Consider the following 57,671-nt stretch of genomic DNA (forward strand, 5'->3'; position numbering starts at 1 on the left):
TGGTGTTATGGTGTCAGCCAACCAGACAGGCAGAGAAATGACCAGAGCGCACCGTTACCTTCAGCAACAGATGTTCAAGGTGTTCCTTGGCTTTATGCGCCAGTTGGCATACAACTATCAAAAAGGATGTTATGACCAACGGAACGAGTGGGCATCCAAACTTGCATCCGAGGCATACGGACATTTGGTTGAGTGTGAGCTTATCTATGACCCCGAATTTACTAACCCTAAAGTTGGTTGATATGGACGAGAAAGATTTTCCGGAATACGGGCGGCAATGCGAGCTGATAACCCCATGGCGTGGTTATCATCGTGGTACGATAGTAGCCAAGACTGCAAAAGGTTTTACTGTGCAGTTCAGCAGTGGCGCAGAGATAGATGTTTATGAGGACGAAATAGAATTTGATTGAGATGTGCAGGTTAATGACACCCCAATTAGCGGAAACCTTAAAAGATTTTCCGCTTTATTCCCAGGATGGCAAAGGAAAAGAAGCAGTTTGTCGCGCGATATTCGCTCTCGGCTCAATCCGGTGGTACATTCTTGAAGGAGAAACAGATGGAAAGGACACCATTCTCTTTGGTATCGTTATCGGAATGATGGAAGATGAATACGGCTACATTTCACTGAACGAGCTTTCGGAGGTGGAGCTTGACTATACGGCACAAGGCTTCGGCAAGCTGCAAGTCCGGCAACAGGAGAATTTCCAACCTACCAAGTTGAGCCAGTTGAAGGACAATAGGTTGCAACGCTTTCTTGCCAACCTCGAATAACAACTAATTCGTCAGCCGTAGCTACCCCGTTACGGCTGACATAACCATTATATATATGAATATGAACAAGCATAATATCATTGATAAGATAACTGAATGTGCCGAAAGCAACGGATGGAGTGTGAGTTCTGACACCGACCAAGAGAAAGGCATTGTCGTTTTTGAGTTTTCCAAATACACTCCTGCAGGGCAAGACTTCTCCTTTTCGGCAAGGATGAAGGATGATAGCCTTGACTCTTTGGTGGCTGATATGGAAGAATACTATGAAGGCTTTGATGTGGATTCGGAAGCCTATCTATGGCTTGACGATAACGGGCACGGAACAAATGGTGCGCCATATCGTATGAGGGATGTGCTTGAAGATATGGAGGCGGCAGAGAGAAACATTGAAAGTTTGCTTGATGCCATCAGAGAAATTGATGAAGAATGAACCACTAAAGAAGAGACTAATGGTAGAAAGTAAAATCTATGGTATTGCAACCAAGAATGGCTGGAATGTGTTTGTAAGTATAAAGAACGGCATCCGCTGTTATGACTTCCATCGGAAAACCCTCAGTGGTGTGCCTTTCAGTTTCACCGCTGAGGTCAAGGATGATAAGATTTGCAGCCTTACGAATGAGGTCGTTTCTTTTGTGGATGCCATCAATCCCGCCACGTGTGCTAAAGAATGGATGATAAAATCCGGGGCGATGGACTCGTCCTGGTATCTGCAAGCTGTAGCGGATATGGAAGATATAAGAAACAAGGCGTGGCTGTTGGCTTGCGACTTGTCCGAGTTGTCGGGTAAAAAGCCCTTCCGATCAGCATTCACCAAGAATGGACTTAACTGAATGGAAGGTTACCGGGGATGCTTATCAATGGGTGTCCCCTTGTCGTTTGCGTCCTCTCTTCGGGAGACCGGCTGCTTTGTAAGCAATCAAATCAATCCCACGGAAGACAGTCTTGATTTTATCGGGCAACCTCACGAATGGCAAAGGTTTTGTGGGATGGTTGATATAGGCATAGACAGTACAGCGGTGAACACCGAAGTATCGTGCCGCCTCACTCACCGAATAGGTCTGCTCCGGGATTATTCCTGTGAAATCTTTGTGCTTCATCATAGTTGTTTTTCCGTAAAGGTAGGCGGATAACGATAATGCCACAAGATGTTAAATATGGGAACAATCTGTAATTCATTGGATTATATCGAAGTTTGTTGGACTCGCTACAAATACTTGGCTTATGCGATGGACATCTGTTGGTGGAATAGCATTTTCCCAAGAATAAGAAAGGCATATATTTGGAGGTTGACAGCGTTGACAACGAAGCCAACGCCAAAAATGAAGAAGGAGGTGCGTGAGAATGCTCTATAATACAATACTTTATCTTTTTTCTTCTAAAAAGAGAATAATATATAGAAGTTCGTGATTTGTCAACGGTTGGCTCCAATTTTTTTGAGATTTCAAAAAGTGGCTACCTTTGTCAACGTTTGTCAACGCAACATCTTGAAACGATATTGTTGCAGCATAAAGGATTAGGTCTTGTCAACGCCGTCACCTTTAAAATGTGTACATATTATTTTTTGAAGAACAATAGTAAACCCTGAATAAGGATAAGAAAATGGAGTTATCTGTTATCAAGATTAAGGTGTGAAAAATAAAGGCCATCCGGGAAGATGACCTCTATTATAGGTATAAAATGGTGAGCTTTTTTATTTCCCTATCTCTCCGTTTATTCGTTTCTTAACGATGGAGTATGCTTTGCGGAATAATGCGGAATGTTCCATAGTCTCCGACATTTCTTGGAAACGGTTGATTGGGATTACAAACGTCAGTTCATTGGCAGGGACTAACGGACGAGCAGAGGGGTCAAGCATTCCGATGAAGCAGCTTCGCCCTTGTTTCTGATTCTCTTGTACGGCAAAGGTCACGATGCTGCAACATCCTGATGCGAACTTTGTGCATACGGCATCATACGCATTGTTGTCATAAAATGCCCATGAGCATAAACCGGATAGCATATCCGGGGTAGCGAAAAACAAGATGCCTTCCATTTCATCAAGAGTGGCAAGCTGATCCATTCTGATGAAATTGAGGTATGGCTTCTTTACAAGGCTTATATTCAGATTCCGTATGTACTCTTTTACTTGTTCGGGGGTCTGTTTGTAGCGCTCCGTTTCAGAGACGAACATAGGTATTCGCTCCTGCATGGGGGCAAATCTTGTGTATAGACTTCCACCACCGCAAAGTACATTGTCGGCGGTCAAGGTCAAAGCTTCTCCGTTGCAAACCTTACGGATGGCACCAATCATACAGCGTGGCACTTTGTGTACTTCCGTGGCTGCCGCATGGCTATAGCCGAAAACTATTGGAAGTGGGGCTGCATCCCCGAAGGCTTCTTTGTATTGTTGCAAAAATTTCTGTACCATGGCGATTTGGTCTTATTCTTCGATTTTTCGGATTGCCTTGTATATTTCACTATACGAATCTCTGCCTTGGTATTTTTCTGCCAGATTACAGGCATTCTTCATTTTGTCATCTGAAATCATGTCTGCCACCCATTTCTCTTTTTCCAGATACTTCCGGGATTTGTCGTATGACGGAACATATTTCTTTAGAGCCTTTTCTGTGGCGGCAGAGTCTTGGAAATGACGGCAAGTATCTTCGTAATGAAGCAAGAACCAGTATTCTATAGATTGCAAGCTATCGCAAAGAATGACATTCTGATTCTTTTCGTAGCGCTTCTTCAAGGCTGCCATCTTTCGATTCTCGGTATCGGAACGACGGCTTACATCCGCATCAAATACGCAGATGACAAAGACGTCTTCACTCAGAAGTTCCTTTATCTTCTTCTCAATCTTCTCTATGCTGTTGTTCTCAAACAGACGTGGAGATATAGCATACCGATAACCTAGAAGTTTCTTCAGGTGGCTGAAATAGAATAACTCGGTCAGTCCCTCACCAACAATATGTATGACCTGTCTGGTCGCAACATTTTTTCTTGCTGTTCTCATATTATTCTAGTTTAGAGGTTAGGAACCGCACCGAATTTCCCGAACTTATAGGCTTTCTGTAGCGAGCTGATTCTGTTGAGACCCTTGAAATCGGTTAGAGGGTAAAGCTCGCTAACACCTTCAGGTCCTTTCTCTGTGAACCAGATGGTGTCCTTTCTAAGCAGGTCTTCTTCGCCCAACAAACCATCATAGTGGGTTGTAAGTAGTAGTTGTGCTTGTTGGGATTCTTTCAAGAAACGCTCAATGATGTACTCTATCAATTTTGGGTGTAGCGAATTATCCACTTCATCAATAGCCAAAAACGCATTCTGTCTCAAAATATGCTGGATATGCGCTGCCATGCCAAAGGTGCGCAATGTGCCATCGGACTCAAACATTTCTGGGAAATCGTAAAAATTCGATTCTCCTGCCTGGTCTGAAACCTTGTGCTGAAACAGGGTGTAGTTTATCATTCCTTTCTTTGTCTCTTGCTCTTTGGTGGAAATATTGGAAATATTGAAATCTGCTTCTTGCAAATAACGTAAAATATAATCCTTAGCCACCTCTTCCTTGATAGACTTCTCTGCAAAAGCATTTAGTGATACCATGGGAGTAACGGCTGACATCATACGTTCATTCAGATAGTTCAGCACCGTTTCAATCTCCTTGATGCTCGTGTTTACCTGCATATATGCTGAGAACACAGACATATTGGGCAGACATTTTAGGGTGATTTCTTCTTTAACAGCGTTGCTTACCTTTAATTTCTGACCAAATTTGATAGCGGACACATTGTTTTCTGTGGTACGCTCAAAAATTGTAGCCGGTTGCTGGCTTGGATAAAATATCAAGGATTCATTGGCTACATGGGCTCTATCCAGCGATGCGCTGTAAACATAGTGTACAGCTTTGTCGTCTTGGACAATGTAGAATGAGATAGAGAACTCCGATAATTGGGACGGAGTTGTCTTATTCAACAAAAAAGGCACTACACCTACTTGCTCTGCTTTGTTGAGCGGTGTGTGTGTGATGAACGATTTGATGAAATCGCACACCTTCACAATATTGCTTTTGCCCGAAGCATTGGCTCCATATACAATAGCTACTTTGAGCAGCCTCACGTCAGGAGCTAGCTCAACTACGTGGTAGGATGCCATATCTTCACTCTTGTCGGCCTCAAAACTTAGAATAGTCTCATTCTTGAATGAGTACATGTTCTTAAACTTAATTTCAGCTATCATGTCATTTACTTTTGAGGCAAAGTTACATAAAATAAACGGTATTTCATCTATTAGATTGTGATATTTACATAAGAAATGCGTATTTGCAAAGCTAATATGATGTTTAGTGGCTATTGGTTTGGCGTTTTTGCTTAGAATTGGCATTTTTAAGTGGGATTATTATGAGTTGCAGTATTCTCCTCTTGAAAATCCACATCATCCGTTACCATTTCTGTTTCCAAATCCAATCCGAACATCTCTTTCAGTTGCAGATAATCAAAGCATAACGCCTTTGGACGATTGACCTTGACCTTCTTAACAGTTTGGTTGTTGCCTATCACTTCAATGGTAAAATCCGGTAAGCCAGTTGGCAGCAGGATAGTAAAGCGGTCTTGCTTCAATCCCAAGTATGAAGAATGGGATTTCAAGTACGACATGATGGTGGACCAGTTGGAACGGTTGGCGGTCGCATTCATGTTCCGGCTGTTGAACAGTGAAGATATGGCTGCCATATTCAGATAAAGGATAGGTCGGGCTTCTTGAAACTCGATGTCCTCTTTGGCTGATATGGGACGGAATGACTTCATATAGCGGATGCGGTAATGCGCCCGGTCAATACATTTCCCTGATGTCTGGAAGCCTTGGAGTATATTCCAGAAGTCGGCTATCTCTGAACTTTCCTGGGCTAACTCGTTCTGATTGCGTATTCCCTTGATGGCGGTCTCAAAGAGTTCGGTATAACTGAATGGTACATCTACTACCGTTTCCAACGTGCGGAACGTGGCCAATGGTATGACCCAGTTCCCAAAGATGCGGTCGTGGATGGTTTCGTTCTCCAACTTCGTAGCCAGTTCCCGTTTGGTGATGGCGTATGTTTCAGGAAAGTTTTTCTCAAAGAGTTCTCTGTGATTCAGTATCTCTACTGTCAGATGTGTTAGGCCTAAATTGCAGAGTGATACCAAATCCTCATAGTGTTTCTTCTCTGTCTGATTGAAGGAGGTCTTTGAGAAAGCCAGGAATATGACACGGGTATAGAGTGCCATATCTTGCGTGGGCTTATCCTGCCCGCAAAGTGCCACGCCTGTGGTCACGATGGTTTGGGTAGCCATCCCGTCCGTACTGGTGTTCTTCTTGGTCTGGCCACCACCTCCCCATAGTCCTTTGAGGTAGGCTATCTTTCGTATGTCGAGGTCGTTCTTATACTCGTCAAGTACCACAAGCGTATTTACGGCTTGTGATACCCGGTCGTTCATTGCCGGCACGGAGGTCACACCGAGGTTTGGCGGATCTACTCCGTGCAGGAAGAAGGACTGGAGGGAAGTGGCTAAGGTGGTCTTGCCCGTTCCTTTCTCTCCGAACAGGTTGAGTATCGGGAAATGCCGGGTACGTCTGAAAATGATGTCACGGAAAAGAGTGGAGAAGAGGTAGCACAAGGCTATGGAAGCGTTCTCACCGAACACGTCCATCAGTTTGGATGCAAAGCCGTGTAGCTTCACTCCGTTTCTGTTCTCGTGTATCATCAACCGATCGAACTGGAAGATTTCCTGATTGTGGATGTATATTTTTGAGGTGGCCGGAATATAAAATGCTTTTCCGTTTGGGCTTTTTACGATACCCAATTCATTTACTTCCTTAAAAACTCCATCGGTCAGAATCCCATTGCCGAAGGCAAAGAAATTCTCATTGCCGTTCCAGCCCAGCTTGCGGATGCGCTCGGCTGTGTCTGTTTTGGAATACAGGTATTCCTTGACCCGGTTGAGCTTATCAATCTTGGCAAGCCATACATAGTTGCCCAGTGAGCCGACCTTCTGCTGGAAGTTGCTCAATGAGCACATTTCAGATTCCCGGAGTTCGATGACTCTGCAGATATTATAAGTATTACGCATTCTGAAGATACGTGTGCCGTTGTTCTCGTCCTCAATGTGGAATAATGGCTCCATGATGAAGTTAGATATTCTGGACGGGTCTTCATCTTCATTACCAACGGAATAATAGCAGTTCTCACGGATATAGAGTCCGAACTGGCGCAATAATTCCGCTTCACGCTGCATGTCGTTCATGGAGGAGATACGGTCATTCCTTTTTCTTGCCTCGCCACGTGCCTGTGTTACGGCATCCCTCCATAGTTTTGCCTTGCCGTGGATTTTGGCCAGTTGTTCGATGCACTGGTCAAATACCAACTGGTCTTTGATATAGCGCAAGAGGTCGGCTATCTCTGAAACGCATTTACGTTCTTCAACTAATGAAGAGGCGATATAGAATCGTTTTTGAGCCAGCCAAGTGATGAAATGTTTTTCTACAAGTGAGATGTAATCTTCTTTGCAGCGAATGAAACTGTCCGCATCATTCTTGATGACTTTTGTCGCTTTTAAGTCTGTTTCGTAACCAGAATCCGGTTCAGATAGTCCTTCGTCATCTTCTATGGGTGCTGTCGCAAATGGAAGTTCCCTGACCGTCACATGAAATCCCTTCTTGAGGGCAGCAGATCCATTCTCCATCACGGCCTCAAAACCCGGGCCAAACGCTTTTCCCTCGGTTATATCCGAATCCGGAATGAAGCAGAGGGAGTTGGTGTACTTCTTTAGTTGCTCAAACTGGCTTTCCGTCCATACGGTGCCCAATGCCGCCACGGTGTTCTCGAATCCAACGGATTGCATTCTCAATACGTCCGGTGCACCTTCTACTATTATATAATAGTCGGCGTTCCTTTGGCGGCTGGCTCTGTCTATGCCGAAGATGGTCTCTCCTTTTGAATAAACAATGCTTGTGGATGAATTGATATACTTGGGGGCTTGGGGATTAGTTCCTATGTATCTTGCGGTGTAAGCGATTATTCGTCCCCAACGATTGCGGATGGGTATCATGACTCGTTGGCGAAACATGGCGTATGTGCTACCATCTTCCGCCCTTTTGAGCATACCCAACTCGAATAACAGTTCCTCGTTAAGCGAAAGCTTACGGCAATACTCTATAAAGTCGCTGCCATTCTTTGGAGCATATCCGATACCGCTTACAGAACAAAACTCCTCCGGCCATCTTCCATAGGCATAGTCACGTGCCATCCTGCACTCCGCATTGTCTGCCATTCTCAGGTTTTCTGTGAAATAGTTTTGCAGGTGGTCGAGAATAACAAGGAGGGATTCCCTGTGTCTGGCCTCGGCTATCTGCTCCTCATTCTTTTCTTCCCGGACATATTCAATGGCAATGTTATTGTGCCTGGCGATGAACTCCACGGCTTCCATGAAGGAGAGGTTCTCCTTCTCCATGATGAAAGTGATGGCATCCCCACCACGGTTGCAACTGAAACAATGGAATAGATTTTTGGCTGGCGTAACCGCAAACGAGCCTGTCTTTTCCTGATGAAAAGGGCAAAGTCCCATCAATGTCGAACCTTTCCTTGAAAGTTTGACGTATGGACGAAGGACATCCTCAATGGTAAGATTCCTGACCTGGTTGATGGTGGAGTCGCTAATCATATTGTTTTCATGAGGTTCCAGCAATCTATGATGGATTGGCCGGAGTATTTGGGACGGTAAATGTTTTGGGGATTCAATGGCTTGATATAACCATTGTTCCTATATTTATGAAGGGTCTTATGGCTTATGCCCAGTTCGGCACAAGTTCGTTTTACCGAATAAACACCGTTAGGATTGCAAGTTGGCATTACTTCTTTCATAATATGCTTACCAATCAGTTTATTTGTATTGTTCCATATCAAATATGGATATTATTATATGGGCTTTTCTTATATATAGCCATAATAGTGTTTACTTTTCGGGGTTCTTCCTGTTGTTCTTTAAAGGAGGAGTCTTGAAGTAATCCTGGGTGGTACGCTGCAAAAGGCGGAGGTCGGAAGTCCTGTATTCCACCTTTCCCGGTCTTTTATAGGATTCTATTTTTCCTTGCCGTTTCCATCTTTCTACATTGCGTCGTCCAAACAGCTCGTATGCCTTTCTTTGGCTAACAAATTCAGGGTCGTTGTTGTCAGCCTTCATCATCTTGACAATTCTGGCCGCGAGGTCATTCAGAAAGGTGTCGTATGGAATCAAACGGTCTAAGACTTGGAGTATTTTAATATCCATATAATTAAACCGGCTAGTCAATACGCTTCACGGTGATAGTCATATTCTCCCTGTTGGTCTGAGTCTTGTACTGCCGGTTGTAAATGGCTCCCAGTTCAGAGGCTTGGGTGCGGACACTTTTCAACTTGGAAATAGGGAAAGTGATGGACTCTCCAATTTTGAGCGCAGTGAGGGCGGGACGGATTTTTACAATAATTTCTGCCATAATACTTGGTTGTTTAATGTTTAATGTTTAACTTTGCATATACTAATCAAGTGTATAACGCTTGCAAAGTAACACAATAATGTTTAGGTAGCCAAATAAATATTTGATATTTTTTGGTTTAATCTCTATTTAATGATTGAAACCTATGGAAATAAGCATCAAGCACGTGCATGTGGGTGCAGAAATCGAGAAACGGCGTGTCGAACTTGGGTTGTCCAAATCCGAGTTGGGGCGCAGGATTGGCGTACCACAACAGCACGTAAATCGCATCTTGGAGAGGGAGACCATGGAAACAAACCGTCTCGTCAAGGTGAGTGAGGCTTTGGATTGTAATTTCTTCTCTTTGTTCTGTCCTATTCCGCAACCGATTTCCGCTAATTGGGGGGCAGTCTCATTACAGGGAAACGCCCATAATATAATAGGTAATGCAGAACTTGCAGTTCAACTGGAGAAAGAACAATCAAATACAGAAAATCTAAAAGAGACCATCAAGCTCTTGAAGGAGCAGATTGATAGTCTTAATGCACAAATAAATCGTCTTGACTCCAACTTAAAGGATAAGGACGCTATCATTGAACTATTAAAAGAAAGGAGATAAAGAATTAGAAATTAATGTTGCCATTGAATGATGAATGAGTCGCTTTAATGACGAAAAAGCAGGGTCTTTTTAGCACTAAACTCGTCATTTCATTCTTAGATGCAAAGGGATTTTGTTGTTATGTGGTGTTTACAAAACGCTTACATATAAGATGTAAGTTTCTGTATATTAGTACCATATTACTGCGGCCCAAGCCGCCCTCGAAGATTAAGTTCTTCAATTAGATAAACATTAAACAAATATTCGCTTACTGTAGGCTTACACCAAAAAGTCAAGTGTTTGATTGTTAAGTTTATATCGAAAGGGCGCAGGCTGCGGTTGAGGAATAATGATGGAATTAATGTCTCAATGAAATGATAATAGATTATAATCTATGTTATAATAGAGTTCTATTAATGTGAAAAATATGGCGGATGAGAAATCATCCGCCATATTTTTTTATTGAACAAATGCTATCGTTTGATATAAAATTTAGCTGTTATTTGATTCTAACGTACATCTGTCGCAATGAATAGCATACCTGTTATTGCCTGTTACATATATGTCATTAAAAGTCTGGTATGTATGTTATAAGACTTATGTATTGCGGTTATGATATTTAATATGTCTGCCACAAGACTTGAATGTGTGGCGGTTCTGGTATTAAAATGTATCGGCCATGATGATAAATGCAGCCTTTTATCATTGGAAGTCACAGCCGCTCTTGTTTAATTGATAATCATTTATATTGTCTTAAAGCCGATAGCAGTTCGTTGTTTTCCGTTTTTGTGCCGATGGTTATGCGCAGGCAGTTTTGGCAGAGGGTGATGCGTGTGCGGTTACGTACTATTATTCCTTTGTCGACGAGATAGCCATATATGGCTTGAGCGTCACTCATCCGTGCGAGAAAGAAATTTGCGTCGGTAGGAAAAACTTTCTCGCAGATAGGCAAGAGCCTGAAAGCGTCAATCATTCGGGTTCGTTCCGTGAGGATGATACGTACCTGACGGTCAGTCTCATAAGGGTCTTTCAGGAATTCGAGAGCTTTTTCTTGTGTCAACAGATTGATATTGTATGGGTATTTAACCTTGTTGAACACTTCTATTATAGCTTTTGAAGCGAAAGCCATGCCAAGTCTTATTGCGGCACATCCCCATGCCTTGCTCATGGTGTTCAGTACGATTAGGTTTGGGTGCGCGGACAGTTTGTTGCGGAAAGTCTTGTTGCGTGAGAAGTCGCTGTATGCCTCATCAATTATCACTATGCCCTGAAAAGCGTTCAAGACCTTGTTTATTTCATCATATTCAAGACTGTTTCCCGTCGGGTTATTGGGGCTGCAAATCCAAATCAACTTGGTTCTTGAGTCACATGCGGAGAGCAGCTTGTCGGCATTCAGCTTGAAATCATCATCCAGCATGACCGGACGATATTCCACGTCATTGATATCCGCACAGACTTTATACATTCCGTATGTAGGCTCGATAGCCACGACATTGTCCGTTCCGGGGCGTGTGAAGCATCGGTAGGCAAGGTCTATAGCTTCGTCGCTCCCGTTTCCAAGGAATATGCAGTCTGCCGGAACACCTTTTATCCGTGCCAGTTCTTTCTTCACTTCCGTCTGAAGTGGGTCGGGATATCTGTTATACGGATTGTTATAAGGGCTTTCGTTGGCATCAAGGAATACCCGTGCTTCATGTCCGTTGTATTCGTTTCTTGCGCTGCTATATGGTGCAAGGCTTTTGATATTTGGCCTTATGAGTTCTTCCAGGTTTTTCATTTTATCCTTTTTCTATGTTTGTTTTCCCGTTGTTTGTATCTTGTCGGGATGGCGATAACTGTTAAATAATCTCTATCGGATACTTTTCAGACGTATTGTCATGGCGTTCTTGTGAGCGTAGAGAGACTCGGCTTCGGCCATTCTCTCTACTGCTGTTCCGATGTTGCGTACACCTTCTTCCGTGATATGTTGGAAAGTTATTTTCCGGCAATAGCTGTCCAGGTTCACACCACTGTATGCCGTGGCATAGCCGTGTGTAGGAAGAGTGTGATTGGTTCCGCTTGCGTAGTCGCCGGCACTTTCGCAAGCATATATGCCGAGGAACACACTTCCGGCGTTTATCACCCGTTCCGCCAGTTCTTCATAATCTTCCGTCTGTATAATCAGATGTTCGGGAGCGTAGGCATTGCTCAGTTTTACAGCCTCTTCACTGTCTTTAACGAGCACAAGCATACTGTTTTTAAGGGCTTCCGCGGCAATCTTCTTGCGTGGTAGCTGTGCGAGCTGAGTTGCAACCTCGGTCTCAACCTCTGTCATGATCTTTTCCGATGTAGTGATAAGTATCGCTTGGGAGTCGATACCATGCTCGGCTTGTGAAAGCAGGTCGGCGGCGATGAAAGCTGCGTTGGCTGTATCATCGGCTATCACGCACACTTCCGAGGGGCCTGCCGGCATGTCTATTGCCGCATTGTGAATGCTTACCTGCTGTTTGGCTGCCATTACATATTGGTTTCCCGGCCCGAAAATCTTGTACACTTTCGGCACGGTTTCCGTTCCGTAGGCCATGGCGCCAATGGCCTGCACTCCTCCGATTTTGAATATCCGGCTTACTCCGGCGGTCTCGGCAGCCATTAGTATGGCTGGATTTACTTTTCCTTGCTTGTCGGGCGGAGTGCAGAGCACAATCTCTTTGCAGCCGGCAATCTTTGCCGGGGTGGCGAGCATTAACACTGTGCTGAACAGCGGTGCGGTGCCTCCCGGTATGTATAGTCCGACACGTTCTATGGCAACGCTTTTCTGCCAGCAGGTCACGCCGCTTATGGTTTCTGTCTTCCGGCTTTCAAAGCGTTGCTCTTCGTGAAATTTTTTTATGTTGTTGTATGCCAAAGTGATGGCGTCTTTCAACTCTTGCGATACCGAATCGTGTGCCTCTTTCATTTCTTCCGGTGTCACGGCAAGGGTGTCAAGGCTTGCATGGTCGAACTTTTCCACATACTCTTTAACTGCATTGTCGCCTCGTTGCTTAACATCTGCAAGTATGTCGGCAACTGTGGCATTCAGCTGCGATGTGTCTATTGTGGGGCGTTTGACAATATCTGCCCACATCTCTTTGGCCGGATATCTTATTATTCTCATGTCTGTTATTTAAAGCATAGTTCGTGACGAAAATGAAATTGGAGTTGGGAGAGGGTTTTATTAGGGTAGAAGAGAAACTCGCACGGAGGTAATAATAAAAGATTGCCGGGGCAAATGGAAATAATTGGATAAAGATGAAGTGGTGAATAGGTTGCGTCTGACTCTTTTTCTTACATTGTTATACATAATTATTCGGCAATGTCCCAATATTGCTCTCCAAAGCAATCATTCTCAAACCGTTTCCTTTTTTCTTTTTCATCAATTAATTGATACTCCTTTATGGCTCACTCTCAATTTGTTACCTAACTCCTTGTTCTTTATTATCAGTCACTGTAAATATATCTTTATTTCTGTTATAACTAATATATCATTTTCTCAATGGGAGTCACGAGTATTCCTTGTGCCCCGAGTTCCTTAAGTTTTCCGATTATTTCCCAAAACCGTTTTTGGTCAAGTACGGTATGTACCGAGCACCAGTCGTTGTCGGCGAGCGGAATTATAGTCGGACTTTTCAGGCCCGGCAACACGCTTACGATTTCTTGCACACGGTCTTTGGGAGCGTTCATGCTTACATATTTCTTGTCTTCCGCGTTTCTTACCGCCTCAAATCTGAAAAGCATTTCGCTCAGGATTTCTTTCTTATCGTCGCTCATTTGCTTGTTACCTATGAGCACAGCCTCGCTCTGCGTAACAACCTCCACCTCGCTGAGGTTATTGCTCACCAATGTGGAACCGCTGCTTACTATGTCGAAAATACCGTCGGCCAAACCTATTCCTGGGGCAATCTCCACGCTTCCCGTGATTATGTGTATATCGGCGTTGATGCCTCTCTCGCCGAGAAACCGTCTCAGTATATTAGGATATGACGTGGCGATTTTCTTTCCCTCAAACCATTCGGGACCATTGTAGCCGGCGTCTTTGGGCACGGCGAGCGACAATCGGCATCCACTGAATCCCAGACGGGAAATAACCTCAACATCTTCTCCGCTTTCCATCAGTTCATTTTCGCCCACAATACCAATGTCGGCCACTCCTGCGGCCACGCTTTGAGGTATGTCGTCGTCTCGCAGATACAGCACTTCGAGCGGGAAACTTGTCGACTGCACCAATAGCGTGCGTTTGCTCTGACTTATTTTAATGTCTGCCTCGGCGAGCAGATTTATCGTGTCGTCATACAGGCGACCTTTCGATTGAACTGCGATACGTAACATAATCTATGATTCTTTTGACTCTTAAAAATATCTGCAAAAATACGTAAAAAGACATGATTATGCAAGAAAATGTGTATTTTTGCAGACAAATTGTAACTATTTTGATTTTAAAGGGAATATTAACTGCATATAAACATATTCTTTCCGTCATTGCCGTGGTGTTGCTTTTAGCTGCATGCTCGGCCGGACAAGAAGAGCGTGTTTCCGCTCCGTGGGGCGAAACGGTGGATACGGCTGGATTTGGAGACGATTTTGACCTTGACCGAATAATGGCTAATGGCGAGCTTATAATGCTCACGTTGAGCGGTCCTGATACTTATTACAATTATAGAGGTCGCAATCTTGGATTGCAATACATGCTGTGTCAGAAGTTTGCCGATAAAATCGGAGTGCGCCTCCGTGTCGAGGTTTGCCGTGACACGGCCGAAATGCTGCGCCGTCTTGCCGATGGCGATGCCGATATGATAGCCTATCCGCTTACAGAGAAATCGCTTCAAGGCACTGTGGCAGATTCTGCCGGTTTCATATATTGTGGCACAAAACCGGTTGGGCAGGCTGTCAATTGGGTGGTCGGCAGGGGGAAGCCGGCTCTTGCCGCTGCCGTTATGGAGTGGTATGTACCGAAAATTCTTTCTACGGTGAGAAAAGAGGAGTCACGCCTGCTCAGTTCGAGGAGTGTCCGCCGCCGTGTGTATGCACCTATGCTCAATCACAAAGGAGGCATAATTTCCCGTTACGACCATCTGTTCATGACATACAGCCAACAAATCCGTTGGGACTGGCGGCTTATGGCCGCACAGTGTTATCAGGAGTCTACATTCGACCCGCAAGCCCGTTCGTGGGCTGGGGCATGCGGACTCATGCAGATAATGCCGGGCACGGCTAAACGTCTCGGACTTCCTGAGTCAGGCTTGTTTGACCCGGAGAGTAATATTGCCGCTGCGGCCAAATATATAGGACAGCTTGAAAGGAAGTTCACTGATATCAAAGACCGGAATGAACGCATTAGTTTTGTGCTTGCGAGCTACAACGGAGGCTATCACCATATATGCGATGCGATGGCTCTCGCTGTGCGCGACGGGAAAAATCCTCATCGTTGGAATGATGTATCTGAATATGTCCTTCTTCTGAGTGAGCCTCGTTATTATCGTGATCCGATTGTGAAATACGGTTATATGAGAGGTTCGGAGACGGTCGGTTATGTCAGCCGTATCCGTCAGCGGTGGATGTCTTATCGTGGCGTGCGCACTTCGGTTCAAGGCGCCGGAGGCCTTATTATGCCGCAAAAGGCAGTGCACTCCAAAAAGAAATTCCGGATATGAGCGTCCGTGTATACGGATGTGTATCGCGGTGAAACTTGTTTTTCGTGTATTTTATCATTACCTTTGTTTGCGTTAGGATGATAAACAAACGATAAGGCGATGAAAAATATTTACTTTACGGCAGCAAAACTTATAGTATATGGAAAGCGGATATGTATATTTATGCAAGTCGATAGGCCATTGATATTTGATAATAAGAGCATGATGGCATTCCATACACATCATATGTGGCCCGTTGTCTACGGGCCTTGCATTCCCGTATGTATTTGTAGGAGTGCTTGATGCGGTTTTTATTGTGGTGTATGCACGTGATGATAGCATTGTGTGCGGTGTGGGGCGAGGTGCCGGAAAATTGTCTTCCGGCACCTCGCATCTTTTTTATTGAGGTTTTCGGGCTTGCATCGGGCCGTTGGTTGCCTTGCATTCGGTATCCCGTTGGGTCACATTCGGACGCTAAACGGAACCTAACGGGATACTTAATGGAACTCAAGGGGATACCGAATGCGGTGTAAGAACCATAAGGCTGATAAACATGTGAGAAACGTATCATTTCTCAAAGTATTTTCAAGTGAAAATACTTTGATACTGTATAAATATGCAATAAACGGGAATTGGTTGTACGTTGATGTTTTATTTACAGATAATGGGTTGTTCCTTTGCCGGTCGACAGTATGTGATTGAATGAAAAAGAGTATGCCTGCCGGAAGAAATTGCAAGCATACTCTTTTTCATTACAGCACACCTTTTGAACTTGGCAGTTCGTAGTGGTATATGTCACGGCGCACGGCCATGCGCATGCTCCTTGCCAATGCCTTGAAAATACCTTCTATTTTGTGATGCTCGTTGTCGCCATGGGCTTCGACGTAGAGGTTCATCCGAGCGTTGTCGCTAAGGCTCTTGAAGAAATGCACGAACATTTCCGTTGGCATGTCGCCAATGCGCTCCCGCTTGAACTCTGTATTCCATACAAGCCACGGACGCCCGCCGAAATCCAATGCCACGGAGCACATGCAGTCGTCCATGGGCAGGCAGAAGCCGTAGCGTTCTGTGCCGCGCTTGTTGCCCAGTGCCTTTAAGATGCACTCGCCCAGCGCAATAGCCGTATCTTCGATGGTGTGGTGCTCGTCAACGTGCAGATCGCCTTTTGTTTTTATAGTCAGATCCATCATTCCGTGATGGGCTATCTGTTCGAGCATGTGGTCGAAAAATCCCAATCCGGTGTGTATGTCGCACTTTCCGCTGCCGTCGAGGTCCAATTTTACGGATATGTCGGTTTCTTTCGTGGTGCGGTTGACCTCTGCCGTGCGCTCTCCCGCGAATATAATCTCGGCTATACGTTCCCACGTCATACCGTCGCGTCCGATAATCAAAGCCTTGCATCCGATGTTCTCGGCAAACCGGCGGTCGGTGTCTCGGTCGCCGATGACGTAACTTCCGGCCATGTCGTACTCGGGGTTGTCCATATATTTGCGCACAAGACCTGTGGCTGGTTTGCGCGTGCCGGCATTGTCTTCGGGGAAGTGGCGGTCTATCAGTATGTCGTCGAACGTGATCCCTTCTCCTTCAAGAGTTTGAAGAATAAAGTTGTGTACAGGCCAAAAAGTATCTTCCGGAAAAGAGTCTGTGCCCAGGCCGTCCTGATTGCTGACCATTACAAGTTCGAAATCGAGCTTTGAAGCGATGAATCCGAGATTGCGGAACATACCTTTTGTAAACTTCAGTTTTTCGAACGAGTCTATCTGCTCGTCTGCCGGTTCTTCTATTAGAGTTCCGTCGCGGTCTATGAATAATACTTTCTTCATTCTTCGATGGTGTTTTGCTGTTTTTTACTCTCGGCTTTTTCCTTGAAGAATGTTTCCGTGGAGCCGTAAGCATAGTATAGAGGGAACAGCACGGACATGCGGATATATGTCTGCATGAAACCGGCGATGAAAAAAGTGGCTGCCGTGAGTACCGGCATATAGTCGGGCATACCTAACGGGTCTCCGTATACTGTTCCGTAGATTGATTGCGCGTTTGCGGTTGCCAGTATAATTGTGGGCAATTGTATTATAGTGCCGGCGGCTACGGTGACGCACATCGTGATAAATGCCACGGCAAGAATGAAGTGCAGTCGTCGCAACCCGGTGACATATCCGGATGTCAGTGTGTCTGCGAGTTTTACATTGTCATTGAGTATATATTTCATGAACGGAAATATGAACGGCAACATGAATATATTTACTATGACGGCAAAAAACGACATTATGACAAGCGACTTCCATAACTCAATGGTTTCCAGCCCCATACTGTTTAGCAGGTATATGTATGCCACCCATAGAACGGCACTGGACACAGCGCATACGATAATGATGGCGAGTGTTATTTTCAGAGTGCGTACAGCCGTACGCAAGTCGAAATAGAACCGCTTTCGTATTTTGTCTATGCTTCCGTTGGCTTTGTGTGAGCGCAGGAGCGACATCCCGCATGAATAGAAAACTATCTCTACAAGGCCTCCGGCAATGATGAGAACGGCCAGCATGGTTTGCGGCAGAAGTGTGGTTTCCATGCCGGAAACTCCTCCCCGCAGCGTGGTGACAGCCATCTCCGGGATATATATAACGCACAATGCGCCGATGGCGGCGCAAATCAGTGAGTATACAAGTGCCGGAATCCACGAAGATTTCAGTATCGATTTGAAATTGTCGGCATACAGTCCGTATCCCGTTCTTATGCAGGAGCCAGCTCCGCGACGTCTCATCAGGCCGTTTTCGGCTGTGTTATTTTCCATTATTTTTTCCTATTTATTCTTTTCCTATATTGCAAAGGTACTTATTTTTTCGTATCTTTGCCACATAATTAATACTTATTATGAAAATAATAAAGTGGGGATTTATAGGCTGTGGCGAGGTCACTGAAAAGAAGAGCGGACCTGCGTTTTCCGAGATAGAAGGCTCGGGGGTGGAAGCCGTGATGAGCCGTAGCAAGGAGAAGGCGCGCGGCTATGCCGAAAGGCATGGCGTAAAGAAATGGTATACGGATCCGTTGGCGCTCATAGAAGACCCGGATGTTAATGCGATATACATAGCTACGCCTCCGTCGAGCCATGCCACATTTGCGATAATGGCGATGAGAGCGGGCAAGCCGGTATATGTGGAAAAACCTCTTGCGGCATGTTATGATGACTGCGCGCGGGTGAACAGGGTGAGCGAGCAGACGGGAGTGCCATGTTTTGTGGCATATTACAGGCGCTATCTGCCGTATTTTAAGAAAGTGAAAGAGATTATCGACAGCGGGACGATTGGCAAGGTGATAAACGTACAGGTACGTTTTGCCGTTCCGCCGCGCGATTTGGACTATACGGGTGGTGACTGTCTTCCGTGGCGCTTGCAGCCCGACATTGCGGGAGGCGGATATTTCTATGACCTGGCATCGCATCAGCTTGATATGTTGCAGCACATATTCGGAGTGATAACAGAGGCATCGGGTATATGCGCCAACCGTGGAGGACTGTATGAGGCGGAAGACTCTGTGAGCGCGTGTTTCCGTTTTGAGAACGGACTTCCGGGTAGCGGTTCATGGTGTTTTGTGGCGCATGAGTCGGCGCGGGAGGACAGGATCGAGGTTATAGGAGATGTGGGACAGGTGAGTTTTTCCGTGTTCAATTATGATCCGATATCGCTGTACACCTCGACAGGATTGCAGAGCATAACCGTCCCCAATCCGCCTTATGTTCAGTTTCCGCTGATAAAGAATGTGGTGGAGCATCTTCAAGGGATGGGTGTATGTACATGTACTGCAGTGTCCGCCACTCCGGTGAATTGGGCGATGGACAGAATTCTGGGTAAGATATAGGGCGGTGTGATGAGGTTCGTATTGTGTCTCGTTGTCTGCTGTTCCATGTTGCTTGTCAATGCTGATGATGCTTTTGCCGGCAGAAGACGTGAGATGAGTAAGCTACGCAAGACGATAAGGGGACTGAGTTCTATCGACACGAACTATATAGAGCCCCAGCATTATAACTATACCATAATGCTGCAATCCACTTACAACTATGACCTCTATCAGATAAGGAGCAACAACGGACATGAAATGACATTCTCGCCGGATATGACCATGAGGTTGGGACCGTATTTCGGCTGGAGATGGTTCTTTCTCGGTTATACGTTTGACTTGAAAAACATATCATTCGGTGGCGACAAACAGAAGCGTGAACTGGATTTCAGCATATACAGTTCGAAAATAGGCATAGATTTGTTTTACCGGCGCACGGGCAGTGACTATAAGATAAGGAGCGTAAATCTCGGTGAGGATATAGATGAGAGCCGGCTCAACGGTGTGCCTTTCGATGGAATCAGTGTCGGAATTACTGGAGCAAGCCTGTATTACATCTTCAATTATAGGCGTTTCTCGTATCCGGCGGCATTCTCGCAGAGTACGTGCCAGAAGTTGAGTTGCGGGTCATGGATGGCCGGAGTTGGATATACGCGCAATGACATGAAACTCGATAATGATAAGTTGCAGGAGGTGGTGGACAGTCATTGTGAGCCGAGTCCGGTGAAAATAGACAGCGGGCTGATGTTCAACAGTGTCAAATACTACAATGTGAATGTCTCTTGCGGATATGCCTATAACTGGGTTTTCGCAAAAAACTGGCTTTTCTGTGCCAGTGGAGCCGTGGCGGCGGCATACAAGCATTCCGATGGCGACACTAAAGACGGAGTTGGCAGAGGATTTGATTTCGACAATATAAACATTGACGGAATAGGACGTTTCGGAGTCGTGTACAACAACACACGGTTTTATGCCGGGTCAAGCCTTATAGTAAGGACGAATAACTACCATAAATCCAGGTTTTCGTCGAATGAGGTATTCGGTAATTTTAATATATACGTAGGATATAATTTCGGTAAAAAATTACATTACAGAAAGAAGGAATAATTAAGGGATGAGACTTTTATCGACAATATTGGCAATAATGATGAGCGTTGTGGCATCGGCGCAAAGATGCCATTATCTGCCTGAGGACAGCGTCTTCATAACGAGGCTGCTTGACAGTGCGCGTACACTTGACGGTTCGGAATGCAAGGAATTGTTTTTCGCCGGAAAGTTTCTCGGCCGACCTTATGTTGCCCGCACGCTTGAAGTCTTTGATGACGAGCGTCTGGTGATAAACACAAGGCAGCTTGACTGCACTACACTTGTGGAGAATGTGGCTGCGCTCACGATGTGCGCTAATGTCGGTAAACTAACGTTCTCAGACTTTAGGAAAGCGTTGATGACGCTAAGGTACAGGGGAGGAGTGATGAATGGTTACACATCGAGACTGCATTATTTCAGCGATTGGATAGAGGATAAAACCAGGATGGGTATTGTGAGGGAGATACAGGAACCGAATCCGCCTTTCACGGCGCTTCAGCGGCTGAGCGTATACTACATGAGCGGTCATCCAAAAGCGTATAAGGCATTGGCGGCAGACGCCAAACTGGTGCCGGTAATAAGGAGGCAGGAGCAGGCTTTGAACGGGAAGACATACAGGTATATTCCCAAGGCAGCGGTAAGGAACGACGAATTGATGCGAAAAGCAGTCAAAGACGGAGACATCATAGCCATTACCTGCAACAAGAAAGGGCTTGATATAGCCCATCTCGGTTATGCGGTGTGGCATCACGACGGGCTGCATCTGCTCAATGCGTCGATGATTCATCGTAAAGTGGTGAAAGAGCCGATGACTCTTCGTGAGTATCTTGGCAAGCATCCGAGTCATACAGGAATCAGAATAATAAGAATAAACAGTAAAACAATAAAATAATAAAGACTATGGAACTACCTGATTTTATGAGTTATGCCGGTAAATTCTCGGCAAATGATTTTGTGGATAAGGTGTCAAGTATAGCCAAACGGGCCGGTGCGAAACTGGTCTATGCGGCATTGATACTGTATTATACATTACAGAGTGACAAGGTGTCTAAAAAGGATAAGGCCATGATAATAGGAGCGCTGGGCTATATGATCAGTCCGCTTGACGTTATTCCCGATGCTATTCCTATCGTGGGTCTTACTGACGACCTTACCGTTCTGATATATGTATTGAAAAAAGTGTGGATGGACGTTGAGCCTGAAATAAAAGAGAAGGCCAAGGACAGATTGTCGAAATGGTTTGACGAAGATGAAATATCGGAGATCAACGACCTTTTTAAGGAATGAAACTTTCGACGATTGGGTGTTTACTAAAAACGGCTGACAGTTAATCTGTCAGCCGTTTTTAGTGTGAGGTACCTAGCAGAGTCGAACTGCTCTACACGGTTTTGCAGACCGTTACCTAACCGATCGGCCAAGGTACCATTTCTTATTTGCGGTTGCAAAGGTAATGTTTTAATTTTATTCCGCCAAATTTTTCTTGCCTTTTTTATTGAAACAGGCGGGTTTCTTGGTTTTTAAAGAACTTTTTTCGCGTTTTACTTTCATCATTTGCTCTTTTATTTCACAACCGGTACACCCATAGCAAGGATTTCCTGCTTTTTTGAAAGCCTTGTAAATGCGTATTGCCGAGTATATCACTGCGATTGCGGTAATTGTCAGTGCTATGATGATTTGCATGGTGGTGGGTTATGTCACATTTGAGTGAGTTTGCGGAACAGGTTCTTGTTTATGGCTTGTATTCGTCGGCCTTGTTTCTCGATGTCTTCCCTCACATTATTAATATTACTGTAAAGTCCCGAAAAAGCATTCAAGAAGAAATTCGGTTGGCATGTATCTTCCGTTATGTCAGGATTTATAACGATTTTTATTCCTTTTTCTTCTATGTGTACGTCAATGTCGCTTCCTGTCATTATAGGGTCTCCGTCGTAATGTATGGCTCCGGGTTTGCTTCGGTGAATATGTATCCTTTTTGCCCTGAAAGTCTTTATCTTGGAGTTTTTGTTGAGCGTTTTGTTGAGCAGGTCAAGGCTTATTTGCGGTGCGTCGAACACATCGAATGGTTCCATTATTATAACGTCCATCAATCCGTCTGTCATTGTCGCTTTCGGAGCTATATACGCATTGTTGCCGTATTGTGATGCGTTTGCGCATGCGATGAGGAACGCTTTATACTTCTTCGCTCCTGTCTCGTCTTCCACTTCGTATGTCTCAGGCTTGTATTTGAGTCCTTCTTTCAGTACATTCTCAACATAAGTGATAGGCCCTCGTTTGCCGGCCTCGGCAAATTTAAGGCTTATGAAAGCATCAAATCCCATTCCGCATGTACAGAAAAACGGCATGTCATTGATTATTCCGTAGTCGAGCGGCTCTATTTTGCATCTGTTTATGATTCCGATGGCCTTGCGTATATCCATTGGTATGCACAGATGGCGGGCCAATCCGTTGCCGGAGCCGCACGGTATGATGCCGAGAGCTGTGTCGGAGTGGGCCAGTGAGCGTGCCACTTCATTGACAGTGCCGTCGCCCCCTACGGCCACGACCACGTCAATGTTTTCCGCTACACATTCACGGGCAATCTCAGCGGCATGTCCGGCATATTCGGTGAGACGTATTTGACAGTCGAATATATCTTTGTCGAGCGTCTCATCGATAATCCCGGGTATATCTTCTTTGCCATGGGAGCCAGATACCGGATTTAATATGAATACAATGCTTTTCTTATCAGTCATACGGATGCAAAAATACAAAAAACGTTTATAACTATAATCAACGTATAACCAAAAAAGGAGAAAAGTTACATTTATTACGAAAAAATTACACAGATTGATAAAAAATGTGTATCTTTGCAGCCTGTAAAAATACAAACGATTACCTGTTAGTTTAAAAATGGGACAATTACAAGAAAGATACAAGAGTTACCGCGAGCCTCAGAAATTTATGGAGGCTGACGTATATCCTTATTTCCGTGCTATCACAAGCAAGCAAGGCACCGAAGTTAAAATGGGAGGACACAATGTGTTGATGTTCGGTTCGAATGCCTATACGGGTCTTACCGGTGACGAGCGTGTGATAAAAGCGGCTAAAGACGCTCTTGATAAATACGGTTCCGGTTGTGCCGGCAGCCGTTTTTTGAACGGAACGCTTGATCTTCATGTACAGTTGGAGAAAGAGTTGGCCGAGTTTGAGGGTAAAGATGATGCCCTTTGTTTTTCCACAGGATTTTCTGTTAATGCAGGAGTGATTGCCATGGTTGTAGGTCGTGGCGACTACATTATTTGCGATGATCGTGACCATGCGAGTATAATTGACGGCCGCAGATTGTCTTTTGCCAAGCAGTTGCATTACAAGCACAATGATATGGAAGACTTGGAGAATCTTCTTAAATCATTGCCTCATGAGGCTGTAAAGCTCATTGTCGTAGACGGGGTGTTCTCAATGGAGGGTGATTTGTGTAAACTGCCGGAAATCGTGGAACTTAAACATAAGTACAATTGTTCCATTATGGTGGATGAGGCTCACGGCCTTGGTGTCTTCGGACGTAACGGTCGTGGCGTTTGCGACCATTTCGGACTTACGGATGAGGTTGATCTCATAATGGGAACATTCTCCAAGTCACTTGCAAGTATCGGAGGATTTATAGCCGGTGACAGTGATACTATTAACTATTTGCGTCATACTTGCCGCACATATATATTCAGTGCCTCAAATGCCCCGGCAGCCACGGCGGCCGCAATGGAAGCACTGCATATCCTTAAGAGTGAGCCTGAGCGTATCGAGGATTTATGGAAAGTAACACGATATGCACTGCGTCGTTTCCGTGAAGAGGGCTTTGAGATCGGTGAGACAGAGAGTCCTATCATCCCGTTGTATGTACATGATGTGGAAAAGACATTCCTGATTACCAAACTTGCGTATGACGCAGGAGTGTTCATCAATCCGGTAATACCTCCGGCATGCGCTCCGCAAGACACTCTTGTGCGGTTTGCATTGATGGCAACACATACCGAGGAACAGGTTGAGCGTGGTATACAGATGCTCAAAAAGATATTTGTGGAACAAGGAATAATAAAATAATTATTCAAAAACTTGCATGGCTCGGTGAAAATTGTTAACTTTGCAGCCGCAAAGAGAAGATGTGTTTATCGAGTCATTTGCAGCGGGGTGTAGCGCAGCCCGGTAGCGCTCCTGGTTTGGGACCAGGCGGCCGCAGGTTCGAATCCTGTCGCCCCGACAAAAAAGAGAATCCGATGGGTTCTCTTTTTTGTTTATTCATTTATCTGTTAGATATGCAATAGTGGCAGATGGGATATTGGGGGTGATGGATTGCGCATAATCTATACTTTATACCTCAATGTAAAGACAGGATGATTTCTTTGTTAAGTCTAAATTTTAGGCTGCCTGAACAGGAAGATGATCCGGTTTTCATGGTTTGAACTCTACTTGTCTGTATCCCACCAACCGCCATGTCCGACCGCCTGTATCTTTATAATAAATATACGCCTGATATCTGTTTTCCGTTTGATAGAAGCTGCCTTCTGTTGGAGGTATGCTTGTTGTGCCGTTGTCGTTCAGCAGAGTGTAACGGTATGAGTAATATCCTTGTTTCTGCATGATGATGGCGTTGTAGGTATTATCCGTTCCGTCGTATGTCATAGTGTAGTTATCTGTTTGCTCATCTGTCGTCCACTGGCCGTCGATCAGCAGTTTGCCTTGTGGTATAAGCGGTGATTTCAATTTGTAATGCACAAACACATAGTCGCTTGTATAGTCGTTTTCTATATTGTCGCTGTTGCGGATATAGAACGCTCCGTTGGCGTCAACGTCATAAATATAGTTTAACCGCGGCTCTGCGACAAACGGATATGCGTTATAGTAGTGTCCGTCCCACGACATTCTGTCTATACCCATTGTGGGGTGTGATAGTGCGAGTATTTCAAACTTACGGTATTCATTGCTGGCTTCGAATATATAGCTTCGGTTATGGCTCCATTTCAGCCCTTTGTTGCTTATGAAGTTCGGTTTGATGTTTGTCTTGGCGTTGTCTCTTCTGTCGTTTTGTGTCACCACGGTATATATCTGTTCGTTGTGGTTTGTTATGTTTATGCTGCCGTAGTTTAGCGACATCGACACCTGCTGGTGGCTTCTGTTTATGTCGATATCAGTATTGGCAGACACTTCCAACCCTACGTTTACCAGCGGTTCAAGTACCATGAACTCTGCCGTAAGTATCCTTTCTCCCTCTTCGTCATTCACCGTCAGTCTGTAGTTGCCGCTCATTTTCAGTCGGCATCGTTCGTTCGGTATTGTCAGGGTGTAGTGTGTGTACAGCACGGTTGTGTTTATCGAGTTCTGGTAGTCTTCTATCGGGTTGTCGTTAAATCCGCTCAGATAGTCGCTTTCAAAAATCTCTTCCGAAAGGCTCCAATCCGCTTCGCAATGGTCTATGTGGTATGTGAACCGTTTGTACTCGTGCGAAAGTTCGTCAAAGCCGATGTTCAGCACGTCTCCGCTGTTCAGTCGCATTACCGGAGGAGATAGCCAGTCCTTGTTGACAACTGTCTGTAATGATTTTACGGTCGGGCTGTATATAATGTTTTTTGCCCCGGCAGTTCCGCAGAGCATAAGTATAATTACAGTGATGATATTCGGATATTTCATTTTAGGAATTCGGATGTTATTGATATGGTATCGCTTCTAAATACATATCTTTAAGATTTATGATAACACGTGAAAACTTTTCAGGTAAGTCCAAACCTATAGTTCCGTCTTCTTCACGGTTCAGATAGGCAGTGTTTTTCAGTTGTCCTGTGTTCAAATCTATACCGGTATTCACATTTACAGAGTCAAGGACAATGAAACCGTTTCCTATGCGGAACTCCATTTGTGGTAAAACGTAACTACGGGTGATAGACACGCCACCCACGCCGGCCATACGTAAGGAGTCGGGCATGCCCGTGTTTTCGACCTCGACTTTGTGGCTGTTATACCATTTGGGCAACAAAGTAGTGTAATAACAGCCTGTGTCGAAATGAAAGCAAAGCGGATTCCCAGCTTTATCGGTGGCGGCCAAACGCAGATTTTCACCGTCTGTCCGTAGCAGATTGCTTTCATGCAGCGGATTTGGTGTAGGTGTGGCGGGTATTATAAACTCTCGGTTAGCGAAGTCCAACTGCACTTCTTTCATACGTAGCATGATTGGAAGTCCGATTACCGGTGGTATGTCTTTGCATATACTGTCAACATTTGTGTTGCCTGTTTGGATATCTACCACAAAGAAGGGTACGTTAGCCCATGCCATTCCGCCAATGCGTAAGGTGTCACACAAGGCATATCGTCCTTGTTGCATCCCGATACCCATCATAGGCATGCCGGCATCCAAAAGGTGAAAACCGTATTCTTTTGCTTGTTGTGAGGAGATAATATTTACCCCTGCACCCGTATCGAACAGTAGCCGGGTTTCATTTCCGTTAATTCTACTGTCGATATTGAGCGAGTGCTGTTCCGTTTCGTTGTTTATAATCATGGGAATGCGGTATTCACCCGTTGAGTGCAGCGGTTTACAAATTTCTCCGTAAGAAGCGTAAGTGTTATATTGTTGTGCCAATACACGATAGTTTTCTGTCTGAGTGCTGTCCACGTTTTGTGCGGTCAGTTGGTCGTAGAGCCTCTGTATCAGTCCGGCGGCCTCGGCGTAATGTTCTGTTCGAGCCAGATTTATACCCATTAGCGTCGCCATGCCCAGGGTGTTGGATCCTAACTCTTGCTGATTGTTGTTCAGCAAGTCTCCTAACACAATACATGCAGAATCCGGGCGGTTGAAATAATGATGCGTCATGGCGACAGCCATTTGGTGCAGCAAAGGCGTAACGGAATCCATAGGTGTTACTTTCAATTCCCGTGCGAGGTCAAACCAGCGATTCTCGCTCATAAATCTGCCGATGCGTTCGTCTGCGTTCTGTGCCCTGATTGTTAGAGGGAGAACAAAACAGAGAAGCAGAAAAAGTATCTTTGCCATTCTTGTATATTATGGTTAATCTAATCCGATATTAAAATGAATTCTTATCGGTTGGTTATAAAATGATTTCGTGTATTTAATCAATAAGTGCAAAGTTATGAAAAATATCAATCAAGTTGTCTTTGTCCGGTAAAAAACTTTGTTTTTACGATAAAAACGATGTAAATGCCGGGTTGTTTGATATCTATTTGGCGGTCATTTACCAATCGTATGCAGTCATGGGAAATAAAAAAATCTCCTGTCATCAATATCAATGACGGGAGATTTTTATTGGATATAAATCTTTTGTTGCGGTTTATTTACCGTTCAACGCAAGTGAAACCTCAACGGCAATAGATACCGTAGCACCTACCATCGGGTTGTTGCCGATGCCGAGGAAGCCCATCATCTCTACGTGTGCGGGTACTGATGATGAACCTGCGAACTGTGCGTCGCTGTGCATGCGGCCCAGTGTGTCTGTCATACCGTAAGATGCGGGACCTGCCGCCATGTTGTCCGGGTGCAGTGTACGGCCGGTACCTCCACCGGAAGCCACCGAGAAGTAGGGTTTGCCGGCGAGCACACGCTCTTTCTTGTATGTACCGGCAACGGGGTGCTGGAAGCGTGTCGGGTTTGTGGAGTTACCTGTGATAGATACATCCACGTTCTCTTTCCAAAGGATAGCCACACCTTCGCGCACATCGTCTGCTCCATAGCATTTAACCTTTGCGCGGGGACCGTCAGAGTAAGGAGTTTCCTTTACCACATTGACTTCGCCTGTGAAGTAGTCAAACTTGGTCTGTACGTATGTGAAACCGTTGATACGGCTGATGATCATGGCTGCGTCCTTGCCAAGACCGTTTAGGATGACGCGAAGCGGCTTCTGGCGTACCTTGTTTGCTTTTTCGGCGATTTTGATGGCGCCTTCGGCAGCAGCGAAACTCTCGTGACCTGCGAGGAAAGCGAAGCACTCGGTCTCGTCGCGGAGCAGGCGGGCTGCGAGGTTACCGTGACCGATACCTACCTTGCGGTCGTCGGCAACAGAACCGGGAATGCAGAAACTCTGCAGGCCGATGCCGATGGCCTCAGCTGCCTCAGCCGCATTCTTGGCACCTTTCTTTATTGCGATGGCCGCGCCACATACGTATGCCCATTTTGCGTTCTCGAAACAGATGCGCTGTGTGTCCTCACACATCTGATAAGGATCCACGCCGGCTTTCTCGCAAATCTCGTTTGCTTCCTCGATGCTCTCGATTCCGTTCTCTTTCAGAGCGGCCAGCACCTGGTTGATGCGACGCTCGTAGCTCTCGAATGATACTTTTCTTATCATATTCTGTGTCCTCCTTATTCTTTACGTGGGTCAATAGTCTTAACGATTCCCTGCTCGGCGGTGGTGCGTCCGTAAGAACCTGTAAATTTCTTCACAGCCTCGTTGGCGTCCATTCCGTCTTTGATGGCTTCCATCATTTTGCCGAGGTGTACATACTCGTAGCCGCAAACCTGGTCGTCCTTGTCAAGGAACATCTTTGTGATGTAGCCTTCCGTCAGTTCGAGATAGCGTGTACCTTTTGCCACCGTTCCGTAGAGCGTACCGGTCTGGCTGCGCAGGCCTTTTCCGAGGTCTTCAAGACCGGCACCGATTACGAGACCTCCCTCAGAGAATGCGCTCTGTGAGCGGCCGTATACGATCTGGAGAAACAACTCGCGCATCGCTGTGTTGATTGCGTCGCAAACAAGGTCGGTGTTCAGTGCTTCGAGGATGGTCTTTCCCGGCAGGATTTCGGATGCCATGGCGGCAGAGTGTGTCATACCCGTGCAACCTATAGTCTCTACCAGACACTCCTGGATGATACCCTCCTTGATGTTCAGAGAGAGTTTGCAGGCACCCTGCTGGGGCGCACACCAACCCACACCGTGGGTATAACCCGAGATGTCTTTAATCTCCTTTGCCTGAATCCATTTTCCTTCTTCAGGAATGGGAGCGGGTCCGTGGTTGGGACCTTTTGCAACAACGCACATGTTGTTGACTTCATTAGAATAAGTCATATTCCCTAATGTTTATGTAAAAATGAATAATAAATATTTGCTACTTAGCATTTGCAAAATTAATAAAATCTTTTTGAAAAATACCTATAAGATGCTATTCTTTTTTACTCTATTAACTTCATTGTGTTCCCCTGTGCGGCATGCGGCGCGGTGTCGGTGTGTTTGTTTCATGTCATTCATCAATGTGATTGAATATGGATTTCTGATATTCCGAAGTGTAATCCATGTAGTATAATCCGTAATCAAGGTAACGGCTTTTAGTGTATTATTTATTAATTTTGTAGCCGTATATTAACGATTATAAACCATTTCGTAATGAGAAAGACTATTATATCGGTCGTCGTTTTCACATCCTGTTGTGCGGCTTATGCGCATAATGACAGTATAGTGGGGATTGGCAATGTCGTAATAACAGGCACACGTAATGCCGCTGATGTGCGACATCTGCCCATGACAGTGACTGTTGTCGGGCGCGATAAACTTGAAGAGAGCCATCAGTCGTCTGTCTTGCCCGTGATGATGAGGCAAGTGCCCGGCCTTTTTGTCACGAGTCGTGCCATGATGGGATATGGTGTGAGCGGAGGCGCGGCTGGAGGAATAAGTCTGCGCGGGCTTGGCGGAGGCGCGGGGCAGATGCTTGTGCTTATAGACGGGCATCCGCAGTATCAGGGTATTTACGGGCATACGATCAGCGACAGCTATCATACCATGATGGCGGAGCGTGTTGAGGTCTTGCGCGGCCCGGCATCGGTGCTTTATGGTTCGAATGCCATGGGAGGTGTGATGAATATCGTCACCAGAGGCATGCATGGCGATGGAGTGCGCAGCGAGGTCAACATTGGTGCCGGAAGCTACGGCACGTTTCAGGCCGATGTGTCAAACTGTGTTCGCGGCGGACGGTTTACGAGCACCGTGGCATTACAATACGGACGTTCGGATAACCACCGTCCTGACATGGGATTTGAGCGATATGGAGGATATGTGAGGTTCAGCTATGATTTCAACACCCACTGGAACGCGTATTTCAATACTGATATAACCCATTTCAACGCATCCAATCCGGGGCGTGTCGACACGCCGCTTTATGGCGCCGACCAGTGGATAACGCGCGGATTGGCGACAGTTGCCGTTGAGAACCATTATAACCGCACGAGCGGCGCTATCAGCGTGTTCACGAATTTCGGTCGTCATAAGGTAGACGACGGTTCCGGAAGTGTTGATAATCCCACGTTGCGCCATTTCCGCTCGAAAGACGCTCTCACCGGTGTCTCGTTGTATCAGAGCGTGCGCCTTTTCGCCGGCAACCGCCTGACCGTGGGTGCCGACTATCAGCATATATACGGTTATGCTTATTATACATCGAAAGCAACAGGTGAAGTGCTTGACACTCCCAACAAACAAAGTGGCAAATCGTATCGAAATGAGATAGCGGCCTATGCGGATTTCAGGCAGGACATCACTCCGTGGCTTACAGTAGATGCCGGTATACGTGCCGACCATCACTCTGTGACGGGCATGGAGTGGGTGCCGCAGGGCGGTGTGGTGGTTCGCCCTATGGCTTCGGGAGAGCTTAAAGCTATGGTAAGCAAGGGATTCCGCAATCCGTCGATGAAAGAGATGTATCTCTATCCGCCTTCAAACACCGGTCTTTCGCCCGAGAGACTGACGAACTACGAACTGTCGTGGAAGCACCGTTTGCGGGCTGCGGCTCTCACATACGGGGTAAACCTGTTTTACATTGACGGTGACAACATCATCGAGACAGTATATGAAAACGGCCGGCCGCGAAATAGAAACAGTGGAGTGATAGAGAATTGGGGTGTTGAGGCGGATCTGTCTTACAGGGTTAACGGCCGTTTGTCGGTTGTCACCAACCATAGTGTGCTCGGAATGAAGAATCCGGTGCTTGCCGCTCCCGGATATAAATGTTTTTTCGGTGCCGACTATCATGACGGCAAGTGGATTGTGAATGCCGGTTTGATGTATGTGGGCAGGCTTTATACCGAGGTTGGAGAGAATGAGGCGAAAGAGGATTTTTGTCTGCTCGATATATCCGTTAGCCGAAAGATAACTTCGGGGCTAAGCATGTGGCTGAGCGGTGAGAACTTACTGGCACGGAAATATGAGGTTAATGTCGGTTTCCCAATGCCGGGAGCCACTTTCATGGGAGGTATAAACTGGAAGTTCTGACGCGGGTAACATTATCATGGTGGCGGTTTCTTTTAACAGCCTTCTCAGTGTTTTTCTTTAATTGTATATCGGCAACTGTATCGTGATAAGATTTGTTTTTCGCTTGTTTTTGGTATAAATTTGTAGAAAATAAAATGCTTACCGTTATGAATAATCTGATATTTTTATTACACTTATCGTTATCATTGTTGCATGTTTATGCAAAAGTTGGTAACAGTGAAATTTGACAAAAACAATCTTTTCTCGGTTTGAGATACCGTTTTTACCGGTTTCCCACTATATTCAGGTATATTCTTAATTTTGTGTTTGCGGGACTTCATAACTGTATGAAGTCCCGCAAACCGTTTATATACCGATGAATATTTATGCATTTCCGCTTTTTACACCTCTGTATTTACATATCCGTTGTGTTGCGTTTAGCGTCCCGTTGCATTGCATTTAGCCGCTAAATGCAATGCAACGGGTATCCTAATGCAAGGTGACGGGCTGCCAACAGCGAAATGACCTGTATTTACGACACATTAACGTTAAGTAAATCGGATGTCAGTTCGTTTTCTGTCATTTTTCAAAGCCAGCTTATACTTGCCATGTATGTTTTTGCATAAATATGCATTTGCAATATATTGATATTTGGTGTGAATATTATTTACAAAGCTGTTCAAAATAGACTTTTGTATTTATAGCGGAAACGCATCTTTTTTAATGCGAATGGTCGAATTTGGTTTTAAACCGGAAATACATGTGATAAGCGTCAGTCAAAATCCTTATGCGGGTCTAAAATATTTGGTGTCGTTTTACTATATTTTCGTTATATTTCACTATCTTTGCCGAGATTATGAAAGAAGTAATAGTGAAAGACTCCGACCTGCGCCGTGCGGCGGGAGAGGGTATGGACGCTTTTCTGAAAGTGTTTCATGACGGGATAATGGACGCTATAGGCGGTGAGGTGACGGCAGAGACCATGCGTGAGCTTAACACCGAACAGATAACGCTGCTCGCTTATCACATCCTGAGAGATGAGGTGATGGACGGCGGCTTTGTCCAGTTGATACACAACGGATACGGCGGCTTCATATTCCTAAATCCGTTTGCCAAGGTTCTGAGGATATGGGGAATGAGAGACCTCTCCCGTCTGATATACGATGCACATACGTTGTATAATGCTCACAAGGCAGATATAGAGCGCGAATGTACCGATGAGGAGTTTATGGCAATGTTTGAGGCTCATCCCGAGTTTGATGACATGGATGATAACTTTGTCGAGAACGAGGAACGTTATACAGCCGAGGTGGCTCGATACGTGGATGAGCACATAGAACAATTCGCAACAATCAGCAATGAATAAGGAAGAAGAACTGATAAGGAAGAAAAGTCCTGTAAACATACGTAACAAGAAAGCGGCATTTGAGTATTTCTTCATTGAGACATACACTGCCGGTATCGTGCTTACGGGAACGGAGATAAAATCCATCAGGATGGGTAAGGCCGGACTGGTGGATACGTTTTGTTTCATACACAACGGGGAAATCTGGGTGAAAGGCATGAGCGTAAGCCCGTATTTCTATGGTTCGTACAATAATCATGAGATGAAGCGGGACCGAAAGTTGTTGCTAAACCGGAAGGAGATACAGAAGTTGCAGAGCGCGACGAAACAGACCGGATATACGATAATACCGCTTCTTGTGTTCATTGACGAGCATGGGCGTGCCAAGATGGATATTGCCCTATGCAAGGGAAAGAAAGAATTTGACAAGCGCCAGACCCTGAAAGAAAAGGAAGACAGGCGTGACATGGACCGTGCCATGAAGCACTATTGACCTACTACAAGCAGGAATGGCGATGAGCAGGATAGACACAGTGGTAAAAGACAGGATACTTGTGCTGGATGGTGCGATGGGTACCATGATCCAGCAGTATGGCCTTGCGGAGGAAGATTTCCGTGGAAAGCGGTTTGCCGGTGCGGAGATAATGATGAAAGGAAACAACGATGTGCTGAACATCACCCGCCCTGACATTGTGGAAGACATACACCGCAAGTATCTGTCTGCCGGAGCCGACATAATAACCACAAACACTTTCAGCAGTCAGCGAATATCGCAGGCGGATTATCGGCTTGAAAACTGCTGCCGTGAGATGGCTCTTGAGGGAGCGATAATAGCCCGTAGGGTGGCCGATGAGTATACTACGGCGGACAAACCGCGGTTTGTGGCGGGATCGGTAGGCCCGACGACCAAGACCTGTTCAATGAGTCCTGATGTCGGCAATCCTGCCGCGCGTGAACTTGCTTACGACGAACTGCTTGATGCCTATATCGAGCAAACGGAAGCAATGATAGAGGGTGGGGCAGACATAATACTGATAGAGACAATCTTTGACACTCTCAATGCCAAGGCAGCGATAGACGCGGCCATGACGGTGATGGGCGGTCGGGGAGTGGATTTGCCGATAATGCTGTCTGTCACGATTAGCGATTTGGCGGGACGCACACTCAGCGGCCAGACGCTCGATGCTTTTTTGGCGAGTGTAAGTTCATATCCCATATTTTCGGTAGGTCTTAATTGCTCGTTCGGCGCAAGCCAGATGAAACCCTATCTGCGTGAACTTGCCGGCAAAGCTCCTTTTTATGTCAGTGCGCATCCTAATGCGGGACTGCCCGACAGCATGGGACTGTATGACGAGACACCGAAGACGATGGCTGTCCGGATAGGCGAGTTTATAGATGAGGGGCTGGTGAACATTGTTGGCGGATGCTGTGGTACGACGGAAAAATACATAGAACTTTATTCTCCATTGTTGTCCGGCAAGTCACCTCGCATACCGGTGGCAATGTCTGAAACCATGCGGCTAAGCGGTCTTGACGCATTCGAGATAACTCCGGCCGTACGCTTTGTCAATGTTGGCGAACGGTGCAATGTTGCCGGTTCTCGCAAGTTTTTGCGATTGATAAAAGAGAAAAAATATGACGAGGCCATATCCATAGCCCGCAAGCAAGTGACGGACGGTGCCATGGTCATAGATATAAATATGGACGACGGACTGCTCGACGCTTGCGGCGAGATGACCGTTTTTCTCAATCTTATAGCTTCGGAACCCGATATAGCCCGTGTGCCGGTGATGATAGATTCATCGGACTGGGATGTCATTATGGCCGGATTGAAGTGCGTACAGGGAAAGTGTATCGTCAATTCCATATCTCTTAAAGAAGGAGAAGAGGTGTTTGTTGGGCATGCGCGCGATGTGCGTCGCTTCGGAGCGGCTGTGGTAGTGATGTGTTTTGATGAGCGCGGACAAGCCACGACCTACGAGCGTCGTGTTGAGATCGCCGCACGTGCATATAAGATACTGACCGAAAGGGTGGGAATGAATCCTCACGATATTATTTTCGACCCCAATGTGCTTGCCGTTGCTACAGGCATGGCAGAGCACGCAGACTATGCGAAAGACTTTATCAGAGCCACTGCATGGATAAAAGGCAATCTGCCAGGAGCGCATGTTAGCGGCGGTGTGAGCAATCTTTCTTTCTCGTTTCGCGGCAACAACTATATACGTGAAGCCATGCATGCCGTTTTTCTTTATCACGCCATTGGCGCAGGTATGGATTTCGGTATAGTAAATCCGGTGACAAAAGTTGTTTACGGTGATATTCCTGCCGACCGGCTCGAAATAATAGAGGATGTGATTCTAAACAGAAAGCATGATGCCGCCGAGCGGTTGACGGAACTTGCCGCCACCATAAAAGCAGAGACCGATACCGCAGGAGGCACGGTAGATGAGAAGGATGTCGGTGGGATGGAGCGGAATAGAGAAGAGTGGAGAGCGGAACCTGTGGCAGACCGTCTCTCTACGGCGTTGATAAAAGGTATCGGCGACTATCTTGAAGAAGATTTGAGAGAAGCTCTTTCAATATATCCCCGTGCCGTGAATATTATCGAAGGACCGCTTATGGACGGAATGAACACCGTAGGGGAGTTGTTCGGTTGCGGTAAGATGTTTCTGCCTCAGGTCGTTAAAACGGCACGGACAATGAAGCATGCCGTATCGATATTGCGGCCTTATATAGAAAAGGAAAAGACGGAAGGCTGTGGAAAGGCTGGTAAAGTTTTGCTTGCCACTGTAAAGGGCGATGTGCATGATATCGGTAAGAATATAGTTGGAGTGGTCATGGCATGCAATAACTATGAGGTAATCGACATGGGGGTTATGGTGCCTGCAGAGCAGATAGTGAAGAAGGCGATAGCCGAGCGTGTGGATATCATCGGGCTTAGCGGACTTATAACACCGAGCCTGGAAGAGATGGTGAATGTGGTTCGTGAGTTGGAGCGTGCCGGACTCGATATTCCTGTGATGATAGGCGGCGCCACCACGAGTGAGCTGCATGTTGCCTTGAAAGTGGCTCCGGTGTATGGCGGCCCGGTAGTATGGATGAAAGATGCCTCTCAAAACGCCATCGTGGCCTCTAAACTCGTAAACAAGAAAGAGACCGTGGGGTTCGGACAAGAACTTCAAGACAGGTACGAGAGCCTGAGAGCGGAATACAGTAAGGAGCAGAGTGACATCATTTCCCTTGAAGAGGCACGTCGAAAAAGACTGAATTTATTTGATTGACAGGTGAAAAAGCATAATAAACGAAATTAATGAGTAAGATAAAAACTATATTGTTCGACCTCGGCGGAGTGATAATCACTCTCGATCAGCCGCAGGCCGTTAAACGCTTCAAGGAAATAGGGTTGACCGATGCTGGGCGACGGCTTGACCAATATACACAGTCGGGACTGTTCGGGGCATTGGAAAGAGGTGAGATAGACGCCGAGCGGTTTCGTGCCGGACTCGGTGAGATAATCGGGCACGAAGTAACGATGGAACAGTGTCTTTACGGTTGGATGGGATATGTGGCAGACCTTCCGCAACGTAATCTTGCCGCACTTCGGCGTTTGCGCGGTGAGGGTTACCGCATCGTGCTGCTGTCGAACACAAACCCTTTTTTAATGAGTTGGGCGCTCAGCGATGCTTTCGATGGCAACGGGCATTCTTTGGCTGACTACATGGACGCGATGTATATGAGTTATAAGTGCGGAGTGATGAAGCCGGATGAGCGTTTGTTCCGCCATGTGCTTGAAACGGAGAACATAATACCGGAAGAAACGCTATTCGTTGACGACGGACCGCGTAATATCGAGGCTGCCGCACGCCTCGGAGTGAAAACGTTTTGCCCGAAAAACGGAGCAGACTGGACATCTGAAATATATAAATATCTGAGCGAATGAAAAAGATCTTAATATCTGTCATATTTGTTTTTGTCGCTGTTGTCATGGCGTTCGGACAACAGAAGCGTGAGTTTCGGGGCGCATGGATACAGTGTGTGAACGGCCAGTTTCTCGGAATGCCCACCGAGGCGATGAAAAAGACATTGGCATATCAGCTTGACGAGCTGCAAAAAGACGGTGCTAATGCAATCATATTTCAGGTTCGTCCGGAATGTGACGCCCTGTATGAAAGTCCTTATGAGCCGTGGAGCAGATTTCTGACAGGCACACAAGGTAAAGCGCCTCAACCGTATTGGGATCCGTTGGCATGGATGGTGGAACAGTGTCACAACCGTGGAATGGAACTGCACGCATGGATAAACCCTTACAGGGCCAAGACTAAAACCACAACAGTGCTTGCTTCCAACCATATTGCGGTGACCGCGCCTCAGCGTGTGTTTGCGTATGACGGCCAGTTTATCGTAAATCCCGGCATGGCGGAAAACCGAGATTATATATGCAAGGTTATTGGAGATATCGTGCGTAGGTATGATATAGACGGTCTTCACATGGATGATTATTTCTATCCATATCCGGCGGCAGGAGAGAAAATACCCGATGAACAATTGTTTCGTCAGCACTCTAACGGAATAAGCAATATCGGAGATTGGCGCAGATACAATGTCAATCTGTTCGTAAAGCAACTGCACGACACCATTGCGAGCATAAAGCCTTGGGTGAAATTCGGAATATCTCCGTTCGGAATATACCGTAACAAGGCTAACGATGTGAACGGCAGCGATACGAAAGGACTCCAAAACTACGACGATTTATATGCCGACGTGTTGCTGTGGGTGAACAACGGTTGGGTGGATTATTGCGTTCCGCAGCTTTACTGGCAGATAGGTCATCCGACCGCCGATTACGAGACATTGATAAAATGGTGGAACAAGCATTCTGGAAACCGTCCGTTATATATCGGAGAAGACGTGGAGCGCACGGCAAAATATCCGGATTTGAATGATAAAAACCGTAATCAGATGCCGGCCAAATATGCCTTGCACAAACAGATGCACAACGTGAACGGTACTGTTTTGTGGTATGCTAAGGCAGTGGTGGATAACGTGGGCAATTACGGTACGATGTTGCGCAATGTATATTGGAAATATCCGGCTCTTCAACCGAGGATGCCTTTTATAGACGGTAAGGCGCCCAAGAAAGTCAAAAAGCTGAAACCGGTGTGGACAAAAGACGGATACGTTTTGTTCTGGACTGAGCCTAAGGGCAAGAACTGGAAAGACAAGGCTGTTAAATATGTGGTATACAGATTTGCCCGAAATGAGAAAGTGGTAATTGACGATGTCACGAAGATTGTGGCGATAACGACAGATACATATTATAAATTGCCATACGATGACGGAAAGACGCAATATACATATGTCGTAACGGCGTTAGACCGCATGCAGAATGAAAGTAAGGGAAGTAAGAAAAAGGTGAGATTATAATTTTGAAATAAAATAAAAACGGATACTGGTGCCAATAAATATATTGTTTTGGTGATAACGGTATCCGTTTTATTTTTTGTATCAAAACTATTTATAATATACTGTTTTTTTATTATAACTCTCTTAAAAAGAGATTTATAATAGTGTTAACTTGGTGGTTTTCAAATATATAAGTGTTGGCTTGTATCTACATTTGTTCTACAAAACAAATGCGACATTGTCTATATTGAAAATCTTTCAATCGTAAAAGGCTTTATTTATCGGATTTTTGTTTACCTTTGCAAAAAATTATAAATCTCTTTTTAAGAGAGTTATATTTTAATTCTTATAAAGTTGCTGATAATCAGTGCTGAGGGAGAATATGTATTATACGTATATTGACACCATTGTTGATAATGGTGACCCTCTCTTTTTGTCTCACGAGATAGGGGCAAAACAGTGGTATCCGATGCGTGTTACTTATAATCGTGAATTAAAAGTTAAAAGGCATCTTGATGCTTTGGGGATAGAAAACTTTCTCCCAATGCGTTATGATATAGTAATTCAAGGCGGTAACCGCAAAAGGCTTCTTGTGCCGGCCGTTCATAACTTGATATTTGTCCGTACTAATCGTTATTATCTTACATATTTGAAATATAACGATGCGGTTTTGGAGCCGTTGCGCTATATCATGCAAAAGGGAATTATGAATAACAGTAAAGATGTTATGATTGTTCCGGAGCGTCAGATGGATAACTTTATCCGTGTATGCAGAATGATGGATAATGAACGTGTCCAATATCTTAAATATGATCCATATCTTGATAAACCTGGGCAGCGTGTCCGTATTATAGACGGGAATTTCGCGGGAGTGGAAGGGGTAATAAAGCGAATAAACAAAAATAAACAGGTTGTTGTGATAATCCCCGGAATCGTTGCGGTAACTTTAAGTTCAATACCGTATACATGGATTGAAAAGATATAGTAACGTAAATTCACCGAACTCACGTTATGGAACATGATGAAATAGTGTATCAGTAAAAGTTCATCTGTACTTGTTTTAGCTATTGTGTATTAATAGTATATTTTGTCTTATAGGGTAATTCATTTTCAAATGAAATCCGGACAGCGTCTCATGAACCTGCTTAAAACCCGTTTGCCGGAAATTTTAAGTAAGGAAACTGATAACCAATCATCTATATATTTATATCATATAGGTGAATATTGGGTGGCATTTGAAAAATCGGCTTATCGGTTGTCACGACGTTATCCACAATGTAATGTCTGCCCATTGGGGCTTAACGATAATTCTTCTCGTATTTTAATGGCATCGATGACAGGATTGGAACTTAATGGTACACTAATAAAGTCTGATTTAGATTATAAATATCTTAAGGATAGTATTACAATCTCTATACCTGATTTTTTTTTTTGATAAAGATTATTCGAATGGTATAAAATGAAATAGCCTAACATCGTTTATGTATATTTATGAATTTCTGTATATTAAATAAAATCAAGAGAAGTTTAAGCAACGGGATGTTAGAAGTATAGCCGTAAAGAAGAACATGGCAGGCTTATTTATAATGAAAGCCGTGAGTCTTATATTATACTTACCTACAGCCGTATAACGACACTGGCACAGAGGTGCCGGATGGGGTGACGGTATAAACGAGGCATATATATTATACCAAACATATATATGCATTCTATTCGTGGCATCATAGTAAAAAACATTTCCATTTCTTTAATAATAATCAGCACTACTGTCCACTAAAAATGGACGGGGTTAAAAATTAAATAAATTTGGTTCACTTGAACCATAGAGGACATTGACATTTTTGAAATTCGATTTGTCGAAGAGGTCTCTCAGATGAGTCTTGTCGGTCAGCGAGATTCCAAGAATCTGTAGTACTTCATAGATGCTCCGCTCCAGTTTCATATCGTGTTGCACTATTGCCACAAGGCAATAAGTAATTATGGCACAATAGATTTGGATACGCACTGCATTCTCTGATGTTCCCCAGAACTTCTTGATACACAGATGCTGCTTGATCCATTTGAAGAACAGTTCCACGCTCCATCGGTTGCGGTATAACTCGACAATTGTCTCGGCTGATGCCGTCTGATTGTTGGTCAGAAATATGTATCTGGTACCGTCTTCAGGGTCGATGCAGACCACCTTGCGGAGTCTTTCCGGGTAATCTTTCGCGCTTTTATAAACCGTGAAGTAGCCGATAGCGTCAGATACAACGTTCTCTGGAAGCCTCCGTTTCCACGTCTCTGGCTTGAATCGTACATTGGCTTTCGCCCTGACGACAAAGAACGCCTCGATGCGATTAATCGTGTAAAGATTGCCGAAATCGTTGTAGCCACGGTCGAAAATATAGTGCGCGCCTTTCTCATATGGAATCTCCGGCATAGCCTTTGAATCATGGACTTTTGCTTCGGTAATATGCACGAATGCAGGAACTTGAGCCTCTACATCGTAAAGTGTATGCATCTTGATTCCGCCCTTGTGCCTGCGAAACTTAGCCCACTCGAACACCGACAGGCAGAGGTCTATGGTGGTGGAGTCAAAGGCATAGACATGACCGTCAAGCTCGAAGATTTTCTGTATCCTTCGCTTGCGGGCTTCCGCAATCATATAGAAGGCAAACTCCTCGAAGATGTGGTAATCGCGCTGCTCGTTAGCCTTGCTAAGATTGCTCCGCGTCACAGATTTGCCGATGCCGAGATGGTAAAGCTTTCCTGCATGGGCTTCCATCGCCACGATAAGATCGCGCAGACTTTCACGATTTGACAGCTGCCCGAACATCAGCGTAAGTAGTTGATTCCAACAGGTATAACTCTTTACATACTTGTCTCCATCATACTTCTTCACGATGCGTAGAAACTTGAAGTTGTCAAGAAACTGGACTAATTGGGCGAAAACGTACTTGTCTTTATTCATAACAGTCTGATTCAGACTGCAAAAGTAATTTCAAATCGTTGCGCACCAAAATCGGCTATAACAAATTGAATTTCAATAATTTCAAAGTACTCTTATGATTTTTTAGTGGACACTAATGAATAATCAGTACTATTAAACATAATTTTCAAAGAAAATAAAAACTATATGCGACAATATGATTATTTAATAGTTGGTTCAGGATTGTTTGGAGCAACATTTGCATATTTTGCTACGAAGCGAGGAAAGAAATGTCTGGTGATAGACAAGCGGGCTCATTTAGGAGGTAATATCTATTGTGAGAATATAGAAGGAATTAATGTGCATAAGTATGGGGCACATATCTTCCACACAAATAATAAGGAAGTGTGGAATTTTGTGAATTCTATTGTGGAGTTTAACCGCTATACGAATTCCCCTATAGCCAATTATAAAGGTAAATACTACAATTTGCCCTTTAATATGAACACATTTTACCAAATGTGGGGCGTGACTACGCCGGAGCAGGCAAGACTGAAGATTGACGAACAGCGGGCAGAAGCACAGACCTGTCTTGGCGGACGTGAGCCGGCTAATCTCGAAGAACAGGCTTTGACGCTTGTCGGAAAGGACATATTCACTACATTGATTAAAGAATATACAGAGAAACAGTGGGGACGAAAGTGTACAGAACTGCCTGCTTTCATAATCAAACGTCTGCCTGTTCGTCTGGTTTTTGACAACAATTATTTCAATGACAAATATCAGGGCATCCCTGTGGGAGGCTACAACAAACTTATTGAAGGGCTACTTGCGGATGTCGACAACAAAATCTCCGTTGATTTCTTTAACTCCGAATATAAGGAATGGAAAAATTATGCCGATAAACTTGTATATACAGGAGCCGTGGACGAATACTTCGGCTATCGGCTTGGCAAGCTCGACTGGCGCACTGTCTCTTTCAAGACGCGTATAGAGGACACACCAAACTATCAAGGTAATGCCGTTGTAAACTACACATCCCACGAGCAACCTTACACACGTATCATCGAGCACAAGCATTTCGAGATGTTCGGTCAGGAAGTATATAACTGTCCTAAAACCGTTGTTAGCGAGGAATACTCAACAGAGTACAAGGATGGAATGGAACCGTACTATCCCGTGAACAACGAACGTAATAATGCTCTTGCGGAGAGTTACAGACGATTGGCGGAACATGAAGAGGATGTAATCTTTGGTGGCCGTCTCGGACAATATAAATATTATGATATGGCTCCTGTTGTTGAGCAAGTCATGGAAATGTTCAAGTAAACAAAAGCATTTAGTAAGGTGAATTCGATAAAGAAGAATTATATATTCAACCTGTTGAATACCGTAACAAGCCTGTTGTTTCCTTTGGTTACTTTCCCTTATGCCTCACGAATAATGTTGGCAGACGGTATAGGGCAGGTGAATTTCTTTCAGTCGATAATAAACTACATTGTACTCTTGTCAAGCATCGGCATTCCTCTATATGCTATTCGTGAAAGTGCCAGTGTGCGTAACGATAAAAAGGAGTTGAGCCGTGTCTGTCTTGAAATTGTCATACTGCACACATCTCTTACCGCATTAGGCTATTTGGCCGTCGGCATTATTTGTATGACGGTGGCTAAAGTCACGGTTGACATACCATTGTTTCTCCTGTTGAGCACAACGATATTCTTCAATGCTATTGGATGTAATTGGCTGTTTCAAGGAGTTGAGGATTTCAAGTATATCACGATTCGTGGAATAGTGGTGCGGCTACTTGCCATTCTGTTATTGTTTGTATTTGTACGGACACGTGACGATCTGATGTGGTATGCCGGCTTCACCGTATTGGGTACAGTCGGAGGCAATGTGTTCAACCTGTGGCGTATGCGGCGGTATATCAAACCGAGGCTTCACAGGCTCGGCGAGCTACGTCCCCTGCGCCACTTGGTGCCGTCGCTTCGTATCTTTGTCTTAAACCTGATTATCAGCATTTATGTCAATCTGGATATGGTGATGCTCGGCTTCATGAAAGACTCAACTGCTGTAGGCTATTACACGGCGGCATCGAAGATAACAACCGTACTTATGGGCGTGGTAAGCTCGCTTGGTACGGTGATGTTGCCGAGACTGTCAAACTTAATACATGAGGGACGCATGGAAGAATTCAACCGCCTGTCACGAAAGGCAATAGATTTTGTGTTCACATTTAGCACTCCGCTTTTCATAGGGCTTATAGTTCTTGCCCCGTCACTCATACATCTGTTTTGTGGCCAGTCATACGAGCCTGCAATCCGCACACTAATGATAATCTCCCCCGTGATGCTCATAATCGGTCTTAGCAACGTCATGGGCATACAGGTACTTTACCCTCAAAGGAAAGAGAACCTCGTGATATACAGTACAGCCGTGGGGGCTGTAATTAATTTCTCATTAAATTGTCTGTTGATTCCGAAATATGCACAGGATGGTGCAGCGATTGCAACAGTTGTTGCCGAGACAGGTGTCACTCTGACAATGAGTATCATCGGTGCTAAATACATTCCGTTTCGGCTGTTCAACAGGCAGAATCTTATCGTCATATTAGCTTCAATAGTGATGATGATACCATGTATTATAGTTAGGAATTATATTGTTAGCGATACTTTTCTATTGTTATTAATTCCAATTATTGGATGTATTATATATGTTAGCATAATCTATATATTGGGGCAAAATTCTATAGTAGATGAGGTATGTTGTATTGTAAAAGACATAAGAATAAAACAAATAAAAAAGTATAAAGAAAATGATAACAACATTAAAGGAGCTTAGAACATATATTAAAGCAGACCGAGAACGTTATGGCTATACTCTGAGAAAATATATTATAGGCAAACTTTTTTTTATGGAATATAGTCGCGCGATTCATTTACTTTATAATCTTCGTTTATGTGAATATGCAAAGAACTGTAGCAGGAAAAGTCCTTTACATACACTCTTTTATCTAATTATAAGATGGAACTATCAACGCCTTCAACTTAAATATAATACTTTTATTTCCTTAAACACTTGTGGGTATGGACTTTATATACCACATTTAGGGGGGGGTAATTGTAAACTGCAAATCAATGGGTACCAATTGCAGCGTGACAGCTGGTGTTGTAATTGGCAATAAAGCAGGACAAGACAATAGGGCAATAATTGGTAACAATTGTTATTTTACATTAGGCTGTAAAGTAATAGGTAAAGTTCATATTGGTAATAATTGCATTGTATGTCAGAATTCTGTAGTCGTAAAAGACGTATCAGATAATTCAATTGTTTCAGGAGTGCCAGCAAAAACAATAAAGAAAATAGATAATTTTTTTGAAATAAAAATATAATGAAAGTTTTAATATATATAGAAGAAAGTCAACTTCGGCCTGTTGGTGGACATCTTGGTTATAATTACAATCTTTATAAAGAAGTAGCCAAACACACTGACACAGATATTGAGTATTTAAAAATTGATAAAGCCTATCAATCATTGAAGAAGAAAACCAATATTGATAATTGGAAATATTGTAAGAGTTTAGGTCGTACATTAAAACTATTTGTAAAGCATTTCCTTTTAGAGTATGGAAGACATAATGCAATAATAGACCTTAATAAGTATGATATGGTGCATTTTCATTCAACTTTGGATATGTATCAAGTACGTGATAGTCTTAAAGAATATAGAGGAAAAGTTATTTTAACATCACATTCGCCAACATTGTTGTCTAAAGAAATATATGATTCATTAAGGACTATAGACAAGAAGATTTTTGCATTCTTATACAATAAATTAATTCGTATTGACGAGTATGCTTTTAATAGGGCTGATTATTTTATATTTCCATGTCCAGAAGCGGAAGAGCCTTATTATCATGCTTGGGATAGTTTTAAGAAGATAAAAGAGTTAAAAAGCGATAGATTCTTTTATGTTCCGACAGGTATAAATCCCTGTATATCTAAAATGAATCGTAAAAATCTTAGAGAAAAGTATAACATTCCTGAAGATAGCTTCATATTATGTTATGTGGGTCGTCATAATGAAATTAAGGGATATGACATCTTAAAAACGATAGGAAAAGAAGTCTTGTCAAAATACTCCAACACATATATACTGGTTGCCGGAAAAGAAGAACCATTGCAGGGTTTGAAGCATGATCGCTGGATAGAGATTGGTTGGACGAACGATCCACACTCTATTATTGCCGCATCAGATGTATTTATTCTTCCTAATAGAGAAACATATTTTGATTTGATAATGCTTGAAGTATTGTCTTTAGGAAAGATCATTGTTGCAAGTAATACGGGAGGAAATAAGTTTTTCACCGAAGTAGAAAGTGTTTTACTTTATTCTGATAAAGATGATGCTGTGCAAAAAATAGAAAGTCTCATAACCAGTAGTAAAGAAAGACGTAAGGAATTGGAATGTATAAGTAAAGAACTATATAATAATAAGTTTACATGCGAATTGTTTTATCGCAATTATAAAGATGTGTACCGTCAAATAAATAATTTATAATGGAGTACTACTTTCTTTTCTTTATAATTGCTGTTTTAGCTTTGTATGAGTATTCTCATCCAAAAGCAAAAATGGATAAGACGTTTTGGGTAATGTCTATAATACTTGTTGTTTTTGCGGGCACTCGTAAAGATATTGGCACAGACTATAATATATATACACATGTATTTGGACTATCAAAAGAAAGTATCGAATTAGCTTTAATAGAAACAGAAGCTTATTTTGTTTTACCGGCACATTATCTGGATAATATTCATTATGTATTCTTTTTATATGCCATACCTTCTGTATTAATAATTTGTAACGAGATTAACAAAGAGAAGTATAAGTTCCTTGTATTATTATTGTTTTATTCTTTCACGTATTTATTTTATGATATGGGAATTATGAGACAAGGTTTGGCTCTTTCCATATGTATTTTTAGCTTAAGATATATTAAGAGGAAAAAGCTTGGTATTTTTATAATAATTATCTTGTCTTCAACTTTAATTATTCATAGGACATGTTTTGTCTTTTTTCCTATGTATTGGATTGCCAATATTAATTTTACCCGTAAAAAATTCTATATACTATTAGTTCTTTCCTTGATATTTGGAATAACGTTTCAGGTCAGATGGGTTGCGGAAATTCTATCTTTTTTACCTAATATCTTCCAAAAAACAATAAATACAATAACTGATACTTCTTATTCTGATTCTTCTTTTGGACTGACAGAATGTAGAAAAATTGTTTTATCTATTTTCTTTTTTGAACTTTTATACAATAAGCATATAAGTAGTAGAGAAAAGATATTTCTCAATATGTATTTAGTAGGAGTTTTCTTATCCTTATTGCTGATTAATCATTTAACAATGAAATCAAGAGGAACATATTATTACTGTATAAGTGAAATATTTATTATACCATTGTGTATCAAATATATAAAAACGAGAATATATCGTAATGTATTTGTTTTTATATTTGTTTTGTATGGATTATTATATGTAAAAAACATTATCAGAGAACAAGAATATTATGAATGGCAAAATCTTCCATATGAACCTTATAATTCTATTATTTACAATACTAATTGATATATATCAATATTGATATAATTCCCAAAATTAAATATAATGAGGTTGGTTTTTGTTAATGGTGGTTCTCGCTTTAAGAAATCAGAGGATGGCCGTTGGTTTACGGATCCGAATTTCACAAAAGAAGTTTGGCAAAGGTATATGGATTTGTGCGATGAGTTTGTTATAATACTCAGACAAGAAAGAAGAATATATTCTATTGCAGAGGCGGAGAGTAGGTTTAATCCAGTACTTGTTAATAACAAAATAAAACTTGTCCCAGTAGAGGATATAACTCATCCAAAATGTAATATTATTAATATTTTTAAAAGAAAAAAAATAACAAAAACAATACGACATGAAGTTGCACATGCAGATAAAATAATCATCCGCTCTGCGAGTTTTTATACAAATATATGCCAGAAAGCATGTATAGATTATAACAAACCTTATATATTTGAGGTTACAGGATTCATTGTAGAAGTGATGTCTCATCATAGCCTGATGGGGAGACTTCTTGCAAATTATTTTGAACATATGACAAAGCGTATGGCTGCAAATGCAGAGTGTGCAATTTATGTCACGGATGAGGCTTTACAAAAACGTTATCCATGTAAAAAAATGTTGGGATGTTCAGATGTAGTTTTGAATGAATCAAACGAGAATATATTAAAGAAACGTTTGGTACATATTGATAATAAAATAAGGGATTTACAAGCAGGAATAGGTGTTGTTAAATTAGGAACAGCGGCTTTTCTTGATGTAAAATGGAAAGGACAGGAAAATGTGATACGTGCCATTGCCGAATTAAAGAAAAAAGGTATTACCAATATTCAATATGAAATGATTGGTATCGGGCAAGGTCTTCGCCTTATAAAGCTAAGCAAGAAATTAGGAATAGAAAATCAAGTAAAAGTTTTAGGTCCCAAACCTCACAATGAGGTGTTTTCTTGGTTAGATAGTATAGACATATATATACAACCGAGTTATCAAGAAGGACTTTGTAGGGCAATCGTAGAAGCAATAAGTCGTGCTTGTCCTGTTATTGCATCTGACACAGGTGGAAATTATGAATTAATAAATAAAGATTATATTTTTCCATGTGGTGATTATATCAAATTGTCATCTTTAATACTTACTATGAAAGAGAATTATATGGAAGAAGCGAAAAGAAATTTTCAACGTGCAGCATATTATAAAAAAAGCAGATTGGATAGTATAAGATCAAAATTCATGAAGGAATTTATGAAATAGAATTCGTCTTTAGTTATAAGGATTTCTTATACGTCAATGCGGGAAGCTATACTTATAGATTGTTATATTGAATAGATTGATGAATACGTTAAAAACAGTAAATTACAATAAGTTGCCACTTTGGCTTGTTTCCTGCATGCTTTATGTACTTTACTATTACAGGTTATTTTGATTGGTATTATCAAAAATTGTATTTTTGAGTTTTTGCTATTTTTATGTATAATCTTTGGTAAAGAGAGCGTAATACACTTGCAGTGTAAAATAATTATTGTACTGATAAAACTAACTTATATTTATTTGTAATATTGTTTGGTTGATTACTGATTACATCTCATAAATGCAGTAGACTGCAAACTTTTAACCACATAACGACATGACAGGAAACAAAAAAGTGGCCATCGTAAGCTGCTATTTTCAGCCCAACTACGGTAGTCAGCTACAGGCTTACGCCACACAAAGAATACTTGACAAGCTCGGTATCGCCAATGAAACAATATGTATAGGCGGGCTGCGGAAAGAAATCAACAGGGCTAAATACCGGTATTTCATCAGTCGTATATTCCATCTTGATACCATCAGAGACAAGATGGCGACCGTGAGAAAGGTCATTGCCATAAGGCGCTATCCCGACTATGCAAGGAATTCAGCCATACGCAAGGCTAAATTCGATGAATTTGCCGTCACTATGTTCAGGCTCTCACGGATATACGGGAGTAAAGCCGAACTGGGCCGGTGTGCCGGAGATTACAGTACTTTCATTGTAGGTAGCGACCAACTGTGGCTGCCGAGCAACATCGAGGCAGATTACTATACGCTGAACTTTGTGCCGGACAGCATTAAAAAGATTGCATACGCCACGAGCTTCGGGGTGAGTTCGCTGCCGCACAAACAGGCCGTCAAGGCAACGGCTTTCCTCGGTAGGCTCGACAGCATTGCCGTCAGGGAAAAGAGCGGGCAGGATATCGTCATGAAACTGACCGGCCGTGATGTCCCGATAGTGTGCGACCCTACACTGCTCTTCACCGCCGCTGAATGGGATGAGACGGCCGGCGCCTCACCTCATGCCGGCGAGAAATATATCTTCTGCTATTTTCTCGGTAACAATCCTCCACAACGCGAATGGGTGAAGCGTCTCAAAGAGACTACCGGATGCAGCATAATACAAATGCAACACTGCGATGAATACATAAGCTGCGACGAAGTTTTTGCCGACCATACACCATACGACATCGGTCCTAAAGAGTTTATCAGCCTGATACGCGATGCCGAATACGTGTGCACCGACTCGTTTCACTGTACTGTCTTTGCCATCCTCTACAGCAAGCGGTTCTTCACTTTCAGACGCTACGGAAAGGACTCTACCGTATCCACCAACTCACGTCTCTACTCGCTGCTGTCGCTTGCCGGACTCGAGAGCCGGATGCTCAAAGGCGATGAAGATACCACGGCATGCTCGAAGAGCGGCATTGACTACGGTCCGGTTCACAACCGTATCGACTCACTGCGCCAGAAGTCTGTCGAATGGCTTTGCAACTCACTTGCATGACGCAGCTTCATATCAATGAAACAGAACGAAACAACAACAACCGATGATACACATTGAAAACAAGCAGGACTGCTGCGGATGCTGGGCCTGCCATAACGCCTGTCCCAAGCATTGCATCGAGATGAAAGAAGACGAGGAGGGCTTCTGCTACCCGCAGATTGACACACACTCATGTATTGGATGCGGGGTGTGCGATAAAGTATGCCCTATCGTCAACGCCACTGGCGAAGACACGCCTCACCATCAGGAGGGCTTTCTCTTCCAGAATTCTGACAGCCTCATTCGGCGTGAGAGCACATCGGGAGGTGCTTTCACCGCGATAGCCGCGGAAATAATACATCGCGGAGGCATCGTATTCGGTGCCGGATACAGGCCGGGGACATTTATCGTCGAGCACCAGCCGGCAGAGACCATCGACGACTTGAGGATATTCAGAAACAGCAAATATGTGCAGAGCCGTGTCGGCACGGCATACAGCGACGTGTTGGCTCAGTTGAGAACAGGCAGACCGGTCTGCTTCAGCGGCACGCCATGCCAGGTGGAAGGGCTGCGCCACTTTCTCCGCGGTCGGGAATATATGAATTTAATATGTGTGGACTTGGTATGCCACGGCATACCAAGTCCACACATATTATCTCTCTATATAGAGAGAGCGAAACAGCAAATCGGCGGCCGATTTACCAATATCCTTTTTCGCGACAAGCACTATGGCTATCATTACAGTAGCATGTCGATATATAACAGTGAAGAGAAGAAGAACTATCACAAAGGCGTAGATTCCGATGCATACTTGAGAGCTTTCTTTTCTAATCTCAGTGACCGCCCGTCATGCTATTCATGTCGGTTCAAGAAACGCTATCGGCATTCTGACATTACATTGTGGGACTGTTTCTCGCCTGAGCAATTCACCGACAAGCTCGATGGTAACGGCACAACCCGAATATTGACACATACAGCAAAAGGTACAGAATTTATCAATGAAGTTGTGGCCAAAGCAGGAACCGTTGTGAATGTTGAACCGGACAAATTGACACACGGCGTAAGAGAGATGTTCCATTCCGTACCGATGAATCTGCAGCGGAGCGATTTTTTCAGAGACAGCAATGCCATGGCACCGGCCGTATTCTTCGACAAATGGTTTCCCACGACACTGTCCGTAAGGCTCAATACTGCCGTACGCATCACCTGCCACCGGCTCGGCATATACAACGTGGCAAAGCGCATATTCATGCTTTTCTACACACGGCGTGATGAACGCTGACGGCTGTATATATTCTCAAATTAAAGATTTAAGCTTTTAGTATAAACAAAGTAAGAACTTTCTTTTTTGTTTATTTGCAATGAACAATTTTTGATAAAAGTGTTCATTGCAAATTAATACAAGCAACAAAAATGTTAATACTTTGAATATAAAAAATGAAAAGATTTGTAATCCTAATTTATTTAGATTCAAATGTAATCAAATTAATATGACAGATTTACTTTTTATTGGAGGTGGAGGTTTTATCGGCTCTAACATTATAAGTTTTTTTGATTCAAACAAATTTCGAGTTCATGTTTTAGAACCAGAGTTTGCAAATATCTCACGACTGGATAACCTTGATGTTATAACCCATAGATGTGCGTTGTCTGATACAGAAAAAATAAAACAAATCATTGAAAATAATGATATTTGTACCATCATACATCTTGTCTCAACATTGATACCGGGAAGTACATATGAGGATTATAAAAATGAGTTTAAGAATGTGATATTCCCTTCTATTGAGCTTATGGAGATATGTGCCAACCGAAAAATAAAGTTCGTTTATTTCTCTTCTGGTGGTACCATATACGGTAATCGCAATGACATGAAGCCATTTAATGAGGATGATGACATGTCGCCGATTTCATATTATGGCTGGTCAAAACAGATGATGGAAAACAGTATTCTTTTCAAGCATCGTACAGCGGGGCTGAAATATCTTATTGTAAGACCGTCGAATCCATATGGACATGGGCAAAATATTCATGCTAAGCAGGGGTTAGTGGCTGTGGCTATAGGAAAAATTATAGACAAACTACCAGTAGAGGTATGGGGAGATGGCTCTGCTATACGTGATTATATTTACATAGACGATCTTGCGAAAATTTTTTGCATGCTAATTGAAAGGGATATAAGTAATGTCACTTTAAATTTAGGCAGCGGCCGTGGATATTCTGTGAACGATGTGTTAGCGTTCTTAAAGATAGTATCAGGTATAGACTATAAGATAGAATACAATAATCCTCGTCCTGTAGATGTTTCAAACATGGTGTTGGATGTAGAAAACCTGAAAAAATACGTAGATATCGAATTTACGTCGTTTATGGATGGCGTAAAAATTTTCTTTGATGAAGAAAAATCAAAATATGATATTAAATAATTATAAAGAAGAAAGGAATACAGAGAGAACTCATCAAAATATGATGGTAAAATATATGAATTGTAGGAATGATAGTCGCATGAATTCTCCTATTCGTTTGGCTATAAGTCTAAACAAATGTGATTCCGGTGGGCAAAAGAGCCTTATTTTTGCATATCTGAGATGTTTTGACCCAAGGCGTGTGAAATTTGATTTGATTGTAGATGCAGATTCAAATAGTATTCCACATGATGAAGTGAAAGCTCTTGGGGGAAATTTATTTGTTGTACCGCCATATCAAAATATTTTTGCACATTTGAAATCTTTGAGAAAAATATTCAATGAAAACAATTATGATGTATTATATGCTATAAATAATACAATGAACCTTTTCCCATTATATGTTGCATATAGGGCTGGAATAAAAGTTAGAATTAGTGAAAGTCTGACAATGGCATCTCCTCTTGAACGAAAAAAAACATTTATGAAAAACATTTTAAGAAAGTTTTCTCATTGTTTCTGTAATTATATGATGGCAAATGGTCGTGATTGTGGTATATATCAATTTGGGAAAAAGGCGTTTGAAAAAGGGAAAGTTAGATTGTTCCTTACTCCTGTGAATGCCCAAAAGGAAGGTTTTGACAAAGAATTACGAGAACGGACGAGAAAGAGGTTTTGTTGGAGCGATAAAGTGGTTTATGGTTTCATAGCTCGTTTTGAACAACAGAAAAACCCTTTGTTCCTGCTTGATATTTTGTATGAAATAGCGAAAAAACAAAATAATGCACATTTTGTAATTATTGGAGCAGGTTCAATGGAACAACAAATGCTTGATAAAATAAAGAGATTGGATATAAAGGACAGAATTAGTTGGTTGGGAAGAAGGGAAGACATTAAGCAGTTTTATATGGCCTTTGATGCTTTTATTTTACCAAGTTTGTATGAGGGATTACCTGTTGTCGGTATAGAATCGCAAGCAGCTGGATTACCTGTATTTTACTCGGAAAATGTAACAAAAGAGGCTGGAATTGCAGAATTGGGACATTTTATTAGTCTTAAAAAAACAGCAGACGAATGGGCTGGTATCATAATAAGTGAAACACAGAAGTTGATACCTTTGCGGCATAGTAGGGAAGATGATATAAGAAAAGCAGGCTTTGATGCCGTTACAGAAGCAGAAAGGTTAATTGAATTCTTCGAACAAGCAGTTTCAGAACAAAAACGTTAAGCAATATGAACTACATAATCACCGGCGGTACCGGCTTCATCGGTACCCATCTTACGAATTTAATCAAAGAGCGTTATCCTGATGCACAAGTGTATAATCTCGATATTGTCAGGCCCGGCACTTCCAATCCTGTGATAAAGGACTATAAGCCGGCTCTGTGCGATGGACACGAACTGCAATCCACGTATGTGGAGCATGACGTTCGCAAGCCGATGGACAACCTCCCTTTCACTCCCACGCCCGAAGATGTGATTTTCAACTTTGCAGCCGTGCATCGCACGCCGGGGCATCCAGACCATGATTACTTTGAGACAAACATCCGCGGAGCAGAAAACGTATGTGCCTTTGCTGAGAAGTGGGGAATTAGGAACATCGTGTTTACGTCTTCTATCGCCCCATACGGAGCCGCAGAGGAATTGAAGACGGAGGACACCCTGCCCACACCGAACACACCGTATGGCATATCGAAGCTTGTGGCGGAGAAGATACACATGGCCTGGCAGGCTGCTTCTGCCGGCCGACGGCTTACCATCGTCCGTCCCGGGGTGGTGTTCGGTAAGGGAGAGAACGGCAACTTCACCCGTCTGTATTGGGGTATCAGGAAGCATACCTTTGCCTATCCGGGCCGCAAAGATACGATAAAGGCCTGCGTGTATGTGAAAGAACTGGTGCGGTTTATGATGTGGAACGTAGAGGAGCGCAGGACATCGTGCGAGATATACAACTGTACTTTCGAGCCGGCATACACCATAGAACAGATTGTTGGAGCAATGAAACAGGTCACGGCACTTACCCGGGCTGTTCCATATATCCCCAATGCATTGATAATGCCGGCAGCAGCGATGGCAAAATGCGTTGGCAGTCCGATGGGTATCTGTCCCGCACGGGTTAAGAAATTGCAGATATCCACGAACATCTGTGGCAAGAAGATGGCTGCATCCGGATATAAGTTCAAGTGGACTTTTGAGGCCGCACTGCGGGATTGGTTTGCAGATAATGACGGCAAATGTCTGGAATGAAAAAAGAAAGAACGAAAGAAAAAGACATTGCCGTTTGGCAAATGTCATGATATAATCTCTTTTGATGTCGTTGGCAATGTGGATTGTGTGTGCGATGGTTATAACAGCCGTATACAGTCACTTGATGCGGTCGTCAATGTCATAAGTGATTTGCTTGACAGTCTGGAACAGATTGAAATATATGGCAAGAACTCACGTAAATTGTATGAAGAGGAATTTGATATAAAGAAACGTATCGGTATGCTTGAAGATATATATTATAATGTGTCCGGAAGGTATTAATTATACTGTATTGATTTATGTATAGCCTCCTCTTTTCTCTTCTCCGTTACTCTTTGTTTGGCCACGTTCCATCTCTATCGCTGTATGAGAACTGCGATTGGGAACGATTATTGGCTTTTGCCGAGTGCCAGACTGTGCTTGGCTTGGTTGTCGACGGGATTGAGGGGCTTCCTGCGGATGTACGGCCGGGACGTTCTTTGATGATGTCGGCGATAGGTCGTGTATGCGGCATTGAGCGGTCGAATGGGGTGGCGAAAGACGTGCTCGGCAGTTTGCTGGCAGAGTACAGAAGTGCCGGAGTCGAGCCGGTGTTGATGAAAGGGCTTGGCGTAGGCGACAGGTATCCGTGTCCCGAGCATCGTGCTTGCGGTGACATTGACCTGTTTTTTGCCCGTCCGTCCGATGCGGTCAAGGCGGGAACCGTTGCCCAAAGGCTTGCGTCGTCTGTTGATACTTTCTATGCCAAGCATGACGTGTTTTCCTATAAGGGTGTCACGGTGGAGAACCACTGCCGGCTTTGCGATTTCAGTAATGCCCGGTTTACGGCCATGTTGGACGACATCGTTTCCAGGGAGTTGTCCGGCGACCTTTCTTCCGTTTGTCCACGGCGCGATATCGACGGTATTACGGTCTGCGAGTTGCCACCAACTCTTTATGCTTTCTTCCTGCTTTGCCACAAGGCCACGCATGTCATTGAGGACGGACTCGGACTGCGTCAGGTGTGCGACTGGGCCGTCTTTTTATCAGCCGAGCACGAGCGGATAGACCGCAATAAGTTTGCCAGCTGGACATCAGACTTGCGCCTCTGGCCTCTTGCCCACGCTTTCGGCCGTATTTGTGTGGACGATTTGAGACTTCCCGAGTCATGTCTGCCGTTCCGTCTTGTCCGTGAGACCGGCAATTATGAACTTCTCCGCCGTCAGATATTGTCCGGTGGCAATTTCGGCCGTCTGTTTTACCGTTATAAAGGCCATGTAGGCAAGAAAGAAGACATGTTGCGCACGATGTGTGTCAAGATGCCACGCTATGCAAGCCTATACCGCCTTTGGCCTGATGAGGCACGCTGGTGCTATTGGGCGATGCTCAAACGTGGTGTCAGACGGCTGGCTGGCAGATAGTGAGAAGTTGTTTGATAGCTTTGGAAAACCAATGTTTTTGTCAAATAATAAAAATACATTGATATTCTCCTATTGAATGTCAATTGCGAATAACCGGCTGTAGAAAAGCCGGTTATTTTGTTTTTAGTATGCTTTCGAGGAAGTCGTTCAGATCCTTGTCGAGGTCGGCCATGAGCTCGGTGTCGATGATTACCGTATCGTCGTCCACGACATACAGTTCGGCTATGTTTTCCTTATCCTCGTTTTCGAGTACGAAAGAGTAAGGTTTGAGTATAGACATCCCTTCAACAATTTCTTTTTTACTTGCAAGGCACTTGCGGATGGCCGATGTCGCTGAGTCGTAGAAATCATCTTCATGGTTGTTTATCCATTGTTCTATTACCGAGCGGGTGATTTCCTTGTCGTCATCGTCGAACGCGACGAGTTCACCCGTCTCTTGGTTTACTCTGAAGTGTATGTCCGTTAGAACCGTCGGTTCTTCCGTTGCCGGAAATTTGTCGGCCACTTTGCCGATAAATCGCTCTGTCTGCTGCAATGTTTGTTCCGTAGCTGTCATATCCGTAAGTGTTTTTAAGACCTGCCTTTCCGGCATAAATTTATCTGTCGGCAAAAGTATAAAAAGATTTGAACAGCCGCAAACGATTACGAATAAAATTGGAAATTATTTTGATTTTTTATTTGTTTATTCAAGAGATAGTATTACCTTTGCATTGTAAAGTCCGGATTGCAATCCGGTGAGTTTCTATGCGATGAATAACAAGGACAGCAGAATAAGACATTCGGGGGTTGTGGATGCCATTGACGGGGAGTGTGTGAGAGTTCGCATACTCCAGACATCGGCATGTGCGGCGTGCAAAATTGCCGGTCATTGCAATGCATCGGAGAGCAAAGAGAAAATCATTGAAGTATTTCGTGTGGCCGACAGTGCCCGTTTTAAAGTAGGAGATACGGTTGTCGTGTCTGCTTCCGTTGGTATGGCTATGCAGGCTTTGTTTTACGGTTTCGGCCTGCCTTTTATCGTTTTGGTCGGTGTTTTATTTGCTGTTTATGCTTTCACGTCTGATGAGTCGCTGTCGGCTATTGCCGGCCTTGCGGCTCTTGTACCTTATTATGCTATCCTTTACGTTCTGAGAGACAGGATGCGTGGCAAGATGTCGTTTGAGATAGAATAAACTTAAATTAATAACTAAAACAAATAAAAAGATTATGAACTTGATTTTTATCGCGGTTATTGCGCTTGGAGCGATAGGACTGGTTGCGGCTGTCGTGCTGTATGTCTGCTCCAAGAAGTTTGCCGTGAAGGAAGATCCGCGTGTGTCGCAGGTAGCCGAGGTGTTGCCTCAGGCCAATTGCGGCGGATGTGGGTTCCCCGGGTGTGCCGGCTTTGCCGATGCCATTGTCAAAGGAGCCGACAACGGATCTATCGACGGTTTTTTCTGTCCCGTTGGCGGACAGGAGGTTATGGGAAAGGTTGCCGATTTGCTCGGTATGGCTGTTGCCAATACTGAGCCTATGGTTGCCGTGGTACGTTGCAACGGCACATGTGCCAATCGTCCGAAGATAGCAGAGTACTCCGGTCTTCGCACATGCACGGCAATGCATGCGTGCGGTGCCGGTGAGACGGCCTGCGGATTTGGGTGTCTTGGTTGTGGCGATTGTGTGGCTGCATGCCAGTTCGGTGCCATTTACATCAATGAGGAAACCGGAATTCCGGAAGTTGATGAGGATAAATGTACGTCATGCGGTGCGTGTGTGAAAGCCTGTCCGCGACATATCATAGAACTCCGCAAGAAAGGTCCGAAAGGTCGCAGGGTTTATGTAAGTTGTGTTAATAAAGACAAGGGCCCTGTGGCGATGAAAGCATGTAAGGTGGCATGTATCGGTTGCGGAAAGTGCGAGAAAGAGTGTCCGTTCGGTGCGATTACGATAGAGAACAATCTTTCTTATATAGATCCGGATAAGTGC

55 protein-coding genes and 2 tRNA genes (1 of these 57 running past the window's edge) are annotated in these 57,671 nt (G+C 43.9%); 36 read left to right on the forward strand and 21 right to left on the reverse strand.

The genetic code is table 11. The features are described 5' to 3' along the window. From MoGM_RS02790 to MoGM_RS02810, 5 genes are all read left to right on the forward strand, one after another. On the forward strand, positions 1 to 241 hold a 241-nt coding region (locus tag MoGM_RS02790), incomplete at its 5' end, for a sulfide:quinone reductase (RefSeq protein WP_104368673.1). Between the two features lies 1 nt (position 242). Then, complete coding sequence (locus MoGM_RS02795) at positions 243 to 410, forward strand: hypothetical protein (RefSeq protein ID WP_016212970.1); 168 nt, start codon at positions 243 to 245, stop codon at positions 408 to 410. Position 411: 1 nt separating this feature from the next. Then, positions 412 to 771: a hypothetical protein gene (locus tag MoGM_RS02800; RefSeq protein ID WP_104368674.1), complete on the forward strand. Its 360-nt coding sequence runs from the start codon at positions 412 to 414 to the stop codon at positions 769 to 771. A gap of 61 nt (positions 772 to 832) precedes the next feature. After that, a complete protein-coding gene (locus tag MoGM_RS02805; RefSeq protein WP_044214616.1) occupies positions 833 to 1,201 on the forward strand; it encodes a hypothetical protein in 369 nt (122 codons plus the stop codon). Between the two features lie 19 nt (positions 1,202 to 1,220). After that, positions 1,221 to 1,601, forward strand: coding sequence for a hypothetical protein (locus MoGM_RS02810; protein ID WP_016212973.1), 381 nt, complete (start codon positions 1,221 to 1,223; stop codon positions 1,599 to 1,601). A gap of 24 nt (positions 1,602 to 1,625) precedes the next feature. Here MoGM_RS02810 and MoGM_RS02815 read toward each other — a convergent pair whose 3' ends face one another. From MoGM_RS02815 to MoGM_RS02850, 8 genes are all read right to left on the reverse strand, one after another. Beyond that, the gene (locus MoGM_RS02815; RefSeq protein WP_016212974.1) at positions 1,626 to 1,871 is read right to left on the reverse strand and encodes a helix-turn-helix domain-containing protein; all 246 of its coding nucleotides are present in this window, start codon (positions 1,869 to 1,871) and stop codon (positions 1,626 to 1,628) included. Between the two features lie 590 nt (positions 1,872 to 2,461). Beyond that, positions 2,462 to 3,178, reverse strand: a complete 717-nt coding sequence (locus MoGM_RS02820) for a DUF169 domain-containing protein (protein WP_016212975.1) — start codon at positions 3,176 to 3,178, stop codon at positions 2,462 to 2,464. A gap of 12 nt (positions 3,179 to 3,190) precedes the next feature. Then, on the reverse strand, positions 3,191 to 3,763 hold the full coding sequence (locus MoGM_RS02825) for an RloB domain-containing protein (protein WP_016212976.1): 573 nt from the start codon (positions 3,761 to 3,763) through the stop codon (positions 3,191 to 3,193). A gap of 11 nt (positions 3,764 to 3,774) precedes the next feature. Then, positions 3,775 to 4,983: an ATP/GTP-binding protein gene (locus MoGM_RS02830; protein WP_044214617.1), complete on the reverse strand. Its 1,209-nt coding sequence runs from the start codon at positions 4,981 to 4,983 to the stop codon at positions 3,775 to 3,777. 146 nt (positions 4,984 to 5,129) lie between these two features. Continuing rightward, positions 5,130 to 8,438, reverse strand: coding sequence for a DNA primase (locus MoGM_RS02835; RefSeq protein ID WP_016212978.1), 3,309 nt, complete (start codon positions 8,436 to 8,438; stop codon positions 5,130 to 5,132). Then, entirely contained in the window at positions 8,435 to 8,638 is a 204-nt protein-coding gene (locus MoGM_RS13285) for a DNA-binding protein (RefSeq protein ID WP_044214618.1), read from the reverse strand. The genes MoGM_RS02835 and MoGM_RS13285 overlap by 4 nt, the downstream gene beginning before the upstream one ends. Positions 8,639 to 8,729: 91 nt before the next feature. Continuing rightward, complete coding sequence (locus tag MoGM_RS02845; RefSeq protein WP_016212979.1) at positions 8,730 to 9,044, reverse strand: hypothetical protein; 315 nt, start codon at positions 9,042 to 9,044, stop codon at positions 8,730 to 8,732. A 13-nt stretch (positions 9,045 to 9,057) separates the two neighbouring features. Beyond that, positions 9,058 to 9,249, reverse strand: a complete 192-nt coding sequence (locus MoGM_RS02850) for a hypothetical protein (RefSeq protein ID WP_016212980.1) — start codon at positions 9,247 to 9,249, stop codon at positions 9,058 to 9,060. Positions 9,250 to 9,394: 145 nt separating this feature from the next. Between MoGM_RS02850 and MoGM_RS02855 the strand changes: the two genes are divergently transcribed. Next, complete coding sequence (locus MoGM_RS02855; protein ID WP_016212981.1) at positions 9,395 to 9,847, forward strand: helix-turn-helix transcriptional regulator; 453 nt, start codon at positions 9,395 to 9,397, stop codon at positions 9,845 to 9,847. A 718-nt stretch (positions 9,848 to 10,565) separates the two neighbouring features. On the opposite strand, the gene hisC is transcribed toward MoGM_RS02855, so the two are convergent. From hisC to hisG, 3 genes are all read right to left on the reverse strand, one after another. Beyond that, entirely contained in the window at positions 10,566 to 11,603 is a 1,038-nt protein-coding gene (gene hisC, locus MoGM_RS02860) for a histidinol-phosphate transaminase (protein ID WP_104368675.1), read from the reverse strand. A gap of 72 nt (positions 11,604 to 11,675) precedes the next feature. Beyond that, positions 11,676 to 12,959 (reverse strand): histidinol dehydrogenase, encoded by a 1,284-nt coding sequence (gene hisD / locus MoGM_RS02865; protein WP_104368676.1) that lies wholly within the window; start codon positions 12,957 to 12,959, stop codon positions 11,676 to 11,678. A gap of 359 nt (positions 12,960 to 13,318) precedes the next feature. Next, the gene (gene hisG, locus MoGM_RS02870) at positions 13,319 to 14,170 is read right to left on the reverse strand and encodes an ATP phosphoribosyltransferase (protein ID WP_104368677.1); all 852 of its coding nucleotides are present in this window, start codon (positions 14,168 to 14,170) and stop codon (positions 13,319 to 13,321) included. Positions 14,171 to 14,271: 101 nt separating this feature from the next. On the opposite strand from hisG, the gene MoGM_RS02875 reads away from it, so the two are divergent. Continuing rightward, positions 14,272 to 15,492, forward strand: a complete 1,221-nt coding sequence (locus tag MoGM_RS02875; RefSeq protein ID WP_233210144.1) for a transglycosylase SLT domain-containing protein — start codon at positions 14,272 to 14,274, stop codon at positions 15,490 to 15,492. Positions 15,493 to 16,223: 731 nt separating this feature from the next. Here MoGM_RS02875 and hisB read toward each other — a convergent pair. Together hisB and MoGM_RS02890 are read right to left on the reverse strand one after the other, a co-directional pair. Then, entirely contained in the window at positions 16,224 to 17,294 is a 1,071-nt protein-coding gene (gene hisB / locus MoGM_RS02885) for a bifunctional histidinol-phosphatase/imidazoleglycerol-phosphate dehydratase HisB (RefSeq protein ID WP_104368679.1), read from the reverse strand. Then, positions 17,291 to 18,262 carry a hypothetical protein gene (locus MoGM_RS02890; protein ID WP_104368680.1) on the reverse strand — a complete coding sequence of 324 codons (972 nt, stop codon included), beginning with the start codon at positions 18,260 to 18,262 and terminating at the stop codon, positions 17,291 to 17,293. The genes hisB and MoGM_RS02890 overlap by 4 nt, the downstream gene beginning before the upstream one ends. Positions 18,263 to 18,342: 80 nt before the next feature. On the opposite strand from MoGM_RS02890, the gene MoGM_RS02895 reads away from it, so the two are divergent. Genes MoGM_RS02895 through MoGM_RS02910 form a run of 4 tightly spaced genes read left to right on the forward strand, consistent with a single transcriptional unit; the run spans position 18,343 to position 21,678 of the window. Further along, complete coding sequence (locus tag MoGM_RS02895; protein ID WP_104368681.1) at positions 18,343 to 19,326, forward strand: Gfo/Idh/MocA family protein; 984 nt, start codon at positions 18,343 to 18,345, stop codon at positions 19,324 to 19,326. A gap of 9 nt (positions 19,327 to 19,335) precedes the next feature. Beyond that, positions 19,336 to 20,412: a DUF4421 domain-containing protein gene (locus MoGM_RS02900; RefSeq protein ID WP_233210145.1), complete on the forward strand. Its 1,077-nt coding sequence runs from the start codon at positions 19,336 to 19,338 to the stop codon at positions 20,410 to 20,412. 7 nt (positions 20,413 to 20,419) lie between these two features. Beyond that, positions 20,420 to 21,283: an N-acetylmuramoyl-L-alanine amidase-like domain-containing protein gene (locus MoGM_RS02905; RefSeq protein WP_104368683.1), complete on the forward strand. Its 864-nt coding sequence runs from the start codon at positions 20,420 to 20,422 to the stop codon at positions 21,281 to 21,283. A gap of 8 nt (positions 21,284 to 21,291) precedes the next feature. Further along, complete coding sequence (locus MoGM_RS02910) at positions 21,292 to 21,678, forward strand: YkvA family protein (RefSeq protein ID WP_104368684.1); 387 nt, start codon at positions 21,292 to 21,294, stop codon at positions 21,676 to 21,678. Positions 21,679 to 21,744: 66 nt separating this feature from the next. Here MoGM_RS02910 and MoGM_RS12950 read toward each other — a convergent pair. Together MoGM_RS12950 and MoGM_RS02920 are read right to left on the reverse strand one after the other, a co-directional pair. Then, positions 21,745 to 21,815 (reverse strand) — tRNA-Cys (locus MoGM_RS12950). A gap of 270 nt (positions 21,816 to 22,085) precedes the next feature. Continuing rightward, positions 22,086 to 23,123, reverse strand: a complete 1,038-nt coding sequence (locus MoGM_RS02920) for a diacylglycerol kinase family protein (protein ID WP_104368686.1) — start codon at positions 23,121 to 23,123, stop codon at positions 22,086 to 22,088. A 157-nt stretch (positions 23,124 to 23,280) separates the two neighbouring features. Here MoGM_RS02920 and MoGM_RS02925 point away from each other — a divergent pair, with 157 nt between their 5' ends. Then, positions 23,281 to 24,468, forward strand: a complete 1,188-nt coding sequence (locus MoGM_RS02925) for an aminotransferase class I/II-fold pyridoxal phosphate-dependent enzyme (protein WP_104368687.1) — start codon at positions 23,281 to 23,283, stop codon at positions 24,466 to 24,468. Positions 24,469 to 24,551: 83 nt separating this feature from the next. Continuing rightward, positions 24,552 to 24,625, forward strand: a tRNA-Pro gene (locus tag MoGM_RS02930). 191 nt (positions 24,626 to 24,816) lie between these two features. Here the strand turns inward: MoGM_RS02930 and MoGM_RS02935 are convergent. From MoGM_RS02935 to MoGM_RS02950, 4 genes are all read right to left on the reverse strand, one after another. After that, a complete protein-coding gene (locus MoGM_RS02935; protein ID WP_104368688.1) occupies positions 24,817 to 26,052 on the reverse strand; it encodes a DUF5103 domain-containing protein in 1,236 nt (411 codons plus the stop codon). Positions 26,053 to 26,068: 16 nt separating this feature from the next. Continuing rightward, positions 26,069 to 27,409: a retropepsin-like aspartic protease gene (locus tag MoGM_RS02940; RefSeq protein WP_104368689.1), complete on the reverse strand. Its 1,341-nt coding sequence runs from the start codon at positions 27,407 to 27,409 to the stop codon at positions 26,069 to 26,071. A 295-nt stretch (positions 27,410 to 27,704) separates the two neighbouring features. Continuing rightward, positions 27,705 to 28,718, reverse strand: coding sequence for a GGGtGRT protein (locus MoGM_RS02945; RefSeq protein WP_104368690.1), 1,014 nt, complete (start codon positions 28,716 to 28,718; stop codon positions 27,705 to 27,707). 14 nt (positions 28,719 to 28,732) lie between these two features. Then, complete coding sequence (locus tag MoGM_RS02950; protein WP_104368691.1) at positions 28,733 to 29,434, reverse strand: iron-sulfur cluster assembly scaffold protein; 702 nt, start codon at positions 29,432 to 29,434, stop codon at positions 28,733 to 28,735. A gap of 315 nt (positions 29,435 to 29,749) precedes the next feature. Here MoGM_RS02950 and MoGM_RS02955 point away from each other — a divergent pair, with 315 nt between their 5' ends. From MoGM_RS02955 to MoGM_RS12760, 8 genes are all read left to right on the forward strand, one after another. After that, positions 29,750 to 31,624: a TonB-dependent receptor gene (locus MoGM_RS02955; RefSeq protein ID WP_104368692.1), complete on the forward strand. Its 1,875-nt coding sequence runs from the start codon at positions 29,750 to 29,752 to the stop codon at positions 31,622 to 31,624. 835 nt (positions 31,625 to 32,459) lie between these two features. Next, a complete protein-coding gene (locus MoGM_RS02960; RefSeq protein WP_104368693.1) occupies positions 32,460 to 32,969 on the forward strand; it encodes a DMP19 family protein in 510 nt (169 codons plus the stop codon). Continuing rightward, positions 32,962 to 33,441 (forward strand): SsrA-binding protein SmpB, encoded by a 480-nt coding sequence (gene smpB, locus MoGM_RS02965; RefSeq protein WP_104368694.1) that lies wholly within the window; start codon positions 32,962 to 32,964, stop codon positions 33,439 to 33,441. Before MoGM_RS02960 ends, smpB begins: the two co-directional genes overlap by 8 nt. A gap of 22 nt (positions 33,442 to 33,463) precedes the next feature. Then, positions 33,464 to 36,229 (forward strand): methionine synthase, encoded by a 2,766-nt coding sequence (metH, locus tag MoGM_RS02970; protein WP_104368740.1) that lies wholly within the window; start codon positions 33,464 to 33,466, stop codon positions 36,227 to 36,229. Positions 36,230 to 36,258: 29 nt separating this feature from the next. Next, on the forward strand, positions 36,259 to 36,888 hold the full coding sequence (locus MoGM_RS02975) for an HAD family phosphatase (RefSeq protein ID WP_104368695.1): 630 nt from the start codon (positions 36,259 to 36,261) through the stop codon (positions 36,886 to 36,888). Beyond that, entirely contained in the window at positions 36,885 to 38,372 is a 1,488-nt protein-coding gene (locus MoGM_RS02980) for a glycoside hydrolase family 10 protein (RefSeq protein ID WP_104368696.1), read from the forward strand. The genes MoGM_RS02975 and MoGM_RS02980 overlap by 4 nt, the downstream gene beginning before the upstream one ends. 361 nt (positions 38,373 to 38,733) lie before the next feature. Further along, positions 38,734 to 39,336, forward strand: coding sequence for a UpxY family transcription antiterminator (locus tag MoGM_RS02985; RefSeq protein ID WP_104368697.1), 603 nt, complete (start codon positions 38,734 to 38,736; stop codon positions 39,334 to 39,336). Between the two features lie 129 nt (positions 39,337 to 39,465). After that, entirely contained in the window at positions 39,466 to 39,786 is a 321-nt protein-coding gene (locus MoGM_RS12760; RefSeq protein WP_146078628.1) for a hypothetical protein, read from the forward strand. Positions 39,787 to 40,140: 354 nt separating this feature from the next. Here the strand turns inward: MoGM_RS12760 and MoGM_RS02990 are convergent, their stop codons facing one another. Then, positions 40,141 to 41,304 (reverse strand): IS4 family transposase, encoded by a 1,164-nt coding sequence (locus tag MoGM_RS02990; protein ID WP_104368698.1) that lies wholly within the window; start codon positions 41,302 to 41,304, stop codon positions 40,141 to 40,143. 165 nt (positions 41,305 to 41,469) lie between these two features. Between MoGM_RS02990 and glf the strand changes: the two genes are divergently transcribed. The 13 genes from glf to MoGM_RS03055 all read left to right on the forward strand — a co-directional run bounded on the left by glf (position 41,470) and on the right by MoGM_RS03055 (position 55,706). Next, complete coding sequence (gene glf / locus MoGM_RS02995; protein WP_104368699.1) at positions 41,470 to 42,591, forward strand: UDP-galactopyranose mutase; 1,122 nt, start codon at positions 41,470 to 41,472, stop codon at positions 42,589 to 42,591. Between the two features lie 18 nt (positions 42,592 to 42,609). Then, positions 42,610 to 44,103, forward strand: a complete 1,494-nt coding sequence (locus tag MoGM_RS03000) for a flippase (RefSeq protein ID WP_104368700.1) — start codon at positions 42,610 to 42,612, stop codon at positions 44,101 to 44,103. A gap of 296 nt (positions 44,104 to 44,399) precedes the next feature. Next, on the forward strand, positions 44,400 to 44,654 hold the full coding sequence (locus MoGM_RS03005) for a hypothetical protein (RefSeq protein ID WP_104368701.1): 255 nt from the start codon (positions 44,400 to 44,402) through the stop codon (positions 44,652 to 44,654). Further along, complete coding sequence (locus MoGM_RS03010) at positions 44,654 to 45,823, forward strand: glycosyltransferase family 4 protein (RefSeq protein WP_104368702.1); 1,170 nt, start codon at positions 44,654 to 44,656, stop codon at positions 45,821 to 45,823. The genes MoGM_RS03005 and MoGM_RS03010 overlap by 1 nt, the downstream gene beginning before the upstream one ends. Continuing rightward, complete coding sequence (locus MoGM_RS03015; RefSeq protein WP_104368703.1) at positions 45,823 to 46,896, forward strand: EpsG family protein; 1,074 nt, start codon at positions 45,823 to 45,825, stop codon at positions 46,894 to 46,896. The genes MoGM_RS03010 and MoGM_RS03015 overlap by 1 nt, the downstream gene beginning before the upstream one ends. 39 nt (positions 46,897 to 46,935) lie before the next feature. Then, positions 46,936 to 48,129 carry a glycosyltransferase gene (locus MoGM_RS03020; RefSeq protein ID WP_104368704.1) on the forward strand — a complete coding sequence of 398 codons (1,194 nt, stop codon included), beginning with the start codon at positions 46,936 to 46,938 and terminating at the stop codon, positions 48,127 to 48,129. A 373-nt stretch (positions 48,130 to 48,502) separates the two neighbouring features. After that, positions 48,503 to 49,675, forward strand: a complete 1,173-nt coding sequence (locus MoGM_RS03025) for a polysaccharide pyruvyl transferase family protein (RefSeq protein WP_104368705.1) — start codon at positions 48,503 to 48,505, stop codon at positions 49,673 to 49,675. Positions 49,676 to 49,718: 43 nt separating this feature from the next. Then, the gene (locus MoGM_RS03030) at positions 49,719 to 50,936 is read left to right on the forward strand and encodes a Coenzyme F420 hydrogenase/dehydrogenase, beta subunit C-terminal domain (protein WP_104368706.1); all 1,218 of its coding nucleotides are present in this window, start codon (positions 49,719 to 49,721) and stop codon (positions 50,934 to 50,936) included. Between the two features lie 208 nt (positions 50,937 to 51,144). Next, on the forward strand, positions 51,145 to 52,080 hold the full coding sequence (locus MoGM_RS03035; protein ID WP_104368741.1) for an NAD-dependent epimerase/dehydratase family protein: 936 nt from the start codon (positions 51,145 to 51,147) through the stop codon (positions 52,078 to 52,080). Continuing rightward, the gene (locus MoGM_RS03040) at positions 52,049 to 53,287 is read left to right on the forward strand and encodes a glycosyltransferase (RefSeq protein WP_233210146.1); all 1,239 of its coding nucleotides are present in this window, start codon (positions 52,049 to 52,051) and stop codon (positions 53,285 to 53,287) included. Before MoGM_RS03035 ends, MoGM_RS03040 begins: the two co-directional genes overlap by 32 nt. Positions 53,288 to 53,292: 5 nt before the next feature. Then, on the forward strand, positions 53,293 to 54,306 hold the full coding sequence (locus tag MoGM_RS03045) for an NAD(P)-dependent oxidoreductase (RefSeq protein WP_104368707.1): 1,014 nt from the start codon (positions 53,293 to 53,295) through the stop codon (positions 54,304 to 54,306). 27 nt (positions 54,307 to 54,333) lie between these two features. Next, positions 54,334 to 54,588, forward strand: a complete 255-nt coding sequence (locus MoGM_RS03050) for a hypothetical protein (RefSeq protein WP_104368708.1) — start codon at positions 54,334 to 54,336, stop codon at positions 54,586 to 54,588. Positions 54,589 to 54,605: 17 nt separating this feature from the next. Next, the gene (locus MoGM_RS03055) at positions 54,606 to 55,706 is read left to right on the forward strand and encodes a nucleotidyltransferase family protein (protein WP_104368709.1); all 1,101 of its coding nucleotides are present in this window, start codon (positions 54,606 to 54,608) and stop codon (positions 55,704 to 55,706) included. A gap of 112 nt (positions 55,707 to 55,818) precedes the next feature. Here the strand turns inward: MoGM_RS03055 and MoGM_RS03060 are convergent, their stop codons facing one another. After that, complete coding sequence (locus tag MoGM_RS03060) at positions 55,819 to 56,262, reverse strand: hypothetical protein (protein WP_104368743.1); 444 nt, start codon at positions 56,260 to 56,262, stop codon at positions 55,819 to 55,821. Positions 56,263 to 56,455: 193 nt separating this feature from the next. Here MoGM_RS03060 and MoGM_RS03065 point away from each other — a divergent pair, with 193 nt between their 5' ends. After that, positions 56,456 to 56,878, forward strand: a complete 423-nt coding sequence (locus tag MoGM_RS03065) for a SoxR reducing system RseC family protein (RefSeq protein ID WP_104368710.1) — start codon at positions 56,456 to 56,458, stop codon at positions 56,876 to 56,878. Positions 56,879 to 56,912: 34 nt separating this feature from the next. After that, a protein-coding gene (locus MoGM_RS03070) for a Fe-S cluster domain-containing protein (RefSeq protein WP_104368711.1) crosses the window boundary here: on the forward strand, positions 56,913 to 57,671 show its 5' portion. 141 nt of this gene lie beyond the right edge of the window; 759 of the gene's 900 nt are visible here — the first part of the coding sequence; it begins with the start codon at positions 56,913 to 56,915; the stop codon falls past the right edge of the window.

It is taken from the genome of Prevotella sp. MGM1, assembly GCF_002933775.1.
Classification (GTDB): Bacteria; Bacteroidota; Bacteroidia; order Bacteroidales; family Bacteroidaceae; genus Prevotella.

Coding starts and splice junctions, on each gene's coding strand:
- MoGM_RS02925 (WP_104368687.1), top strand. CDS start 23,281: ATGGGACAATTACAAGAAAGATACAAGAGTTACCGCGAGCCTCAGAAA.
- MoGM_RS02850 (WP_016212980.1), bottom strand. CDS start 9,249: ATGGCAGAAATTATTGTAAAAATCCGTCCCGCCCTCACTGCGCTCAAA.
- MoGM_RS03005 (WP_104368701.1), top strand. CDS start 44,400: ATGGGTACCAATTGCAGCGTGACAGCTGGTGTTGTAATTGGCAATAAA.
- MoGM_RS03010 (WP_104368702.1), top strand. CDS start 44,654: ATGAAAGTTTTAATATATATAGAAGAAAGTCAACTTCGGCCTGTTGGT.
- smpB (WP_104368694.1), top strand. CDS start 32,962: ATGAATAAGGAAGAAGAACTGATAAGGAAGAAAAGTCCTGTAAACATA.
- MoGM_RS02830 (WP_044214617.1), bottom strand. CDS start 4,983: ATGATAGCTGAAATTAAGTTTAAGAACATGTACTCATTCAAGAATGAG.
- glf (WP_104368699.1), top strand. CDS start 41,470: ATGCGACAATATGATTATTTAATAGTTGGTTCAGGATTGTTTGGAGCA.
- MoGM_RS03040 (WP_233210146.1), top strand. CDS start 52,049: ATGAAGAAAAATCAAAATATGATATTAAATAATTATAAAGAAGAAAGG.
- MoGM_RS02975 (WP_104368695.1), top strand. CDS start 36,259: ATGAGTAAGATAAAAACTATATTGTTCGACCTCGGCGGAGTGATAATC.
- MoGM_RS03055 (WP_104368709.1), top strand. CDS start 54,606: ATGTATAGCCTCCTCTTTTCTCTTCTCCGTTACTCTTTGTTTGGCCAC.
- MoGM_RS02805 (WP_044214616.1), top strand. CDS start 833: ATGAACAAGCATAATATCATTGATAAGATAACTGAATGTGCCGAAAGC.
- MoGM_RS02950 (WP_104368691.1), bottom strand. CDS start 29,434: ATGACTTATTCTAATGAAGTCAACAACATGTGCGTTGTTGCAAAAGGT.
- MoGM_RS03045 (WP_104368707.1), top strand. CDS start 53,293: ATGAACTACATAATCACCGGCGGTACCGGCTTCATCGGTACCCATCTT.
- MoGM_RS02945 (WP_104368690.1), bottom strand. CDS start 28,718: ATGATAAGAAAAGTATCATTCGAGAGCTACGAGCGTCGCATCAACCAG.
- MoGM_RS03015 (WP_104368703.1), top strand. CDS start 45,823: ATGGAGTACTACTTTCTTTTCTTTATAATTGCTGTTTTAGCTTTGTAT.
- MoGM_RS03025 (WP_104368705.1), top strand. CDS start 48,503: ATGACAGGAAACAAAAAAGTGGCCATCGTAAGCTGCTATTTTCAGCCC.
- MoGM_RS02855 (WP_016212981.1), top strand. CDS start 9,395: ATGGAAATAAGCATCAAGCACGTGCATGTGGGTGCAGAAATCGAGAAA.
- MoGM_RS02795 (WP_016212970.1), top strand. CDS start 243: ATGGACGAGAAAGATTTTCCGGAATACGGGCGGCAATGCGAGCTGATA.
- MoGM_RS02810 (WP_016212973.1), top strand. CDS start 1,221: ATGGTAGAAAGTAAAATCTATGGTATTGCAACCAAGAATGGCTGGAAT.
- MoGM_RS02815 (WP_016212974.1), bottom strand. CDS start 1,871: ATGATGAAGCACAAAGATTTCACAGGAATAATCCCGGAGCAGACCTAT.
- hisB (WP_104368679.1), bottom strand. CDS start 17,294: ATGAAGAAAGTATTATTCATAGACCGCGACGGAACTCTAATAGAAGAA.
- MoGM_RS02955 (WP_104368692.1), top strand. CDS start 29,750: ATGAGAAAGACTATTATATCGGTCGTCGTTTTCACATCCTGTTGTGCG.
- MoGM_RS03060 (WP_104368743.1), bottom strand. CDS start 56,262: ATGACAGCTACGGAACAAACATTGCAGCAGACAGAGCGATTTATCGGC.
- MoGM_RS02895 (WP_104368681.1), top strand. CDS start 18,343: ATGAAAATAATAAAGTGGGGATTTATAGGCTGTGGCGAGGTCACTGAA.
- MoGM_RS02890 (WP_104368680.1), bottom strand. CDS start 18,262: ATGGAAAATAACACAGCCGAAAACGGCCTGATGAGACGTCGCGGAGCT.
- MoGM_RS02940 (WP_104368689.1), bottom strand. CDS start 27,409: ATGGCAAAGATACTTTTTCTGCTTCTCTGTTTTGTTCTCCCTCTAACA.
- MoGM_RS02820 (WP_016212975.1), bottom strand. CDS start 3,178: ATGGTACAGAAATTTTTGCAACAATACAAAGAAGCCTTCGGGGATGCA.
- MoGM_RS02920 (WP_104368686.1), bottom strand. CDS start 23,123: ATGACTGATAAGAAAAGCATTGTATTCATATTAAATCCGGTATCTGGC.
- MoGM_RS13285 (WP_044214618.1), bottom strand. CDS start 8,638: ATGAAAGAAGTAATGCCAACTTGCAATCCTAACGGTGTTTATTCGGTA.
- MoGM_RS02960 (WP_104368693.1), top strand. CDS start 32,460: ATGAAAGAAGTAATAGTGAAAGACTCCGACCTGCGCCGTGCGGCGGGA.
- MoGM_RS03030 (WP_104368706.1), top strand. CDS start 49,719: ATGATACACATTGAAAACAAGCAGGACTGCTGCGGATGCTGGGCCTGC.
- hisD (WP_104368676.1), bottom strand. CDS start 12,959: ATGAGAATAATAAGATATCCGGCCAAAGAGATGTGGGCAGATATTGTC.
- MoGM_RS02835 (WP_016212978.1), bottom strand. CDS start 8,438: ATGATTAGCGACTCCACCATCAACCAGGTCAGGAATCTTACCATTGAG.
- MoGM_RS12760 (WP_146078628.1), top strand. CDS start 39,466: ATGAAATCCGGACAGCGTCTCATGAACCTGCTTAAAACCCGTTTGCCG.
- MoGM_RS02980 (WP_104368696.1), top strand. CDS start 36,885: ATGAAAAAGATCTTAATATCTGTCATATTTGTTTTTGTCGCTGTTGTC.
- MoGM_RS02845 (WP_016212979.1), bottom strand. CDS start 9,044: ATGGATATTAAAATACTCCAAGTCTTAGACCGTTTGATTCCATACGAC.
- MoGM_RS02985 (WP_104368697.1), top strand. CDS start 38,734: ATGTATTATACGTATATTGACACCATTGTTGATAATGGTGACCCTCTC.
- MoGM_RS02825 (WP_016212976.1), bottom strand. CDS start 3,763: ATGAGAACAGCAAGAAAAAATGTTGCGACCAGACAGGTCATACATATT.
- metH (WP_104368740.1), top strand. CDS start 33,464: ATGAGCAGGATAGACACAGTGGTAAAAGACAGGATACTTGTGCTGGAT.
- MoGM_RS02905 (WP_104368683.1), top strand. CDS start 20,420: ATGAGACTTTTATCGACAATATTGGCAATAATGATGAGCGTTGTGGCA.
- MoGM_RS03065 (WP_104368710.1), top strand. CDS start 56,456: ATGAATAACAAGGACAGCAGAATAAGACATTCGGGGGTTGTGGATGCC.
- MoGM_RS02935 (WP_104368688.1), bottom strand. CDS start 26,052: ATGAAATATCCGAATATCATCACTGTAATTATACTTATGCTCTGCGGA.
- MoGM_RS03020 (WP_104368704.1), top strand. CDS start 46,936: ATGAGGTTGGTTTTTGTTAATGGTGGTTCTCGCTTTAAGAAATCAGAG.
- MoGM_RS02910 (WP_104368684.1), top strand. CDS start 21,292: ATGGAACTACCTGATTTTATGAGTTATGCCGGTAAATTCTCGGCAAAT.
- hisG (WP_104368677.1), bottom strand. CDS start 14,170: ATGTTACGTATCGCAGTTCAATCGAAAGGTCGCCTGTATGACGACACG.
- MoGM_RS02900 (WP_233210145.1), top strand. CDS start 19,336: ATGAGGTTCGTATTGTGTCTCGTTGTCTGCTGTTCCATGTTGCTTGTC.
- MoGM_RS02800 (WP_104368674.1), top strand. CDS start 412: ATGTGCAGGTTAATGACACCCCAATTAGCGGAAACCTTAAAAGATTTT.
- hisC (WP_104368675.1), bottom strand. CDS start 11,603: ATGAAAAACCTGGAAGAACTCATAAGGCCAAATATCAAAAGCCTTGCA.
- MoGM_RS02990 (WP_104368698.1), bottom strand. CDS start 41,304: ATGAATAAAGACAAGTACGTTTTCGCCCAATTAGTCCAGTTTCTTGAC.
- MoGM_RS03035 (WP_104368741.1), top strand. CDS start 51,145: ATGACAGATTTACTTTTTATTGGAGGTGGAGGTTTTATCGGCTCTAAC.